The 57,671-nt window shown below is 67.0% G+C and carries 52 protein-coding genes and 1 tRNA gene (2 of these 53 running past the window's edge); 21 read left to right on the top strand and 32 right to left on the bottom strand.

Annotated features, from left to right (window positions below):
- Window positions 1-441, top strand: partial view of a sensor domain-containing protein gene (locus A5740_RS05180; protein ID WP_076192018.1) — the 3' portion only. It extends 273 nt beyond the left edge of the window; the window shows 441 of its 714 coding nt (coding positions 274-714); the start codon falls outside the window, past its left edge; it ends in the stop codon at window positions 439-441.
- Window positions 442-479: 38 nt separating this feature from the next.
- On the opposite strand, the gene A5740_RS28195 is transcribed toward A5740_RS05180, so the two are convergent.
- From A5740_RS28195 to A5740_RS05170, 3 genes are all read right to left on the bottom strand, one after another.
- Window positions 480-635, bottom strand: a complete 156-nt coding sequence (locus A5740_RS28195; RefSeq protein ID WP_003879572.1) for a hypothetical protein — start codon at window positions 633-635, stop codon at window positions 480-482.
- 82 nt (window positions 636-717) lie between these two features.
- Complete coding sequence (gene ponA2, locus A5740_RS05175; protein WP_076192016.1) at window positions 718-3,189, bottom strand: transglycosylase/D,D-transpeptidase PonA2; 2,472 nt, start codon at window positions 3,187-3,189, stop codon at window positions 718-720.
- A gap of 164 nt (window positions 3,190-3,353) precedes the next feature.
- Complete coding sequence (locus A5740_RS05170) at window positions 3,354-3,812, bottom strand: hypothetical protein (RefSeq protein WP_254849074.1); 459 nt, start codon at window positions 3,810-3,812, stop codon at window positions 3,354-3,356.
- A 205-nt stretch (window positions 3,813-4,017) separates the two neighbouring features.
- On the opposite strand from A5740_RS05170, the gene phoA reads away from it, so the two are divergent.
- Complete coding sequence (gene phoA, locus A5740_RS05165) at window positions 4,018-5,517, top strand: alkaline phosphatase (RefSeq protein ID WP_076192253.1); 1,500 nt, start codon at window positions 4,018-4,020, stop codon at window positions 5,515-5,517.
- Window positions 5,518-5,521: 4 nt separating this feature from the next.
- Here phoA and A5740_RS05160 read toward each other — a convergent pair whose 3' ends face one another.
- Window positions 5,522-8,377, bottom strand: coding sequence for an RND family transporter (locus tag A5740_RS05160; protein WP_076192013.1), 2,856 nt, complete (start codon window positions 8,375-8,377; stop codon window positions 5,522-5,524).
- A 154-nt stretch (window positions 8,378-8,531) separates the two neighbouring features.
- Window positions 8,532-10,466, bottom strand: a complete 1,935-nt coding sequence (locus tag A5740_RS05155; protein ID WP_076192011.1) for an ABC transporter ATP-binding protein/permease — start codon at window positions 10,464-10,466, stop codon at window positions 8,532-8,534.
- A 299-nt stretch (window positions 10,467-10,765) separates the two neighbouring features.
- Here A5740_RS05155 and A5740_RS05150 point away from each other — a divergent pair, with 299 nt between their 5' ends.
- The 4 genes from A5740_RS05150 to A5740_RS05135 all read left to right on the top strand — a co-directional run bounded on the left by A5740_RS05150 (window position 10,766) and on the right by A5740_RS05135 (window position 14,861).
- Window positions 10,766-10,990, top strand: coding sequence for a zinc ribbon domain-containing protein (locus A5740_RS05150; RefSeq protein WP_371454716.1), 225 nt, complete (start codon window positions 10,766-10,768; stop codon window positions 10,988-10,990).
- 10 nt (window positions 10,991-11,000) lie between these two features.
- Window positions 11,001-12,257 carry a formamidase gene (gene fmdA / locus A5740_RS05145; RefSeq protein WP_076192009.1) on the top strand — a complete coding sequence of 419 codons (1,257 nt, stop codon included), beginning with the start codon at window positions 11,001-11,003 and terminating at the stop codon, window positions 12,255-12,257.
- Between the two features lie 123 nt (window positions 12,258-12,380).
- Window positions 12,381-13,949, top strand: coding sequence for a serine/threonine-protein kinase (locus A5740_RS05140; protein ID WP_076192007.1), 1,569 nt, complete (start codon window positions 12,381-12,383; stop codon window positions 13,947-13,949).
- A 78-nt stretch (window positions 13,950-14,027) separates the two neighbouring features.
- Entirely contained in the window at window positions 14,028-14,861 is an 834-nt protein-coding gene (locus A5740_RS05135) for a universal stress protein (protein ID WP_076192005.1), read from the top strand.
- A gap of 4 nt (window positions 14,862-14,865) precedes the next feature.
- Here A5740_RS05135 and A5740_RS29010 read toward each other — a convergent pair whose 3' ends face one another.
- The 6 genes from A5740_RS29010 to A5740_RS05105 are packed head-to-tail and all read right to left on the bottom strand — an operon-like array spanning window position 14,866 to window position 20,921.
- Window positions 14,866-15,246 (bottom strand): hypothetical protein, encoded by a 381-nt coding sequence (locus A5740_RS29010; RefSeq protein ID WP_076192003.1) that lies wholly within the window; start codon window positions 15,244-15,246, stop codon window positions 14,866-14,868.
- On the bottom strand, window positions 15,243-15,983 hold the full coding sequence (locus A5740_RS05125; RefSeq protein ID WP_076192001.1) for an SDR family NAD(P)-dependent oxidoreductase: 741 nt from the start codon (window positions 15,981-15,983) through the stop codon (window positions 15,243-15,245). The genes A5740_RS29010 and A5740_RS05125 overlap by 4 nt, the downstream gene beginning before the upstream one ends.
- A 3-nt stretch (window positions 15,984-15,986) precedes the next feature.
- The gene (locus tag A5740_RS05120) at window positions 15,987-17,552 is read right to left on the bottom strand and encodes an ABC transporter ATP-binding protein (protein WP_076191999.1); all 1,566 of its coding nucleotides are present in this window, start codon (window positions 17,550-17,552) and stop codon (window positions 15,987-15,989) included.
- The gene (locus tag A5740_RS05115; protein ID WP_076191997.1) at window positions 17,549-18,427 is read right to left on the bottom strand and encodes an ABC transporter permease; all 879 of its coding nucleotides are present in this window, start codon (window positions 18,425-18,427) and stop codon (window positions 17,549-17,551) included. The genes A5740_RS05120 and A5740_RS05115 overlap by 4 nt, the downstream gene beginning before the upstream one ends.
- On the bottom strand, window positions 18,424-19,401 hold the full coding sequence (locus A5740_RS05110; RefSeq protein ID WP_139334939.1) for an ABC transporter permease: 978 nt from the start codon (window positions 19,399-19,401) through the stop codon (window positions 18,424-18,426). The genes A5740_RS05115 and A5740_RS05110 overlap by 4 nt, the downstream gene beginning before the upstream one ends.
- Window positions 19,398-20,921 (bottom strand): ABC transporter substrate-binding protein, encoded by a 1,524-nt coding sequence (locus tag A5740_RS05105; protein ID WP_076191995.1) that lies wholly within the window; start codon window positions 20,919-20,921, stop codon window positions 19,398-19,400. Before A5740_RS05105 ends, A5740_RS05110 begins: the two co-directional genes overlap by 4 nt.
- Window positions 20,922-21,069: 148 nt before the next feature.
- Here A5740_RS05105 and A5740_RS05100 point away from each other — a divergent pair, with 148 nt between their 5' ends.
- On the top strand, window positions 21,070-21,600 hold the full coding sequence (locus tag A5740_RS05100) for a hypothetical protein (RefSeq protein WP_076191994.1): 531 nt from the start codon (window positions 21,070-21,072) through the stop codon (window positions 21,598-21,600).
- Window positions 21,597-22,676 (top strand): DUF4185 domain-containing protein, encoded by a 1,080-nt coding sequence (locus tag A5740_RS05095; RefSeq protein ID WP_076191992.1) that lies wholly within the window; start codon window positions 21,597-21,599, stop codon window positions 22,674-22,676. The genes A5740_RS05100 and A5740_RS05095 overlap by 4 nt, the downstream gene beginning before the upstream one ends.
- 3 nt (window positions 22,677-22,679) lie before the next feature.
- Here A5740_RS05095 and A5740_RS05090 read toward each other — a convergent pair whose 3' ends face one another.
- Window positions 22,680-23,426 (bottom strand): SDR family oxidoreductase, encoded by a 747-nt coding sequence (locus A5740_RS05090; RefSeq protein WP_076191990.1) that lies wholly within the window; start codon window positions 23,424-23,426, stop codon window positions 22,680-22,682.
- Between the two features lie 121 nt (window positions 23,427-23,547).
- Between A5740_RS05090 and A5740_RS05085 the strand changes: the two genes are divergently transcribed.
- Together A5740_RS05085 and A5740_RS05080 are read left to right on the top strand one after the other, a co-directional pair.
- Window positions 23,548-24,606 (top strand): dihydrodipicolinate reductase, encoded by a 1,059-nt coding sequence (locus A5740_RS05085; protein ID WP_076192249.1) that lies wholly within the window; start codon window positions 23,548-23,550, stop codon window positions 24,604-24,606.
- Window positions 24,607-24,669: 63 nt separating this feature from the next.
- Window positions 24,670-26,466, top strand: coding sequence for an Hsp70 family protein (locus A5740_RS05080; RefSeq protein ID WP_076191988.1), 1,797 nt, complete (start codon window positions 24,670-24,672; stop codon window positions 26,464-26,466).
- Between the two features lie 16 nt (window positions 26,467-26,482).
- On the opposite strand, the gene A5740_RS05075 is transcribed toward A5740_RS05080, so the two are convergent.
- The 4 genes from A5740_RS05075 to A5740_RS05060 all read right to left on the bottom strand — a co-directional run bounded on the left by A5740_RS05075 (window position 26,483) and on the right by A5740_RS05060 (window position 28,793).
- Entirely contained in the window at window positions 26,483-26,986 is a 504-nt protein-coding gene (locus A5740_RS05075) for a thermonuclease family protein (RefSeq protein WP_254849073.1), read from the bottom strand.
- Between the two features lie 54 nt (window positions 26,987-27,040).
- Window positions 27,041-27,238 carry an excalibur calcium-binding domain-containing protein gene (locus tag A5740_RS05070; protein ID WP_076191986.1) on the bottom strand — a complete coding sequence of 66 codons (198 nt, stop codon included), beginning with the start codon at window positions 27,236-27,238 and terminating at the stop codon, window positions 27,041-27,043.
- A gap of 89 nt (window positions 27,239-27,327) precedes the next feature.
- Complete coding sequence (locus A5740_RS05065; protein WP_076191984.1) at window positions 27,328-27,969, bottom strand: TetR/AcrR family transcriptional regulator; 642 nt, start codon at window positions 27,967-27,969, stop codon at window positions 27,328-27,330.
- A complete protein-coding gene (locus A5740_RS05060; RefSeq protein WP_076191983.1) occupies window positions 27,966-28,793 on the bottom strand; it encodes an SDR family oxidoreductase in 828 nt (275 codons plus the stop codon). Before A5740_RS05060 ends, A5740_RS05065 begins: the two co-directional genes overlap by 4 nt.
- A 151-nt stretch (window positions 28,794-28,944) precedes the next feature.
- On the opposite strand from A5740_RS05060, the gene A5740_RS05055 reads away from it, so the two are divergent.
- On the top strand, window positions 28,945-30,492 hold the full coding sequence (locus A5740_RS05055; protein WP_076191981.1) for an acetolactate synthase large subunit: 1,548 nt from the start codon (window positions 28,945-28,947) through the stop codon (window positions 30,490-30,492).
- A gap of 17 nt (window positions 30,493-30,509) precedes the next feature.
- Here A5740_RS05055 and A5740_RS05050 read toward each other — a convergent pair whose 3' ends face one another.
- Window positions 30,510-31,508, bottom strand: a complete 999-nt coding sequence (locus A5740_RS05050) for an SAM-dependent methyltransferase (RefSeq protein ID WP_083653933.1) — start codon at window positions 31,506-31,508, stop codon at window positions 30,510-30,512.
- 161 nt (window positions 31,509-31,669) lie between these two features.
- Here A5740_RS05050 and A5740_RS05045 point away from each other — a divergent pair, with 161 nt between their 5' ends.
- Entirely contained in the window at window positions 31,670-32,434 is a 765-nt protein-coding gene (locus tag A5740_RS05045) for an SHOCT domain-containing protein (protein WP_076191977.1), read from the top strand.
- A gap of 18 nt (window positions 32,435-32,452) precedes the next feature.
- Here A5740_RS05045 and A5740_RS05040 read toward each other — a convergent pair whose 3' ends face one another.
- The 3 genes from A5740_RS05040 to A5740_RS05030 all read right to left on the bottom strand — a co-directional run bounded on the left by A5740_RS05040 (window position 32,453) and on the right by A5740_RS05030 (window position 35,606).
- Entirely contained in the window at window positions 32,453-33,826 is a 1,374-nt protein-coding gene (locus A5740_RS05040; RefSeq protein ID WP_076191975.1) for a styrene monooxygenase/indole monooxygenase family protein, read from the bottom strand.
- A 65-nt stretch (window positions 33,827-33,891) separates the two neighbouring features.
- Window positions 33,892-34,521 (bottom strand): MBL fold metallo-hydrolase, encoded by a 630-nt coding sequence (locus A5740_RS05035; protein ID WP_076191973.1) that lies wholly within the window; start codon window positions 34,519-34,521, stop codon window positions 33,892-33,894.
- Window positions 34,518-35,606, bottom strand: coding sequence for an S-(hydroxymethyl)mycothiol dehydrogenase (locus tag A5740_RS05030; protein WP_076191972.1), 1,089 nt, complete (start codon window positions 35,604-35,606; stop codon window positions 34,518-34,520). The genes A5740_RS05035 and A5740_RS05030 overlap by 4 nt, the downstream gene beginning before the upstream one ends.
- Before the next feature lie 27 nt (window positions 35,607-35,633).
- On the opposite strand from A5740_RS05030, the gene A5740_RS05025 reads away from it, so the two are divergent.
- The 3 genes from A5740_RS05025 to A5740_RS05015 all read left to right on the top strand — a co-directional run bounded on the left by A5740_RS05025 (window position 35,634) and on the right by A5740_RS05015 (window position 38,066).
- Window positions 35,634-36,593, top strand: coding sequence for a chemotaxis protein CheY (locus A5740_RS05025; protein WP_254849072.1), 960 nt, complete (start codon window positions 35,634-35,636; stop codon window positions 36,591-36,593).
- 11 nt (window positions 36,594-36,604) lie between these two features.
- Window positions 36,605-37,438, top strand: a complete 834-nt coding sequence (locus A5740_RS05020; protein WP_076191970.1) for a serine hydrolase — start codon at window positions 36,605-36,607, stop codon at window positions 37,436-37,438.
- Between the two features lie 115 nt (window positions 37,439-37,553).
- Window positions 37,554-38,066, top strand: coding sequence for a DUF3145 domain-containing protein (locus A5740_RS05015; RefSeq protein ID WP_076191968.1), 513 nt, complete (start codon window positions 37,554-37,556; stop codon window positions 38,064-38,066).
- Between the two features lie 4 nt (window positions 38,067-38,070).
- On the opposite strand, the gene A5740_RS05010 is transcribed toward A5740_RS05015, so the two are convergent.
- From A5740_RS05010 to A5740_RS04995, 4 genes are all read right to left on the bottom strand, one after another.
- Complete coding sequence (locus A5740_RS05010; protein ID WP_076191967.1) at window positions 38,071-38,595, bottom strand: hypothetical protein; 525 nt, start codon at window positions 38,593-38,595, stop codon at window positions 38,071-38,073.
- 3 nt (window positions 38,596-38,598) lie between these two features.
- Window positions 38,599-40,860: a DUF4185 domain-containing protein gene (locus A5740_RS05005; protein ID WP_076191965.1), complete on the bottom strand. Its 2,262-nt coding sequence runs from the start codon at window positions 40,858-40,860 to the stop codon at window positions 38,599-38,601.
- Window positions 40,861-41,008: 148 nt separating this feature from the next.
- Window positions 41,009-41,911, bottom strand: a complete 903-nt coding sequence (locus tag A5740_RS05000) for a diacylglycerol kinase (RefSeq protein ID WP_076191964.1) — start codon at window positions 41,909-41,911, stop codon at window positions 41,009-41,011.
- Window positions 41,908-43,488: an FAD-binding oxidoreductase gene (locus tag A5740_RS04995; protein WP_076192244.1), complete on the bottom strand. Its 1,581-nt coding sequence runs from the start codon at window positions 43,486-43,488 to the stop codon at window positions 41,908-41,910. Before A5740_RS04995 ends, A5740_RS05000 begins: the two co-directional genes overlap by 4 nt.
- 50 nt (window positions 43,489-43,538) lie before the next feature.
- Between A5740_RS04995 and A5740_RS04990 the strand changes: the two genes are divergently transcribed.
- Window positions 43,539-44,126, top strand: a complete 588-nt coding sequence (locus A5740_RS04990; RefSeq protein WP_076191962.1) for a TetR/AcrR family transcriptional regulator — start codon at window positions 43,539-43,541, stop codon at window positions 44,124-44,126.
- Window positions 44,123-45,670, top strand: coding sequence for a glycerol-3-phosphate dehydrogenase/oxidase (locus A5740_RS04985; protein WP_076191960.1), 1,548 nt, complete (start codon window positions 44,123-44,125; stop codon window positions 45,668-45,670). Before A5740_RS04990 ends, A5740_RS04985 begins: the two co-directional genes overlap by 4 nt.
- An 86-nt stretch (window positions 45,671-45,756) precedes the next feature.
- On the opposite strand, the gene A5740_RS04980 is transcribed toward A5740_RS04985, so the two are convergent.
- The 7 genes from A5740_RS04980 to aceE form a co-directional block, all read right to left on the bottom strand.
- A complete protein-coding gene (locus A5740_RS04980; RefSeq protein WP_076191959.1) occupies window positions 45,757-47,178 on the bottom strand; it encodes an acyl-CoA carboxylase subunit beta in 1,422 nt (473 codons plus the stop codon).
- A 45-nt stretch (window positions 47,179-47,223) separates the two neighbouring features.
- Window positions 47,224-48,477, bottom strand: coding sequence for a 3-oxoacyl-ACP synthase KasB (gene kasB / locus A5740_RS04975; RefSeq protein WP_076191957.1), 1,254 nt, complete (start codon window positions 48,475-48,477; stop codon window positions 47,224-47,226).
- A 77-nt stretch (window positions 48,478-48,554) separates the two neighbouring features.
- Complete coding sequence (kasA, locus tag A5740_RS04970) at window positions 48,555-49,805, bottom strand: 3-oxoacyl-ACP synthase KasA (protein ID WP_076191955.1); 1,251 nt, start codon at window positions 49,803-49,805, stop codon at window positions 48,555-48,557.
- A complete protein-coding gene (gene acpM, locus A5740_RS04965; protein WP_003884427.1) occupies window positions 49,802-50,098 on the bottom strand; it encodes a meromycolate extension acyl carrier protein AcpM in 297 nt (98 codons plus the stop codon). The genes kasA and acpM overlap by 4 nt, the downstream gene beginning before the upstream one ends.
- Before the next feature lie 90 nt (window positions 50,099-50,188).
- Complete coding sequence (locus tag A5740_RS04960) at window positions 50,189-51,109, bottom strand: ACP S-malonyltransferase (RefSeq protein WP_139334951.1); 921 nt, start codon at window positions 51,107-51,109, stop codon at window positions 50,189-50,191.
- Window positions 51,110-51,270: 161 nt separating this feature from the next.
- The gene (locus A5740_RS04955) at window positions 51,271-52,569 is read right to left on the bottom strand and encodes a CdaR family transcriptional regulator (RefSeq protein ID WP_076191952.1); all 1,299 of its coding nucleotides are present in this window, start codon (window positions 52,567-52,569) and stop codon (window positions 51,271-51,273) included.
- An 89-nt stretch (window positions 52,570-52,658) separates the two neighbouring features.
- Entirely contained in the window at window positions 52,659-55,448 is a 2,790-nt protein-coding gene (gene aceE, locus A5740_RS04950) for a pyruvate dehydrogenase (acetyl-transferring), homodimeric type (protein ID WP_076191951.1), read from the bottom strand.
- A gap of 219 nt (window positions 55,449-55,667) precedes the next feature.
- Here aceE and A5740_RS04945 point away from each other — a divergent pair, with 219 nt between their 5' ends.
- The 4 genes from A5740_RS04945 (at window position 55,668) to A5740_RS04930 (ending at window position 57,329) form a co-directional block, all read left to right on the top strand.
- Window positions 55,668-56,168: a hypothetical protein gene (locus tag A5740_RS04945; RefSeq protein WP_076192243.1), complete on the top strand. Its 501-nt coding sequence runs from the start codon at window positions 55,668-55,670 to the stop codon at window positions 56,166-56,168.
- Between the two features lie 142 nt (window positions 56,169-56,310).
- Window positions 56,311-56,748: a DUF3052 domain-containing protein gene (locus A5740_RS04940; protein ID WP_076191949.1), complete on the top strand. Its 438-nt coding sequence runs from the start codon at window positions 56,311-56,313 to the stop codon at window positions 56,746-56,748.
- On the top strand, window positions 56,748-57,212 hold the full coding sequence (locus tag A5740_RS04935; protein WP_076191948.1) for a peroxiredoxin: 465 nt from the start codon (window positions 56,748-56,750) through the stop codon (window positions 57,210-57,212). Before A5740_RS04940 ends, A5740_RS04935 begins: the two co-directional genes overlap by 1 nt.
- A gap of 42 nt (window positions 57,213-57,254) precedes the next feature.
- Window positions 57,255-57,329: transfer RNA gene (locus A5740_RS04930), tRNA-Val, on the top strand.
- 72 nt (window positions 57,330-57,401) lie between these two features.
- Here the strand turns inward: A5740_RS04930 and A5740_RS04925 are convergent.
- A protein-coding gene (locus A5740_RS04925; protein WP_076191946.1) for a hypothetical protein crosses the window boundary here: on the bottom strand, window positions 57,402-57,671 show its 3' portion. Its footprint extends 36 nt past the window's final position; the window shows 270 of its 306 coding nt (coding positions 37-306); its start codon lies beyond the right edge, outside the window — the gene reads right to left on this strand; its stop codon occupies window positions 57,402-57,404.

The following is a 57,671-nucleotide window of genomic DNA, read 5'->3' as shown; positions in this document are numbered from 1 at the left end:
TGCCTCGCCGTCGACGGTGCCGCGCAGGCCGTGACCTATGCCGACAGCGGGTTCACCGACGAGCATGAGGTGACGTTGCGGGATCCCGAAACCTCCGCGCATTACGCCCATCAGGCCGTGGTGTTGTTCGCCAACGCCGACCAGGCCAAGGCGTTTTACGCCGCGTCGGCGCGGCAGTGGCCGGCCTGTAAGCACTACACCCACACGCAAACCGGCTCACTGTGGGATGCGGGACCCATCTCCGACGAAAACGGTGTCCTGAGCACCGTCGCCACGCAGTCAAACGCCAAGGAAGGCGGCTGGGCCTGCGGCCGAGCGTTGACGGCGAACAACAACGTCGTGGTCGACATAAACACGTGTAGCGCCAACCCGGCGGACTCTGCTGTCAAGATTGCTCAGCAGATTTCCGCACGGGTTGACGCTCCACCGCAACGGCCGTAGGCGGAAGGTGTGAAGGTGCCATACACCTTCCGCCAGGGTCAGAACCAGACTTTTCGGCCGCCCACCGGACGACCAACGGCCCCGAGAATCCACAGGATGATGCCGATCACCACGAGGATCCCGCCGATCGTGTAAAGGATCGAGATACCGGCGAAATAGCCGATCAACAGGAGGATGATGCCGAGCACGATCATGGTCAGTCCGATCGACGTAGGAACAATATGGGTTTGTCGCCACCAGTAATTGCCATATCCGTCGATACTCAAACCTGGGCAGTCAGAAGGCGGGTGCGCCAGGTGGCGGTGGCGGCGGCGGTTCCGGTGGCGGAGGGGGCGCCGGGGCCGGCAGCGTTATCGGCGGGAGTCCCGGGATCAGGATGACGTTGTCGGCCGGCGGCGGCGCTCCAGGCGGGGGTGGGGGCGCCTGTGGAGGTGGAATGTAGACCGGCGGAGGCACATACCCGGTGCTGGTGTTGATCGTGACGATCGATCCGGGAATCGTCTTGCCGCTCGGGGTGGTTCCGACCACCGAGCCTTTCGATGCAGAGTTGTTGACGGGTGTGGGTTTCTCGGCTACCTGGAAACCGGAGTCCTGCAGGCGTTTACGTGCCTCGTCGAACTTGAGGCCGGTGACACTGGGCACGTGGCTTCCCGGACCGCCATCGACGTAGCGCGGGTCGGTAGGCGGCATGGCAACAGGTCCGAAGTGCTCCGCGATGGGACTCATTGCCGCGTACCACGTCAGCGCCGGTTCGGTTCCGCCGTACAGGTCGCCCTCACCGCAGGTGCGCAACGGATATGAGCACAGTCCCGACGGTGACGAGGAATCGTCGAAGATGTAGTTCGCGGCGGCGTACCGGTTGGTGAACCCGACGAACGCCGACGAACGATGGGCTTCGGTGGTGCCTGTCTTGCCCGACATCGGCAGTTTCCAGCCGACGGAACTGGCTGCCCCGGCGGCGGTTCCGCTCGAATGGTCTTTACCCAGTGCGTTGGCCAACGTGTTCGCCAACCCTTCGGGCACGGCCTGATCGCAGGGCACTGTTTCCACGCTCACTTCGCGGCCGTCGCGATCGAAGATCTTGTCGATCGGGCTTGGCGGGCACCAGGTGCCGCCCGACGCCAGTGTCGCCCCGACGTTCGCGAGTTCGAGTGCGTTGAGCTCGAGCGGGCCGAGCGTGAACGAACCCATGTTCTGTCGCTTGACGTACTCGACGATGCTCTCGTCGGAATCGGGGTGGTAGTCGCGGGCGCTGCCCGGCTCGGCGTAAGACCTCAACCCCAACCGGACCGCCATGTCCACCGCCCGGGGCACACCGATCTGCGAGATCAGTTTGGCGAACGCGGTATTGGGGGATTGGGCCAAGGCGTCGGTGACGCTCAGCGATCCGGGGAAACCGTGCGCGTTACGCACACACCAGGTCTCCTTCGGGCATCCCGGAGTGTCACTGCTGCCCAACCCTTTACCCATGAAGGTGCCCGGGACGGTGAGTTGGGTGTTGATGCCCATCCCCATGTCGAGCGCGGCGGCCGTGGTGAAGATTTTGAAGATGGAACCTGCGCCGTCACCGGCCAGGGAGAACGGTTGTGGTTGCACCGTCTCGTTGTTGTCGAGGTTGAGGCCGTACCGGCGGCTGTCGGCCATCGCGACCAGGCGGTGCGTGTCTTTGCCCGGGGTGATCACGCTCATCACGCTTGCCACACCGTTGGCGTCGGGGTCGGCATACTTCTCGACCGCCGTCTGGACGCTGTCCTGCACCGTGGGATCCAGCGTGGTGCGGATCAGGTAGCCGTTGCGGGCGACGTCCTCCATGGTGAGGCCCGCCCGGGCCAGGTACTGCAGCACGTATTCACAGAAGAACGCGCGATCGCCGGCGGCGATGCATCCTTGCGGCAGCGGATCGGCCTGCGGCAGCACGCCCAACGGCGCGGCTTTGGCGGCCCGCAGTTCCTCGGCACGGTCGGGCAGATAGTCGATCAAGGTGTCGAGCACGACGTTGCGTCGCGCCAGGGCGCCATCGGGGTTCGTGTACGGGTTCAGAGTGGTCGTGGACCGCACGACGCCGGCGAGCAGGGCCGCCTGCGGCCAGGTGAGATCTGCGGCGTCGACACCGAAGTAGGTGCGTGCCGCATCCTGAACGCCGAATGCGCCGTTGCCGAACGACACCAAATTCAGGTATCTGGCCAGCATCTCGCTCTTGGGCAGTGTCTTGTCCATCGCCAGTGCGATGCGGATCTCCCGCAGTTTGCGTGCGGGGCTGACTTCCACCGCGGCCCGGCGTTCGGCATCGGACTTCGCCTTCACCAACAGGTTGTAGTTCTTGACATACTGCTGCTCGATGGTCGACCCGCCGCGCACCTGATCGACACCGCGCAGATAGCCGATGAGCCCGTTCAAAGTCCCCTGTACGTCCACGCCGTTGTGTTCGGCGAAACGTTTGTCCTCGACCGAGACGATCGCCAGTTTCATGGTGTCGGCGATCCGATCGCTGGGCACCACCCATCGACGCTGTTCGTAGAGCCAGGCGATCGGCGCGCCCGAGGTGTCGACCATGGTCGTGACGATCGGCGCATCACCCTTGAGTACCTCTGCCGAATCCTGTGCCACCGTGTCGGACAGGCGCGCAGACATGACTCCGATACCGCCGACGATCGGGAACATCAGTGTGGCCGCGAGCAATCCGGCCAGCACACAGTGCATTGCCAGCTTGGCAACTGTAGACCTCGACCTCGGGGGCGGGCCGGACATGTGATCAAGCGTAGGACCGGTTCCGGGTCACGGTGGGCAAATCGCACGCAACTCGTTGGCCGGGTTGGTATCTCGGCGCGGCCGAGGTGGTGTGAACGAATCGAATCACCAATTCCGGCAACGACATTCGCGTTCGGTCGGGAAACTTTCCGAAGCGGGCGAGGCTAACGTTCGCCGCGGCTGCAGTTGGGGTCGGCCGGTTTGGTGGGCCAGGTGCAGACGTCGATGTAGGTGGTGTTGGCGTACCCGCCACCGTCGAACACCCCGTAGGCGTCACCGTGCGTACCGGTGTAGGTGGCCCCGCCACCCCTGTTGCCGCCCGAGCTGACGACCGTGGTGACCGCCCAACCCTTGTCCTGCAGGGCCGTCTTGTATGCGGCCATCGCGTCGTGCGGCGCTCCGTTGACCTGGTAATGCAGGTGGATACCGCCGTCGCCGACATCATCGGGCCCGCGGGTCTGCTGCACCTCGGCCGGCGTCGGCAACAGCGAGGCCAGGGATGCGTCGGCCGCCGGCGGGGCCGTCGTGGTGGCTTCAGCGTTGTCGGTCGCCGGGCTGCATGCCGAGGCGGCCAAGCCGATCGCCAGTGTCGCGATGAGGCAGGCTGTGGTGTGGTTCGTCATCGGCATCCCCGTTCTTTCTCGCCGCACGCTACCAACGCCAGCAAAGCGCAATGGCGGTTATCGACACGCCCAGAAGCCACGTCATTCCTAACGCAAGGAGTTCGATGCCCCCCGGTCACCCGGGTGTCGCCGTCGGGCAAGCATCGGTTCATATGCGACTTCAACCATGTGTGGGCTCGATGGAGACGACGACAGGGAGACCGGGATGATTCGCAAGCGGTACGTGGTGACGGCGGCGCTGGTATGCACAGCGGCGCTGGCCGCGGCGTGTGGTGGCAGCAAGGACGAAGCGGCGCTGCCGTTGCTCGACCCCGTCGCCACTGGCACGCTGTCCGAGCACGGGGGTGCGACCCGGGCGGGGGACGACCGCAGCGCACTGATTGCCGACTCGATCAAGAACACCGGCGCCCGCAACGTCATCCTGTTGATCGGCGACGGCATGGGGGATTCGGAGATCACCGTGGCCCGCAACTACGCGCATGGTGCAGGCGGCGCGTTCTCGGGTCTGGACGCCTTTCCGCTGACCGGTCAGTACACCCACTACTCGCTGGACAAGAATGGCAAGCCGACATACGTGACCGACTCCGCGGCCAGCGGATCGGCCTGGGCCACGGGCACCAAGACCTACAACGGCGCGATCTCGGTGGACATCGATGGCAAGGACCAGAAGACGCTGCTGCAGATCGCCAAGGAGGCCGGTAAGGCCACCGGTGACATCAGCACCGCCGAGATCCAGGACGCCACCCTGGCCGTGCAGTTCGCGCACGTCACCACACGGAAGTGTTACGGGCCTGACGAGACCAGCCAGAAGTGCCCGACCAACGCCCTGGAGAACGGTGGGCGCGGGTCGATCACCGAACAACTGCTCACCACGCGGGCTGACATCGTGATGGGCGGTGGCGCCGAAACCTTCCAGCAGGTCGCCAAAGCCGGTGAGTACCAAGGCAAGACGCTGGAGGTCCAGGCCAAGGAGCGTGGCTTCACCATCGTGCGCACCGCCGACGAACTCGACCAGGCGGGCAAGGCCGACCAGGACGCGCCGCTGCTCGGCCTGTTCGCCGACGGCAACATGCCCACCCGCTGGAGCGGTCCCGTCGCCAGCAAGGGTGGATACCTGGAGCCGGCTGCCGAGTGCCGGGACAACCCGGACCGCACGGCCGAGGTGCCGACCCTGGCGGCCATGACCAAGAAATCGATCGACCTGCTCAAGGGCAATGGCAACGGCTTCTTCCTACAGGTGGAAGGCGCGTCGATCGACAAGCAGGACCATGCCGCCAACCCGTGCGGCCAGATCGGCGAGACCGTCGACCTCGACGAGGCCGCCAAGGTGGCCCTCGATTTCGCCAAGGAGAACAAGGACACCCTGGTCATCGTCACCGCCGACCACGCGCACAGCAGCCAGGTCGTGGAGTCCATGAGCGTCGACGACGTCCGCGACGCGGCCGCTGAGGCCAAGCTGCCCTTCGAGGTCACCCGTGAGGCCATCTACCCAGGCCTGACGCGGGTGCTGCGCGGCAAGGACGGCCAGGACCTGACCGTCTCGTACGGCACCTCGGACAACCTCGACGCGATGGACCAGGGGCACACCGGATCCCAGTTGCGCATTGCCGCCTACGGTCCCGGCGCGGCCAACGTCGTCGGCCTGAGTGATCAGACCGACCTGTTCTTCACCATGTCCCGCGCGTTGGGACTCAACCAGAACTGAGCCGTCAGGAGTTGGACCGCGTCAGCGCCTGGGCCACCACACCACGTGCCGGGCGTTGGCGCACCAACTGTGGCCACCAGAACCAGCGGCCCATCAGCGCCGCGATCGACGGTGTCATGAACGAGCGGATCACCAGGGTGTCGAACAACAGGCCGAGCCCGATCGTCGAACCCACCTGCGCCACCACGGTCATCTCACTGACCACCATCGACATCATCGTGAAGGCGAACACCAACCCGGCCGCGGTCACCACCGATCCGCTGCCGCCCATGGCCCGGATGATGCCGGTGTTGATGCCGGCGGGCAGCTCTTCCTTGAGCCGCGCCACCAGGAGCAGGTTGTAATCCGCGCCGACCGCCAGCAGCACGATCACCGCCATCGCCATCACCATGAAGTGCAGCTCGATGCCGATCAGGTGCTGCCACACCAGGATCGACAACCCGAATGACGTGCCCAGGGACACCAGCACGGTGCCCACGATCACCGCGGCGGCCACCAGGCTGCGGGTGATGATCAGCATGATGATGAAGATCAGGCACAACGCCGAGATCCCGGCGATGATCAGGTCGTAGTTGTTGCCTTCCTGCATGTCCTTGAAGGCCGAGGCGGTACCGCCCATGTAGATCTTCGAGCCCTGCCAAGGGGTGCCCTTCATGGCTTCCTTGGCGGCCAGTTTGATGTTGTCGATGATCCCGATGCCTTCGGGCGTCAACGGGTCACCCTCGTGGGAGATGATGAACCGCACGGCTTTTCCGTCGGGCGAGATGAAGCTCTTCATACCGCGTTTGAAGTCGGGGTTGTTGAAGGTCTCCGGCGGCAGATAGAAGCTGTCGTCGTTCTTGGAGTCGTTGAACGCCGTACCCATCGCCGTCTGGCCGTCCTGCATCTCGGCCATCTGATCCTGCAGACCCTTCTGGGTCTGGTACATGGTCAGCATCATCGTCTTCATGTTCCGCATGATCTTGATCTGCGGCTGCATCATCGAGGCCATCTGCGGCATCAGTTCGTCGAGCATGTGCATGTCGGGCATCAATTGCTGGATGCTCTCGGTCATCGTGTCGACACCGTCGAGTCCGTCGAACACCGAGCGCATCGACGCGCACATCGGAATGTTGTAGCAGTGCGGTTCCCAGTACAGGTAGTTGCGCAGGGGGCGCAGGAAGTCGTCGAAATCGGAGATGTGGTCCCGTAATTCGGCGACGTCGAGAACCATCTGGTCCATCTTCCCGACCATGTTGTGGGTGATGGCGGTCATTTCCTCCATCAGCTCGATCATCCGATCCATCGTGTTGATGGTCGTCTGCATCTCGTCGGCCTGCAGCAGCATGTCGTCGACGCGGTCGCTGAGGTACTTGCGGTTCATGGTCTGCATGACCCCACCCATGCTCATCTGCGCGGGGATCGTGCTGAACTCCAGCGGCTCACCCTGCGGGCGGGTGATGGCCTGCACACTGCCGACACCGGGCACCTCGAAGACGCGTTTGGCGATCCGGTCGATGACCAGGAAGTCGGCCGAGTTGCGCACGTCGTGGTCGGTTTCGATGAGCAGCAACTCGGGGTTCATCTTCGCCGCCGAGAAGTGCCGGTCGGCCGCGGCGTAACCCTCCTGCGCCGGCAGATCCTGGGGCAGGTAGTTGCGGTCGTTGTAGTTGGTGCGGTAGCCCGGCAGCGTGAGCAGGCCGACCAATGACAGCAGGATGGTGCCCAGCAGCACCGGACCCGGCCAGCGCACCACGAACGCACCGAGCCGCCGCCAGCCCCGGATACGCATGGCGCGCTTGGGTTCGAGCACCTTGCCGAACCGGCTGGCCACGGTGATGATCGCGGGGCCCAGGGTCAATGCGGCCAGGACCGTGACCGTCATGCCCACGGCCATCGGAACACCCAGGGTCTGGAAATAGGGCAGCCGGGTGAAGTGCAGACACAACGTGGCGCCGGCGATCGTCATGCCGGAACCGAGCACGACGTGCGCCGTGCCGTGGAACATCGTGTAATACGCCTGTTCTCGGTCCTCGCCGACGGAGCGGGCCTCTTGATATCGCCCGATCAAGAAGATCGCGTAGTCGGTGGACGCGGCGATGGCCAGGGTGACCAGAAGCTGCGTCGCGAATGTGGATAGACCGATCAGTTCGTGGTAGCCCAGGAACGCCACCACCCCACGCGCCGCCGAGAGCTCGATGACCACCATCAGCAGCACTAGGATCACCGTGACGATCGACCGGTAGACCAGCAGCAGCATGGTGATGATGACGAGGAAGGTGACGGCCTCGATGATCTTGACGCTGCGATCACCGGAGATCTGCTGATCGGCGGCCAGCGCGGTGGGCCCGGTGACGTACACCTTGAGCCCGGGCGGCGGGGTCAGCTCCTTGATCAGCTGCTGGACGGCCTCCACCGACTCGTTGGCCAGCGACTCACCCATGTTGCCGGCCAGATAGACCTGGACGTAGGTGGCTTTTCCGTCGTTACTCTGCGCGCCGGCCTCGGTCAGCGGGTCACCCCAGAAATCCTGGACGTGCTCGACATGCTTCTTGTCGGCTTCCAGTCGGTCGACCATGTCGTTGTAGAACCGGTGGGCGTCGTCGCCGAGCTTGGCCCCGTCCCCTTGGGCCTCCAGCACGATCATCGCCGAACTGTCCGAGTGGAATTCGTCGAACACCTTGCCGACACGCTTCATCGCGATGACCGACGGCGCGTCGTCGGGGCTCATCGACACCGAGCGCATCTGGCCGACCACCTCGAGCGAGGGGACGGTGGCGCTCATGAACGCCAACAGGGCGATCCAGCCGACAATCACCGGAATGGCGAATCGACGGATCCATCGAGCAACCCCCGTGTGGGGGGCTCTGGAATCGGCCATCAGGAACCCTTGGTGGTCGGGCGGGAGAGCGCGACGTAGCCGTCAGGCAGTGTGCGCAGCCTTCCCTTACTACGTCGTGTCGTCCCCCGTCTTACCAGACGGACCGGCACAACGGTCCGTCAGCCCGCCGTAGCAGGCACTTTCGTACCGTAGTTCACACGCCGACGGGCTCGGCGTCCGCGACACGACCCAACCGCCAGCGGCCCTCACCCAGCAGTTCGAGGTGGAGCGTGTGATGACGATGGACCGTGGTGCGGTGGGTGACGCTGACCAATACCGTTTCGGGGAGCTCGCGGCGCACCAGGCTGTAGATCATGAACTCCAGCGGCTCGTCGAGCGCCGAGGTGGCCTCGTCGAGGAACACCACCTTCGGCCTGGTCAACAGCACCCGGGCGAACCCCACGCGCTGCTGCTCGCCGGGCGAGAGCACCTTGGCCCAGTCGCCGTCCTCGTCGAGCCGATCGACATAGCGCGGAAGCGCAACCGCCAGCAGGGCGTCTTTCACGGCCTGGTCGGACAGCTGCCCGGGCTCGTGCGGATAGGACACCACGGTCCGCAGATCGCCCAACGGCACGTAGGGAACCTGGGACAGATACAACGTCTCGTCGGCACCCTGCGGGCACCGCACCGTGCCCGACGCGTACGGCCACAGCTGGGCGATGCTGCGCAGCAACGTCGTCTTGCCTGCGCCGGACTTTCCGGTGACGATCATCGCCTCACCCGCGGCCAGGTGCAGGCTCAGATCGTCGATCAACTGCTCACCCGCGGGGTTGCGGACCTCGACTTCGCCGAGTTCGACCAGGCTCTCGCTGTCCGCATCGAGATCGGTGACATCTACCTTGGGCAGTTGCCGGCTCTGCTCATCGGCGGCGACGAGCCCGTGCAAGCGGATGATCGAGGCCCGGTAACCGGCGAACGTGTCATAGGAATTGCGGAAGAACGACAGCGCATCCTGGATCGCGCCGAACGCGGCCACCGACTGGTTGACCGCACCGAGCTGGATCTGACCGGCGAACAACCGCGGTGCCTGCAGGATCCAGGGCAACGGAATGATGATGTGGTTCATCGACAGGTTCCAGCCGGTGAAGGCCATGGTCCGGTTGATGAAGTGCTTGTAGTTGGCGACCACGGCGGCGAATCGGTCGCGCAGATGTGAGCGTTCGACCTTCTCGCCGCGGTAGAGCGCCACGGATTCGGCGGCATCGCGCAGCCGCACCAGTGCGTAGCGGAAGGCGGCGTTGAACTTCTCGTTGTTGAACGACAGGTGGATCAACGGGCGGCCGAGTGCGAACGCGATCACCGTGGCGAATGCGACGTAGACGAACACCGACCAGAACATCGCCCGCGGAATCTGCACGCCGAACACATCGAGATCGCCCGACAGATTCCACAGGATCGACGTGAACGAGACGACCGAGACGATCGACGAGATGGCGCCGAACGGCAGGGTCCCGTTGCTGGTCTGGTGCGGGGTGTTGGGCTGGGGACCGGACAGCGCGGTGAACACGTCGATGTCGGACTGGATGCGCTGATCGGGGTTGTCGATGGTCTGGTCGATGAACCGCGAGCGGTAGTAGGCGCGGCCGTCGAGCCAGTCTCCGGTGAGCCGGTCGGTCAGCCAGGCCCGCCAGGCCAGCATGAACCGCTGGGTCATGACCAGGTCGATCAGCACCCGGGCGACCAGGATCGCGGCCAGCACCATGAAGGTGAACAGCGCGATCCAAAAGCCCCGAATACCCGAGCTTCTCACCTCGTCGTTGCCGGTGGCCAGGCCCTCCACGGCAACCTGGGCAGACGTGAACAGGTCGTTGCCCTGATAGCTGAACAACACCGACAGGCGGACGCCCAGAATCACCGACAGCAGCATCGCGGCCAGGGTCAGCCACGGCTTCACGCTGTGGCGCCCGGTGAAATAGGCGCCCGTGACCGCCCAGAACTGCCGGCCCCAGGTGGTGTACCGGGCAAGCAGGGTCAGGACGGCCAGGGTGCAGATCGCCGTGATGGTCCAGGCCTGGGCCAGCCACCACAGCGAGTGCAACAGCTCGGCACTCCAGTCGATCGACGGTGAGAAAGGTTTCAGGTCGTTCACCTGGGCCCCCTGATCTGCCGACGCGTCTGCGTGAAGCTACCGCAGGACGTGGCCTCCCGGCCGGACGCGCGGCGAACGCCGAGATTGAAGCCAGGGACAGAATCCGCTCCGGATTTGTCTCCTCAGAGCAATTTCGAGGACGGCCCAGGGCGGCTTGTCGGCGAATCGGCGCGCCAAAAGCGGCATGTATAGGTAACGTCGCATGCGTCGTATCCGTACTAAATCGGCAAGGAAACCCGTTGGTTCTCTACGAATTTCGTTGTGATTCCGGTTGCGGCGTGACGAAAAGGCTGTATCCGATGAGTTCCCGTCCCGACGCCATCGACTGCCCGGACTGTCGGGGCCAGGCCCGGAGGACCATCGCTTCGCCGAACCTGGGTCGTGGCGGCTCGACCCCCATGGCGCTTCAGGATGCGACGCGCGCGACTGCCGATCGTCCCGCGGTGGTGGCCGGACCACCACCGGGCGGCCGACGGCAGAAGGTCACCACCAATCCGCTTCATCAAAAGTTGCCCCGTCCCTGAAGGAGGATCGATGCCCGAGGTTGTCTTCCCGCTCGACTCGACCAAGAAGTTCACCGATCAGGAGAAGCTCGGCCACAACCGGTGGCATCCCGACATCCCGGCCGCGGTGACGGTCAAACAGGGCGACTCGTTCCGGGTGCACTGTCGCGAGTGGTTCGACGGCGCGATCGTCAACGACGATTCCGCCGACGACATCCTCAACGCGCCGCTGACCACCGTGCACGTGCTGTCCGGCCCGATCGCGGTCGAGGGCGCAAAGCCCGGTGACCTGCTGATCGTCGACATTCTCGACGTCGGCCCGATCCCGCAAGAGGATTCCGGACCGCTGGCCGGCCAGGGGTGGGGTTACACGGGCATCTTCCCGAGGCTCAACGGCGGCGGGTTCCTCACCGATCAATTCCCCGACGCCTACAAGGCGATCTGGGACTTCTCCGGGCAGAAGGCGACGTCTCGGCACGTGCCGCACGTGGAGTTCACCGGCATCGTGCACCCCGGTCTGATGGGCACCGCACCGTCGACCGGGCTGCTGGCCAAGTGGAACACCCGCGAGGCGGCGCTGATCGCCACCGACCCCGACCGGGTCCCGCCGCTGGCGCTTCCGCCGGAGCCGCGTGACGCGATCCTCGGTGGCCTGACCGGGGAGGCCTTCACCAAAGCCGCCGGCGAGGCGGCCCGCACCGCCCCACCGCGCGAGAACGGTGGCAATCAGGACATCAAGAACCTCACCAAGGGCAGCCGGGTGTTCTACCCGGTGTATGTCGACGGCGCCAACCTCTCGGTCGGCGACCTGCATTTCTCCCAGGGAGACGGCGAGATCACCTTCTGCGGAGCCATCGAGATGGGCGGCTTCATCGATCTGCGCGTCGACGTCATCCCCGGCGGCATGGAGACCTACGGGGTGAGCGAGAACGCCATCTTCATGCCCGGCAACACCGATCCGCAGTACTCGGAGTGGCTGGCGTTCTCCGGCACCTCGGTGACCCTTGACGGGGAGCAGCGTTACCTCGACTCCCACCTGTCCTATCAGCGGGCCTGCCTGCACGCGATCGACTATCTGACGAAATTCGGATACAGCCCCGAGCAGGCCTACCTGCTGCTGGGCGCCGCGCCGATCGAAGGCAGGTTGTCCGGCGTCGTCGACATCCCGAATGCCTGTGCGACGGTGTACATTCCGACCGCCATCTTCGATTTCCCGGTCGCGCCCTCGGCTTCCGGGCCGGTGCAGATCGACCCGGGCATCGGGGCACCGCACTCGTCGTTCGGCTGACGTCGCGGGGCGTCGGGTCGGGCGGACCGGGCCGGAGTCGAACTATCCTCGTCACCGAGATCAGTCGGACTCCAGATGTGCGCGCCTTGTCGGGGGCTTGGTGCCACCGGAAAGGATCGTGAAATGACCCCGCCTCCCGGTGCCTCGCGCCTCGGCACCCGGTTCGGACCGTACGAACTGAAGTCGCTGATCGGTGTCGGTGGCATGGGGGAGGTCTTCCGGGCCTACGACACGGTCAAGGAACGCATGGTGGCGGTCAAATTACTGCGCACCGAGATCGCCGCCGACCCGAGCTTCCAGGAGCGGTTCCGGCGGGAGTCCCGGGTGGCGGCGCGGCTGCAGGAACCGCACGTGATCCCGGTGCACGATTTCGGCGAGATCGACGGAGTGCTGTTCATCGACATGCGCCTGGTCGAGGGCGCCAGCGTCAAGGAGCTGTTGCGGACCAACGGCCCGCTGGATCCGTCGCGCGCCACCTCGATCGTGGGTCAGGTGGCCGCGGCGTTGGACGCCGCGCACGCCGACGGCCTGGTGCACCGCGACATCAAGCCGGAGAACGTGCTGCTGACGGCCGACGACTTCGCCTACCTCGTCGATTTCGGCATCGCCCACATCGGCGGTGAGGCCAGCGTGACGATGACGGGCGTGCTGATCGGGTCCAGCGCCTATATGGCGCCCGAGCGGTTCTCCGGCGGCACGGTCGGACCGGCCGCCGATGTCTATGCACTCACCTGTCTGCTCTACGAAATGCTGGTCGGACGGCCGCCGTTCGAGACCGGTGACCTGCGCCAATTGATGAGCGCGCACATGTTCTCCCCGCCGCCGCGGCCCAGCATCATGCGCCGCGGCATACCGCGCGCGTTCGACGACGTGGTGGCCAAGGGCATGGCCAAGGACGCCGGGCACCGCTATGGCAGCGCGGGGGAGTTGGCCAAGGCGGCCCGGGCCGCCTTGACCCCCGGTGCGGCGCCGGCGGTGGAGAGTGCACCGGTTCTACCGGCCGCCCCCGCGGTGACACCCCGGCCCACGCCACCGCCCCGCGCAGTGCCGCCGGCTCAACCGCCGGGTACTCGCGAATTCTCGTCGATCTACCCCAACCCCGACCACACCGGCTACACCCCGTACCCGCCCACACCGCCGCAGGCCCCGGCACCGGTACGCAAATCGGCGGGCAAACCGCGGCTCAGCCGCGCCCAGCTCACCCTGATCCTGGTGTCGGTGGTGCTGCTCGGCATCGCCGCGGTGCTGGCGGCCTTTTTGGCCAGCGGAGGCGACGGTGCCTCGACGCGGGAGACGCTCAGCCCGCCGAACCCACCGAGCGAAACCTCTGCGGCGCCGACCACGACCTCGAGCGGGTCGGCGACGGCCGGTGTCAGCGGCACCGATGAGCAGGGTTTCGTCGGCCACACCGCGCGCTGCCCCGAAGGCAGTACCCCGGCGGCGGTGATCCGTACCGAATCCTCATTGGCGGTGATCTGTCAGAACGGTCCGGACAGTTTCTCCTACCGCGGCGAGCGGCTCAGCGACGGTGCGAACTTGCAGATTCCGACCGCCCAGCGCTCGGGTGACGGCTTCGTGGCGGTCAATCCGGCCGACGGCGCGCGCTACGAGGTGGGCCCTGACGGGCTGACCATCAGCAGCTATGGGCATGTCGACTCGTCTGAGCCGCCGCTGGCGTACGGCGAGCGCTGACATTGTCCGAATTCGAAAATCGCGCTGGTAACCGATCCCTTTAGGCTGGAACCGAACGCAACGGGACAGGGGACGCAGATGAAGGTAGTGCTCGGCTATGACGGGTCGCTCGCGGCCAATGCGGCGATCAGCAATGGCGCCGTGCTGTTCCCGGCGGCCGAGGCGGTCGTCGTCTATCTGTGCACACCGCCGTTCGGCAGCAAAGGGTTGCGTGCCCGGTTGCGCCACTCGGCGCGCAACGTCGACGAGCTGATCGATCTCGTGGACACCGAAAGCGATCACGAGGCCGCCCGAGTGGTCGAGACCGGCGTGACCCTGGCCCGCGCCGCCGGTTGGCAAGGTGAGGCACTGGTCAAACGCACCTGGGCGGGGGAGGGCCTGGGGCTGGCCCAGGTGGCCGAGCAGATCGCACCCGACGTCCTGATCGTCGGTGCCCGCGGGCTCGGCGCGGCCGACTCGAAGCTGGGCAGCGTGTCAGATCTGGTGGTACACCACTCATCTCGCCCGGTGCTCGTGGTGTCGCAGACCATGATCACCGCCGAGTACGACGCGGTGGCCCATGGTCCCGTGGTGGTCGGCGTCGACGGCTCCGCCGGTTCCGATCACGCGCTGGCGGTGGCCCGAGGCCTGTTCACCGACCGCGAGGTGATCGCGGTGGCCGTCCAAGACGGCACCGACGACGGCACCGAGGACAGTGCGGTCGAGGGGGCACAACGGGTGCCCCGGTTCCGCGGGTCCGGCGCCGGAGCCACCGCCGACGCTCTCGTGGCTTTCGCCGACGAACAGCGGGCCGCCGTGGTGGCGGTGGGTTCACGGGGCCGGTCCGGGCTGAAGAAGGTACTGCTGGGCAGCGTGGCGAGCACGACGCTGCAACGCACCTACCGGCCCGTGCTGGTGGTGCCGGGCGGTTAGTGCCTCAAACGTGCACGTTGCGCAGACCGCGCGCGTTGCGCAGACCCGAGCAGTTGTAGCAGCCCACGCATCCGACGCAGTCGCGGCAGCGAGCACAACCCACACAGCCCACACACCGCAGACATGCGAAGCAGCCGATACAGGCCAGGCAGTTCAGCATCGCGAAAGACAGTGCGGTGAGCGCACTTCCGGCGATCACGGCGCTGCCGGCCGTGGCCGCCGAGCCGGCCACCACGGCGCTGGACGCGGTGGCCGCCGAGCCCGCCACCGCGATGCTGGAGACTGTCGCAGCCGAACCGGCCACCGCGACACTGGATGCGGTGGCCGCCGATCCGGCGACTGCCACACTGTGATGCGTCGCCCGCGAACCGGCGATGGCGCTCATCCCGCCGTCTTCCCGGCATCGACGATGTAGACCGCGCCGTGCACGGCGGCCGCGTCGTCACTGGCCAGAAACGCGATGGTCTTGGCGACATCGGCCACGTCCATCATCCCGCGGGGGGCGGCGATCCGCATGATCAGATTCCAGTCCGCGTCCTCCGGCGCGGCGAACTCGGTGGTCTGCGGGGTGATCATTCCGCCCGGACACACCGCGTTGACCCGCAGCCGCTCCGAGGTGAACTCGATGGCCAGAGCGCGGGTGAGACCGACCAGACCGTGCTTGGCCGCGCAGTACCCCGCCGAATACACCTCGCCTTCGATGCCGGCGATGGATGCGACGTTGACGATGTTGCCACCGGTTTCCAACAGATGTGGCAGAGCGGCCCGGCACAGGAAGAACGGCCCGTTGAGGTTGACCGCGAGATCCTTGTCCCAATCGTCATCGGTCACGGAAAGGGTGCGGCGCATCTGGTGAAAACCCGCCACGTTGATCAGGGCATCGAGGCGGCCGAACTTCTCGACGCACTGCGCCACGGCGTCGCGGCAGGCCTCCGACGACGAGATGTCGACCGACGCATAGGCGCCGCCCGGCACCTCGTCGAACACCGTCGCCATCCGTTCGGCGTCGCGGGCCACACCGAACACCGAGGCGCCGCGGGCGGCGAACAATTGGGCCACCGCCGCGCCGAGCCCCGACGAGGCGCCGGTGACCAACGCGACCTTTCCATCAAGTGCAGTCATGGGTTAGACCTTCTCACGCGGGCGCGCCGGTGGGATCGCGGCCAGCAGCGTGCGGGTGTACTCGTGCTCAGGGGCAGTGAACAACCGCTCGGCCGGGCCGTACTCGACCACCTCACCGGAGCGCATCACCAGCACGTCGTGGCACATGCGGTGCACCACCGCCAGATCGTGCGCGATGAACAGGTAGGTCAATCCCAGTTCGCGCTGCAGGTCCGCCAGCAGGTCCAGCACCCGCGCCTGCACCGACACGTCCAGTGACGCCGTGGATTCGTCGAGGATCAGCACGTCGGGTTCGGTGGCCAGGGCGCGGGCGATGCTGACCCGTTGCCGCTGGCCGCCCGACAGTTCGTGGGGATAGCGGGAGGCGAAATCCTCGGTCAGGCCGACCATTTCGAGGAGTTGAGCGATCCGATCGGCGCGGCCGCGACGCCCTGTGGCCAACCGGTGCACGCGCAGCGGCTCACCGATCGCGGCGCTGACCCGGGCACGGGGATCGAGCGAGGAGAACGGGTCCTGGAACACCAGGCTGATCCGCCGGCGCACATCACGCCCACCGGCGACGACGTCGAGTCCGTCGAGCGTGGCGGTGCCCGCCGACGGGGTGGCCAGCCCGGTCAGCGCCGCGGCCACCGTCGATTTGCCCGACCCCGATTCACCGACGATCCCGAGTGTGGTGGCCCGCCGGATCTCGAACGAGACGTCCTTGACGGCGCGCACCGCACCGTAGCGGACGTCAATTCCGTTGACCTGCAGCATGACCGGAGATTCAGCCGGGGCGGGATCGGGCCCGGCGCCGTCGACCAGCGGGCGGGCCTCGAGCAATTCACGGGTGTAGGGGTGTTGTGGACGGTCGAACACGTCGAGGATCGGCGCCTGCTCGACGACCTCGCCGTCGCGCAGCACGGTCACCTCATCGGCCACCTGCCCGATGACGCCGAGATCGTGGCTGATCCACACCACCGCCGTCCCGAAATCCCGTTGCAGGGCGGCGACCAGTTCGATGATCTGGGCCTGGGTGGTGACATCGAGGGCGGTGGTCGGCTCGTCGGCGATGAGCAGTTCCGGATCGCAGGCCAGCGCGATGGCGATCATCACCCGTTGGCGCTGCCCGCCGGACAGTTGGTGCGGGTAGGCGTCGAGCCGATCGGGAGAAAGCCCGACCGCGTCGAGCAGCTCACCGGCGCGGGTGCGGGCCTGACGCCGGGTCGACTTGCGGTGGGCCTGAAGCGTTTCGGTGATCTGGCGTTCCAAGGTCAGCAGCGGGTTCAGCGATGTCCCGGGATCCTGGAAGACGAACCCGATCCGGCTGCCGTGCACGGTACGTAGTGTGCGCGCCGACGCACCGATCAATCGGGCGCCACCGGACAGTGTGCTGTCGCCGGTGACCACTGCGCCTGGGGCATCGAGCAGGCCGGTGGCGGCCAGCACGGTCATGGATTTGCCCGAACCCGACTCGCCCACGATGCCGACCGTCTGCTCACGGTGCACCTCGAACGACACCCCGCGCACGATCTCGCGGCGGCCGATCCTCACGTGCAGATCGCCGACCTTGAGTACCGGCTGGTTCATCCACGCCCCCTTCTGGCCTCGATGGCGGTGCGCTGCTTGGGATCGAGCACGTCGCGCAGCCCGTCGCCGAACAGGTTGAACGCCAACACCATCACGAAGATCGCCGCGCCCGGGAACACGGCCATCCACCAGGCCAGGGTGACGAAACCCTGCGCGTCGAAGATCATCCGGCCCAGCGACGGCTGCGGTGGCTGGATACCCAGCCCCAGAAAGGACAGCGCCGCCTCGGCCAGGATCGCGAATGCCAGCGACAGCGAGAGTTGAACGATCAACGGCCCGGCGATGTTCGGCAGGATGTGCCGGGCCAGGATGTATCCGTCGCCGGTACCCATGCTGCGCGACACCGCGACGAACGGCTCCACCCGCACACCCAGAGCCGAGGCCCGCGCCACCCGGGCGAAGATCGGGATGTAGACGATCCCGATGGCCAACATCGTGGTGGTGACGCCCGGACCCAGAATCGCCACGATCGCCAACGCCAGCAGCAGCACCGGAAACGCGAACATGACGTCGACGATGCGCATCACCACGGTGTCGATCCAGCCGCCCCGGTAGCCGGCGATCACGCCGATCAGCACCCCGGCCACCGCGGCCAACAGCACCGAAACCACCGCCACCCGAAGCGATGCCGCGATCGCCACCAGCACACGCGAGAACACATCCCGGCCGAGCTCGTCGGTGCCGAACCAGTGCTCTGGGCTCGGGCCCTGAAGTGCGGTGGGCACGTCGATGTCGTTGATGCCGTACGGGGCGATCCACGACGAGGTGAGCGCCACCACCGCGACGATGAGCAGCACGGCGGCACTGACCGCTGTCACCGGATTGGCCAACAGCAGCCGCCAGGACGCGACGCGGGAATTCCGGGTGGTGGTCATGACAGCCGGATCCTCGGGTCGACGAGGGCATACAGGACATCCACCAGCAGATTGATGAGCAAGAACAGCACCGCGATCAACAACACCGCGCCCTGGATCACCGGGTAGTCCCGTGCCGCAACGGAATTGAACACCAACCGGCCCAAACCGGGCCAGGCAAACACCACTTCGACCACGATCACGCCACCCAGGATCGTGGCCAGCTGAATTCCGGTGATGGTCAACACCGGAAGCAACGCATTGCGCACGATGTGGCGAAAGGTCACCACCGGTGGCGCCAGCCCCTTCGACCGTGCGGTTCGGACATAGCCCATGGCGGCGACCTCGAGGACCGCCGAGCGTACGTAGCGGGTCATGATCGCACCGGCCACCAGACCCACCGTCAGCCCCGGCAGGACGATGTGGCGCAACCAGCCACCGGGATCGCTCAGCAGCGGCCGGTAGCCCGAGGTGGGCAGCCAGCCCAACGTCGAGGCGAACAGCCCGATCAGCAGGATGCCCAACCAGAAATCCGGCACCGAAACGCCGAACTGACTGCCGATCCGCACGATGGCGTCACTGACCCGGCCTTCCCGCAGCGCGGAGAAGATGCCGGCGGGCACGGCGAGCGTCAACGCGATCAGGATGCCGACCACCCCGAGCGACAGCGTTGCCGGCAGCCGGTCCAGCAGCGTGACGGTGACCGGGTCGCCGTTGCGGAAACTCACGCCGAGATCGCCGGTCAGCGCCGAGCCGAGGTAGGAGAAGAACTGCTCGACGATGGGGCGGTCCATGCCGCTGGCCGTCCGCAGCGCGTCGTAGGCCTGCGGGGTGTAGCGGGTGCCCAGCGCGATGCGGACCGGGTCGCCGGGGACCAGGTGAACCAGGGCGAACACCACCACCAGCACGCCGATGAGCACCACCGCGGAGTACAGCAGCCGCCGGCCGAGGAACTCGGCGATCGGGTGTCTTTCCCGGAATGTGCTCAGGTTCACCGGTTTTCCCCTCCGTCGAGGTCGGCGGTGCGGAAGCGAACAGCGCCGTCGCGACGCACCTGGTAACCCGACAAGTTGTTGGCCCAGGCCTGGATCACCGACGGGTTGTACAGGTAGATGTAGCTGACCTGATCGGCGATCCGGGTCGCCGCCTTGGCGTAGATGTCCTTTCGGTTGGCGACATCGGTCTCGGTGCGGCCGGCGTCCAGCAGCCGGTCGACCTCGGGATCGGAGAATTTCTGGGCGTTGCTGGTCCCGTCGGTGTGGTGCTGTGCGTAGTAGAAGTCGTCCGGGTCGATGTTGCCCAGCCATCCCATCATCAGCATGTCGAAGTGGCCGGTGTTCTGTTCGTCGAGCCACGTGGCGAAGTCCACCGTCCGGATGTTCACCGTGATGCCAAGGGGCGCAAGGTTGTCGGCGATGATCTGGGCCGCTGTCACCGTCTCCGGGTATTCACTGGTGACCAGCATGTCGAGATCTCGTGGAGCCGCACCGGCGTCCTGGAGCAGCCGCCGTGCCTGGTCCAGGTCATAGCGGTAGCGGTGGTAGTCGGTGAACCAGGGGCTGCCACGCGGGATGGCCAGCTGGTTGACCGCCGCGGTGCGGTAGCTTGTCGCCGCCGCGATCGCATCACGGTCGATGCCGTACGCGATCGCCTGGCGCACCCGGGGATCGTTCCAGGGTGCGCGGGCCTCGTTCAGCGCCAGATACCAGTAGTCGTTACCGGGGGTGACCGCCAGCGTCAGCGAGTCGTCGTCGCGCAACTGGGCGACGCGCTGCGGTGGCACCGAATCCGTCCAGTCGATCTCGCCGGCCTGCAACGCCGACAGCGCGGTGGACGGTTCGGAGATGAACCGGAACGTCACCCCCGACATCGGGGGCGCGCCGCCCCAGTACTGCGGGTTGGCCTTCAGCGTGATCGAGTCGCCGCTTTTGCGTCCGGCGAACGAGAACGGGCCGGTGCCGACGGGATGAGTGGCGATCTGGCCGCTCTCGACGTTGGCGCGTTGCACGATCGCCATGCCCTTGAACCCGCCCAGGTTGGTCAGGAGGTTGGGCGTGGGGTGTCGGACCGTGATCCGCACGGTGGCCGGATCCGGCGCGCTGACGTCGGTGACCGCACTGAACTTGTCGACGTTCGTCAGCTGTTCGTCGATGATGCGACGGTAGGAATACACGACGTCCTCGGCGGTCAACGGGCTGCTGTCATGCCAGCGCACGCCGGGGCGCAGGTGGAACGTCCAGACGAGCTGGTCGGGGCTGACTTCCCAGGACTGCGCCAGCGCGGGACGCATCTGCAGGTTCTCGTCGGGTTCGACGAGCGTGTCGAACACGTTCTCCAACACCTCGAAGGAGAAGTAGGCACTGGTGCGATGGGGGTCGAGTTGGTCGGGTTCCCCGGCGATCGCCGCGATCAGATTGCCCGACGATCCGGCGCCGAGGTCCACTCGACTGCCCGTCGAACATGCCGCCGAACAGGCAGCCAGCACGAACACCAGGACTGCTGCCAACGCTTTCACCGCTGGTCGTGTGGTCACGATCTCTCCAGGGTCACCGCGGGCGATCCGCCGATACGCTCGCCCGCTGGGGCCGCCCCGGGGGCCCGGACAGGGCTGTCCGGACCCATATCGGTGACGACGCTGATGAAGACTGCGATACTCACCCATTGTGACGTTCAAGCGAATCGCCGCCACGGCCGCCCTGACAATCGCGTTCGCCACCGGGCTCACCACGGGCACGGCACCGGCGCAGGCCGAACCCGTGATGCAGGGGGTGTACAACTACGTGCAGGAAGGACTGGGGCACGAGACGTGGTCGGTCTACCCCTCGTGTGTGCCGACGGTCGGAGATCTGCGTGAGCCGCTCGAGCTCGCCGTGGCCTGCCGGTTACACGTCGAGACGACGCGCGGCACCAAGGGCGGCGATGCGCGACTGACCGACGGGCAGTGGGTCTTCTCGACCGACGTGCTCGAAGGCATCCAGTGCGCCGACGGCACGTGGGCGAAGACCAACGAGACGTACAAATTCGACGACGTGTCGCTGACCGGCACCCGCTCGGTCTCCAACAATGCCGATTGCGGGCTGGCGCCTGCGGTGCACACCTTCCCGTTCACCTTGAAATACGATCGACCACTGCCGCTTCCGGTCGACGTCTATCCGCTGAACTGCCAAACCTGGGGCCTGCGCTTGTGCATGTGAGCGGTGCCGTCCCGCTACTCGACGGCAAGGTCGCCGACATCACCGGTCCCGGCCGCACCGACCGGTTCGGGGTCACCTGCACCGATCTCGGCGCGTCGGTGACCGCCCCCAACGGGAAGTTGGTGTCCGTGTTCGGCGACACCTTCTCTGGGCGCCGTGTCGGACAAGGAGATTGGCGGTCCCCGGTGGTGCTGATCGGCACCGGTGATGCCAACCACGAGATCGTCTACGAATCAGCGGGCGGCCCCGATCCTGCCTACGCGCGACAGCTCTGGCACTACATTCACGACGACGCTGCTTCGGGATGGCGCCGCGGCGGCATCAGCACCGTGATCCCATCGGATCTGCTGTGCGTCGGTGACTCGCTGTATCTGCATGCGATCGTCAATCGCGGCTTCGGCACCGTCGCATGGACGGAGATCTGGCGCTCCGACGATTGCGGGGTGTCCTGGATGCATCTGGGCGATCACGCCAAGTTCCCGGCCGATTTCCATGACGGCCACGCCCAGTGCTGGTCGTGGGACTTCGATCCCGGCGACGGCTGGGTATACGTGGCGGCGACCGGTTTTCAACGCGACAAGGGCATCATCCTGATGCGCGTGCGCCCGGAGGACATCGGCCGGCGTTCCCAGTACTGGAGTTGGGGTTTCACGGGCGGGCATTGGGGCTGGGGCCATCGGGCCACGCCCATCACGCCGGTCGGTGAGCGCTGGGGTGAATTGACGTTCCGTCGCACCGCACCCGGCACCTGGGTGCTGGGCGGATTTCTGGCGTCCTCCTATGCGCTGGGCTACCGGGTGGTGGCCGCACCGGTGGCCAACATGCACACCACACCGATCCAGACCCCGATTCTCGGGTCGTCGTGGGAAGCCGAGGATCACGTGGCCGGCCAGGTGGCTCAACTCTACGGCGGCTACCTGCTGCCGGGCTCCCGGTTCGGCATCACCGGCGGCGTCGGACTGGTGGTGTCGCAATGGCACACCAAAGGCGGATGGCCTTACCGGGCAATGCAATTCAAGGCCAAGCTGAAGGACACCGCCGTGACGCCGGAGCCGCAGGACCCCGTCAACCTGTGAGTCTCAGGCGGTGAATCCGCCGTCGACGTTCCAGTTGGCGCCCGTGACGTATCCGGACTCGGGGCCGGCCAGGAAGCTCACCACCGAGGCGATGTCGCTGGTGTGCCCGTAGCGGCCCAGGGCCGTGGTCTGCCTTACCGCGTCGGCGAATTCACCTTCATCGGGGTTCAGGTCGGTGGCGATCGGACCCGGCTGCACATTGTTGACGGTGATCCCGCGCGGACCCAACTCGCGGGCCAGCGCCCGGGTCAGCGAGGAGACCGCGCCCTTGGTCATGGCATACACGGATGTCCCGCCGGTGGGCACCCGATCGGCGTTGATACTGCCGATGTTGATGATGCGCGCGCCCTCACCGAGATGACCGACGGCACTGCGGATCGCCGAGTACACCCCGCCGATGTTGACCGCCACCAGGCGGTCGAACTGCTCCTGCGGGAAGTCGTCGATCGGTGCGATGTGGGCCGTGCCGGCGTTGTTCACCAGCACGTCGAGTCCGCCGAGTTCACTGACGGCCTGCGCCACGGCGGCGGAAACCTGGGCCGGATCTGCGCTGTCGGCTTGGATCGGGAACGCGGTCTGACCGTTCGCGGCCACCTCGGCGGCCAGCTTCTCCGCCTCGACCGCTGAGGAACCGTAGGTGAACGCCACCGCGGCGCCGTCGGCGGCGAGCCGTCGCACGATCTCCGCACCGATGCCGCGGGAACCGCCGGTTACCAGGGCCCGGCGGCCGGTCAATGTTGCTGTGGTCATGATGTCGGTCCTTCGTAGGTGGTCGATGAACGCGAATGATGTTGGGATCAAAGCTGATCGCACCGGGAAGATTCCCCGTGTGACTCACATCACCTATGGTGGGGGCGTGACGAAACGCGTCGTGGTCTGGGGCACCGGGTTTGTGGGCAGCATGGTGATCGCCGAGATCCTCAAGCATCCGCAGTTCGAACTCGTCGGCGTCGGGGTCAGCAACCCGGACAAGGTGGGCCGCGACGTGGGGGAGATCTGCTCGCTCGGCGCCGCGGTCGGGGTCGAGGCGACCGACGACATCGAGGCGCTCATCGCACTGCGGCCGGACGCCGTCGTGCACTACGGGCCCACGGCCGCGCATGCCGACGTCAACATCGACGTGATCACCCGGTTCCTGCGTGCCGGCATCGACGTCTGCTCCACTGCGATGACCCCCTGGGTGTGGCCGCAGATGCATCTGAACCCGCCGGCCTGGATCGATCCCATCACCGAGGCCTGCGAGGTGGGCGGGGCGTCGTGCTTCACCACCGGCATCGACCCCGGATTCGCCAACGACCTGTTCCCGATGACGTTGATGGGGTTGTGCTCGGAGGTGCGACGGGTGCGGGCCTCGGAACTGCTGGATTACACGAACTACACCGGCGATTACGAATTCGAGATGGGCATCGGCAAGCCGCCCGAGCACCGAGCGCTGCTGGAAACCCCGGACATCCTCATCTTCGCTTGGGGCGCAACCGTTCCGATGATCGCGCACGCCGCCGGGATCGAACTCGATGCGATCACCACCACGTGGGACAAGTGGATCACGCCCGACGAGCGCAAATCGGCCAAGGGGATCATCGCCCCCGGCAATGTGGCCGCGGTGCGGTTCACCATCAACGGCGTCTACCGTGGCGAGACCCGCATCCAGCTCGAGCACGTCAACCGCATCGGCCTCGACGCGGCCCCGGACTGGCCGTCGGGGAACGACAACGACGTCTACCGCGTCGACATCGAAGGCACCCCGAGCATTTCTCAGGAGACCGCGTTCCGGTTCACCGACGGCTCGGGGCGCGACGCCGCGGCCGCGGGCTGCCTGGCCACCGGGTTGCGGGCGCTCAATGCCGTGCCCGCGGTCAACGATCATTCGCCAGGATGGGTGACGCCCCTGGACCTACCTTTGATTCCTGGTCTGGGCACCATTCGCTAGGTAACGCCAGCGCCGTCAATCGAGATGGACTACCGGATAGGGTTCTTCTCGAAACGAGGTGACATGGCGGACGGGATCGGGTTGTCGGTCGGATCGACCAACCTGCGGGCGGTGTTGGTGGGCCGGGCTGCGGTGACGCGATCGCCGGTGCTGACGCTCTTCGGCCACCGGGCGCCCGAAGTGGGCGTACCCAGCGAAAACCCGAACCTGAACGAGCGCGGGCTGATCCTCACCGACTTCGTCGACCGGGTGGGCGACCCGGTCGGGATACTGGCCTCCGACGGCTCGACGCACCGGGGCGAAGACCTGGTCGCCGACGCGCTCGGGGCGCTGTTGCACACCCTGACCGGGGGCCGTCCGCCCGTGGACCCCATCGTCGTCACACATCCCGCGCACTGGCGGCCCAACCAGGTCGCGGCCCTGCGGTCCGCGCTGGCCACGATCGCGGACTTCGGTGATCCGATACTGACCCCCGATGCGTCGGCGGCGCTGGTCGCTCTGCAGGACGACCCGGGTGTCCCCACGCGCGGGGTGATCGCACTGTGCGACGTCGGCGGCAGCGGCACGAGCATCACGCTGGCCGACGCCGGCAACGGATTCCAGCCGATCGCGCCCACCCTCCGGCACAGCGACCTGTCCGGTGACCTGATCGACCAGGGCCTGCTCACCCACGTGGTCGACGACCTCTCCGCGGCCGGGACGATCGACCTGGCGAGCACGTCGGCGATCGGCTCACTGGGCCGGCTGCGCGGTGAGTGCCGGCGGGCCAAAGAACGCCTGTCGACGGACTCGGTCACGGCCCTCGTCGCCGAACTGCCCGGGCACCGCAGCGAGGTACGGCTGAATCGCCAGGAGCTCGACGAGGTGCTTGCCGAACCGCTGCGCGAGTTCCTGTCGGTGCTCCATGACGCGGTGCAGCGCAACGGGCTGCGTCCCGGCGATCTCGTGGCGGTGGCCACAACCGGTGGCGGCGCCCGGATCCCGGCGATCACCACGGCGTTGTCCGAACACCTCCGCCTCCCGGTGATCACCGCGGCGCAACCGGAACTCACCGCGGCCATCGGCGGTGGCCTGATCGCCGTGCGCGGGATCGCCGAGGACGGCATGACCGCGCTGGCACCCGCCTCGGCGGGTGCACCCGAGACCATGGCTGCCGCGCTGGTGGCTCCCGAGCCGCCCGCCGCGCCGCAAGCCCTGGCCTGGTCGGATGCCGACGACGTGCCCGATGTCGCCCCGGTCGAGGACTACGGAGCCGACCTCGACACCGGATTCGAACCGGCCGCCGGCCGCACCACGGCGCGGCCTCTGCTCGAGTTCGACGAGCGCGAGCTCACCGACCATGACGAGATCGCGGCACGACCCTGGTATCGCCGACCGCCGGTGATGGTGGGTGGCGGTGCCGCCGCGGTGCTGGTTGCCGTGGTGGCGGCGTTGGTGACTCTCGCCGGCAGCGACGAGCCCGCTGCGCCGGCGAACACCACCAAGGCGGTCACGTCGACGACGCCGGCCGCAGACGATGAACCTGTCCCGGCCGCGCCGGTCGACGAACCCGCGCCGCAGGAGGTTCCGGTCCCGCAGACCGTGACCGAGCAAGCGCCGGCCCCGCAGACGGTGACGCAAACCGTTCAGGAGCCGGCCCCGGAACCGCCGCCCGTGGCGGAAAACCCGCCGCCGGTCGAGACGCCCACTCCCACACCGACTTCGACCACCGAAGCGCCACCGACGACCACGCAGCCACCGGCGACCACCACCCAGCCGCCGACCACCACGCACACGCCGTGGAGCCCGACCGCGCCGTACCCGACGATCCCCGGCCTGCCGTGGGTGCCGGCCCCCGGCGGCGGTCATACCGGGGGCTGAGGCTCTCGCGCGCTCCTCAGCGCCGTACCGACTCTGTGTTGCCGTGACACGGCGGGCCCCACAGCCCGCGAAGTGCTTGCTGCGCTTCATGTTCGGCAGCCGCAATCGCGCCATAGCGGGTCACCGGGTGCCCGTCGTAGATGTACGCGTGAGCCATGCCGGCCCGGGCCGCCTCCACCGAGTAATCCCAACCGTCGGCACGTACCAGGTAGGCCAGCGTGCGTCCGTAACGGTCGGTCCGGTCCTGTGTCGGGTCCGGTTGCAGCGCAACTCGTTGCCCGACCAGGTTCGACCGGGCGAACTCCGTTGCCTCCGGCCCCCAGCAGCCCACGGTGTAACCGGGCTTCTTGGTCTCGGGTGTGTCGATGCCCAGGATGCGCACCCGCAGGCGCCCTCGCACGTCGTCGCGGATGTCGATGGTGTCGCCGTCGACCACCCGCAGTACGTCCGCTGTCGTCGGGATCGGCTCAGCCGCAGCCGCCGGCGGGTGCAGGAACGCGGCGAGGAGCAGCGCGACCACCGTGAGGACGGCCCTCGCAGTGGTCGCGCCCGCTGTCGAAATCACCGGCCGTTGTCAGTTCTTCTCACACGCGATCCCGTCGCCGTCGCGGTCGAGGTGCTCGGCATAGCCTGGGTCGTCGGTGGTCATGTTGGCCTTGCCGTCGGCGTAGGCGTCCTTGCAGTACCGGTAGGGCGGGTCGGCCTGCGCCGCGGGAGCGACCCCGATGGCTCCGGCGGTCAGGGCGGCGGCGACGAGAAGTGCTCGAAACATCTTGGTTCCCTTGTGATCTTGAATTGTCGGTAATGCAAGTTATCGCATGGTAGTACGCCACCGCGCTTGCGTGGGGCAATGGGTGAGGTTCAGCCGGCCGCGATGGTCGCCAGCGCGCCGACTGCCTCTTGGGTGTAGGTGATCGAGGTGTCCAGAGCGGCTGCCGTGCGCAGGGTGGTGGCGAGCGTGGTGGCGGCAAGCTCGATCAACACGTCGATGTCCACATCGCGATGGGTGATCCGGTCGATCATCATCTCGTCGAGGAACCCGATCCAACCATGCATCGCGGTACGCAAGGTGGGCGCGATCGGCTCGACGATGCCCAGGGCCAACAGGATGCGTTGGGCTCCGATCCACCGCAGACGCTCGACGGCCGACTGATGTTCGGGATCGGCGCCGAGTGCGCCGCGCAAGAGTGCGACAAAACTGTCGGCATACGAGTCGATGTGGGCGATGTGGCTGCGCAGGGCGTGACGCAACTGATCGGCCAAGCCGGCACCCGCGGGTGCCGACACGGTCTGCGCGGCGGCGATCTCTTCGGAGATCTCGTTCATCACCGCGAGGTACAGGCCGCGCTTGTTGGCGAAGTGGTGGGCGATCAATCCGTAGGCGACCCCCGCATTCTTGGCCACCTGCGCGGTGGTCACCTGGTCGTACGGCCGTGTCGCGAACAGCTTTCGGGCCGCGTCGATGATGAGCTGACGCCGGTCGGCTTTGGCGGCGATGCTCATGGCCGAGGTTGCGCCGTTGCCGCGCCGGTGTCGATGCGTCGGGCACCGAGCGCGGCGACGAGGCGGCCCAGTGCCGGAACTTCCAGCGGTAGTAGGGAATACCGGGGATGGACCACGCGATCCGAGCCGCGTTGCAAGGCCCGGACGATCGCGGCCGCCGTGGACGACGGCGCCGCCGGAGGGAAGGTCGGCGGCGGTGCGCCCTTCCATGGCAGCTCGTCGACATCGCGCAACGCGGTGTCGGTCGAACCGGGCACCACCTCTATCACCCGGACGCCGGTCCCGGCGAGTTCCAGTCTCAGCGACTTGGTGGCCTGGGCCAGTGCGGCTTTGGAGGCGGCGTAATAGCCGAGCAAGGGCAGCGGCACGGCCTGCACGGTGGAGGTGATGTTGACGATCACCCCGGCGTTCGCGGTGCGCATGGCGGGCAGCAGCGCCGAGGTGAGGGCCAGCGGAGCCCAGAGATTCACCTCGAACACCGCGCGGGCGGCGGCCGAGTCGGCGACCAGCGATTGGGCCCCGGTGAGGTTGGTGCCGGCGTTGTTGACCACGATGTCCACCGCCCCCAGCGCTTCGAGGGCGCGGTGGCCGAGATCGGCCGCCGCGCCGGACACGGCGAGGTCCACGGGCAGCACGGCGGGACGCGGCGCTCCGGCGCGGCTGACCTCGTCGGCGAGGTCGTCGAGCAAATCCTCGCGTCGGGCGGCCAAGGCCAGCATGACACCGCGGGCCGCCAGCGCCAGGGCCAGTTCACGTCCGATCCCGCTCGACGCCCCCGTGATGACGGCCTTCTTGCCGGTCAAGTCTGTCCCGCGGTGTCGCATGCTGGCTCCGCTCGTCGGTTGCACACATACCGTGACAGAATGACTGATAATCAGTCAAGTATCAGCGGCTGGCCTCCCGGGCGGCCGCCGATCAAGATGGACAGGTGCATACCGCCTGCGAGAAACGTGGAGTCGGCGCCGAGGGCGTCTCATGAGCACCGGCGCCGAAGTGGTGGTGAACCGCCTGCTCGCCGACGGCGTCGACGTGTGCTTCGCCAACCCGGGTACCTCCGAGATGCACTTCGTCGCGGCCCTGGATGCCGCCCCGGCGATGCGCCCCGTGCTGTGCCTGTTCGAAGGCGTCGCGACCGGTGCCGCCGACGGCTACGCCCGCATCGCCGGACGCCCGGCGGCCACTCTGCTGCATCTCGGGCCCGGAATGGCCAACGGCCTGGCCAACCTGCACAACGCCCGTCGAGCCTTCAGTCCGGTGGTCAATGTGGTCGGCGATCACGCCACCTACCACCAGGCTCTCGATGCGCCTCTGGAATCCGACATCGACGCGTTGGGAAACTGGACGCACAGCTCGGTGCACCGGCCGGCCACAGCTGCCGACCTCGACGCCATCGTCCACGACGCCATCCGCAGCGCGACCGGGCGGCCCGGGATTGCCACGGTCATCCTTCCGGCCGACTACTCCTGGGGTAGTGCGCCGCAGAACTCGTTGTCTGACACGGTTTCCGCCGAGAAGCGCCCGAGGGCGGGTGACGCGGACGTCGCCACCGCGGCGAAGCTGCTACGTGCGCACGGGCAGAGCGCGGTGGTGCTTCTCGGTGGCGGGGCCACCGATGCCGAGGCCCTGCAGGCCGCGGACCGGATCCGCACGGCTACCGGGGCGCGTGTCCTGGTCGAGACCTTTCCGGCCCGGTTGACCCGCGGCCGCGGTGTGCCGGCGATCGAGCGGCTCGGTTATCTGGCCGAGCAGGCCACTCAACAGCTCGCGGGCGCAACACATCTGGTCCTCGTCGGGGCCAGATCGCCGGTGACCTTCTTCGCCTACCCCGGCAAGCCGAGCGTGCTCGTGCCCGATGGTGCGGAGGTACGCACCCTGGACCCCGACGAATTGACCGATCTGGCAGACGAATTGGGTGGGGAATTGCCCCCAGCTGTGCCAGCCGAGCCGGCCGTGATGCCGACCGGCCCGCTCAACCCGCAGAATCTGGCTCAGGTGATCGCCGCCCTGCTGCCCGAGAACGCCATCATCTCGGACGAGGCCAACACCAGCGGAGTGGCCCTGCCCGCTGCGACTGCGTCGTCCCCGCGCCACGACGTCCTCACCCTGACCGGCGGCGCGATCGGACAGGGACTGCCGGTCGCCGTCGGTGCCGCCATTGCCGCCCCGGACCGGCCGGTGATCGCCCTGCAGGCCGACGGCAGTGCGGCGTATACCATCTCGGCGTTGTGGACCATGGCCCGTGAACAGCTTGACGTCACGGTGGTGCTCCTCAACAACCACGCTTACGCGATCCTGCAGTTGGAGTTGCTTCGAGTTGGCACCCGGGCCGACGGTGAGCGGTCCCGTTCACTGTTGGACCTCAGCCGTCCTGGCATCGACTTCGCGTCTGTCGCGGAGGGATTCGGTGTGCCGGCCACGAGAGCCGCCACTGCTGAGGAGCTCGCCGAGCAGTTCCGCGCGGCGCTGGCAGAGCCGGGGCCGCACCTGATCGACGCAGCGCTGCCGACCTGGTCGCCACGCTGATCACTCGGCGGGTGTGATCACGACGTCCGGCGGCGCTTCTGCAACACCACTGCCGCGATCGGAATCCGCATTTCCTCGGGAGCCGAGGACAGCCGCGCCGCGATGCCGGCGTGCAGCCGCTCGTAGAACGCCGGCACCCGTTCCGGGGCACCGGTGAGTGCCGCGCCCAGATCGGCGAACGCGGTGAAGCGACAGAAGTCGGCCCACCGGATGCCGAAAGCCGTTGAGTTCCGGTCATTGCGGTAGGCGTTGAAGATACGGTCCTGGGCGTCGAACAGTTCCAGGTGCTGGATCTCCAACCGCTCGAACCGCCCCGACGGAGCGAAGGGTGCGGTGAAATCCACGGCACGGCGCCCGGCGATCGGCAGCGACATCCCGGCGACCTCGTCGTCACTGACCAGACCGTCGGTGCGCAGTTCGGCCAGCGTGTCCACCATGGACCGGAACAACGGGTGGTAGCCAAAATCGCCGTCGTCCGCCTGCCCGATCGTCAGCACCACCAGGCGGCCGCCCGGAAACAACTCACGCCCTCGGAAGGCGATGAACTCATGCCAATCATGGGCGGCCTGCCGGGCATAGGCAGCGCGCACCCGATCGTCGTTGCAGTACGCCGCGACGACGTGGTCGGTGACCGGCATCGGCACCCGGCCCAACCGCACCACTCCCCAGGCAGACCAGCCCAGGTGCACACAGTTCGACGGCAGAATCTGGGTGTAGAACGACTGGCCGACCGCCGAGCTGAACGTGGCCGAATCCTTGTGCTGATAAGACTGCGGATCGTCCTGGAGCACACGGAACATCGTGGAGAAGTCGTTGTCGGCGGTGTCGGTGTGCGTCACCAGAATCGAGTGCTCGGGCCGGGTCCGGCTGCGGATGGCGGTGATCGCCGCGCTGAGCGGCTGCATCGAATTGTGCGCCGTACCCGCCCCGTAGTCGGCGACCACGATCGGCTGCGGTGGCTCCGGGATCGGCACCGCACGTGCAGCTTCCTCGAGAAGCTTGATCGCCGACGTCATTCCGGCGGTGTGCGGGCGGGGCGCAGCTGGGCGCGGTCTGGCCATGACTAGTTGCGCAGCACCAACCGGCCTGCCGGCCGGGCGGACTCGAGGTTGTCGGTGCCGTTGCGAGGCATACTCCGACGGTAACCCGCCGTCGGAGGCTGTGGCACACTTCGGCGATGAGCAACGGACCCAGCGGCTCGCGGATCGCGATGATCGCGTCGGTCATCGCCCTTGCCGTCGCGATCTTCGGCGGCGTCGGATCGCTGATGGTGAACGCGTTCGTGATCGCCGATCCCGTCGCCTACGGCGAAGTCTCCCTGCCCGGATCGGCCAGTCTGGATCTTCCGGCCGGCGACGTGGACATCAGCTACCGCGCCAACACCCTCACCGTCGGCGGCAAGGGGGTGCTGGTGCCTCCGATCCAACTGAGCATCGATCCACCGGCAGGCGTCGAGCGGCCGCTCATCACCGACACGGTGAGCAGTTCGACGAAAAGCAACCGCGAGGTCACGGTGCGAGTCTTCACCGTGCACATCAAGCAAGCCGGCGCGTACCGGGTGAACGCCAACGCGTCGGTGTTCGAATCTCAGCAGCCCCGACTGGTCTTCGGTCACAGCAGCCCGTACTACTGGGTGGTGTGGCCGTTCGTCGGCCTCGGGGTGTTGGCCGGCGGCGCACTGGCCGCATCGATCGTGTGGTCGACGCGCTCTGGTAAGCGCACCTATCCGATGGCGCCGCAAGGGTTCGGCGACCCGGTGGCGGCCTGGCCGCCGCCGGAGCCGGCCCGTTCCTACCCGCCCGGGCCGGCCTCGACCACCTACGTTCCCGACGATCAGGCGATCAGGGTCGAACAACTCAAAACGATTACCGCCCTACGTGACAGCGGGGCGCTGACCGAAGCGGAGTTCGAGGCCGAGAAACGCCGGATCCTGGACAGCTGAGGCCCGCGAGCGGTCCTCTCACGCGGCCCGGCGGGGCAGACCGGACCGCTGAAACGGGCCCGCCGGGACGAACCGCGCCAACAGCGCGTCGGCGGATTCACCGGCGAAGTCGCTGATCAATTGCCTGGCCGCGGCCTCGGAGGTGAGTGATTCGACCGGCCGCGGATCATCCAGCAGACCATACAGTTTGGTGGCGAAGCGGGGGCTGCCCTGGGCCGCGGCGAAGAACAGGTTGCCGTATTCGGCCAGTTCCGGATCGGACAGGAACAACCGGGTCACCAGTTGCGCGGCGCGCGCCCGGTCCGCGTAGAACTCCTCGAACGTCTCGCGCAGCCAGGCTTCGTCGAACGGTCCCTCGTGACCGGCCGCCTGACGTACCAACGCAGCGGCCTGCACCAACCCACCCTGCGCGCCCTGCCCGGCGATCGGATCATAGGAGACCGCGGTATCGCCGAGGGCCGCCACGGGATGGCCGTTGGCGGTGCGGCCCACGCCGCTGCGCACCACCTGGGTGACCGCCCCCTTCAACCACGAGTGCGGATCGTCCTCGATGATCGTGAGCTCGTTGACCTCCGGAAGATCCCAGTCGATGTAATCGCGGTGCAGGGCGGCGACGATGTCGAGCGCCGACTGCGCGCTGTCGGCGCCGGCGAAGCGGCGTTCCCAGTCGCTGCCCGGACGGGCCCAGCCCAGGAACGCCCACGTCGGGCCGGCGTCTTTGTGAAGGTAGCCGCCCCACCATGCTTCACCCTGGTCAGTCACCACGGTCAAGGCGCTGTGGCGCCCACCGGAGGGCCCACGGTGGGCGAAAGCCTCTGGGCTGTGCGGCAACCCGGTCGTGGTGACGGTCAACAGGCTGCGTTGGGGCCGGTCGTAGGCAGAGCGTGCCGGGTCGACCGGAAACAGCGACGACAATCCGTCGCGACCGGTGGCCACCAGGGTCAGGTCGGAGTCCGCGGCGATGCGGTCGAGGCGCTGCGGATCGACGGCTTCGACGACGAACCGCCCGCCGCGCTGCTGGAAGAGCGTGAGCCGGTCATCGGCCTTGAGGCGGGTGTCCACCGCGATGCCGACGAACCCGTCGAAGGCGGCGTCGAACGCGATCTCCTCGGTGCGGTCGGGACCCGACCCCTCGACCACGCGGACGCTCTCACCGGTCGATGTCGGGGCTGTGGCCAAATAAGTGTTGAGCCCAAGGCTCTCCTCGGCCCGCTGCGCCGCTCGGAAGATCAGCGCGGTGCCGGTGGCCGGGACATCGTTGCGCAGGCTGAGCTGGTCCCGATTGCTGTAGAGGGTGACGTCAAAGCCGTTGTCCAGCAGCCCAAGTGCGGCGGTGACACCGGTCTGCCCGGCGCCGATCACCGCTGCGGTACGCCCATGCGAAGTCGTCATGGCTGCCACTATCGGCACGCGTCGGCACGGTGTTAAGGAACTGGCTCAGCGTGATCGCAATCGAATCAGTGCCCGCGGGCGACCCACTCGTCGTAATGCACGATCTCGTCCCCGATCGTGGTGGTGTCCCCATGCCCGGTGTAGACCACCGTCTCGCCGGGCAGCATGCCCAGCCGTTTGGAGATGGACTCCAGAATCGTCGGGAAATCGGAGAACGACCGTCCGGTGGCGCCCGGCCCGCCCTGGAACAGCGTGTCACCGGAGATCACCGCGCTGAGTTCGGGGATCGACCAGCACACCGAACCGGGGGAGTGCCCAGGCGTGTGCAGTGCGTGCAGCTCGATGCCGCCGGCGCGCAGCACCTGGCCCTCCTCGACGGTGCGGAACTCCTTGTCGAGGTGCGTCATTCGCCACAGCATCTCGTCGGCCGGGTGCAACAGCACCGGCGCGTCCAGTGCCTCGCCCAGCTCGGGCGCCACAGTGATGTGGTCATTGTGCCCGTGCGTGCACACCACCGCGACGACGTTGCGACCGCCCACGGCGTCGATGATCGGCGCCGCGGTGTGGGCGGCGTCGAACACGATCACATCTTTGTCGTCGCCGACGAGCCAGATGTTGTTGTCGACGTCCCACGAGCCGCCGTCGAGTTCGAAGGTGCCGCTGGTGACGACTCGGGTGATGTTTGATGCGGTCATTTCAGCACCACCACCGAGCGCAGCACCTCACCGTTGTGCATCTTGTGGAACGCCTCCTCGACGGCGTCCAAGCCGATGCGTTCAGAGACGAACTTCTCCAACGGCAGCCGGCCCTGCAGGTACAGCGAGATCAGGGTGGGGAAGTCACGCTCGGGCAGGCAGTCGCCATACCAGGAGGACTTCAACGAACCGCCGCGGGAGAAGAAGTCGACCAACGGCATCTCGAGCTTCATGTCGGGAGTCGGGACGCCGACGAGCACCACGGTGCCGGCCAGATCGCGCGCGTAGAACGCCTGCTTCCAGGTCTCGGGGCGCCCGACCGCATCGATCACCACATCGGCACCGAATCCGTCGGTGAGGTCCTGAATGGTCTCCACCGCATCCAGTTCCCGGGCGTTGATGGTGTGGGTGGCGCCGAAATCGCGGGCCCAATCCAGTTTCTTGTTGTCGGTGTCGACCGCGATGATCTTCTTGGCGCCGACCAGTGCGGCGCCGGCGATCGCGGCGTCGCCCACGCCGCCGCAGCCGATCACCGCGACCGTGTCGTCACGGGTCACCGCGCCGGTGTTGATCGCCGCACCGATGCCGGCCATGACCCCGCAGCCCAACAGCCCGGCGACCGCCGGATCAGCGGCCGAATCGACCTTGGTGCACTGTCCTTCGTGCACCAGGGTCTTGTCGGCGAACGCGCCGATGCCCAGCGCGGGGGTCAGTTCGGTGCCGTCGGTCAGGGTCATCTTCTGGGCGGCGTTGTGGGTGTCGAAGCACAGGTGCGGACGGCCCCGCTTGCAGGCGCGGCACTGCCCGCACACCGCGCGCCAGTTCAGGATGACGAAGTCCCCGGGTTCGACGTTGGTGACGCCTTCGCCGACGGCTTCGACCGTGCCCGCAGCCTCATGGCCCAGCAGGAACGGGTACTCGTCGTTGATGCCACCCTCGCGGTAGGTCAGATCGGTATGGCACACCCCGCAGGCGATGATGTCGACCACCACCTCACCGGGCCCCGGATCGGGGATGACAATGTCGACCAGCTCGACCGGCTGGCCTTTGGACCGAGAAATCACTCCACGCACCGTCTGGCTCATGCCTACAACCTAATGCAAACCGGACAGGTGTCCAATTTGTATCGGGGTATCGCCGCGGACCGAATTCCGGCCTGCCCGAGCGCCGCCGCGTTACCGTGGGTTGTGGTCGATGATCGAACTCAACTGCTGGTGGTTGCACGGTCGGCATACCGGCGAAATGACTGGCATACCAGTTACGAATCCTTCAGCCGCGTCGACGGCGTGCAAGGCCTCGACACCGATGATCTGGCCGTGTACGCCTCGGCGGCGTGGCGTCAGGGGCATGGGCGCGAGTCGGTCCGGATCAACGAGCAGGTGCACACCCGGCTGCTGCGTACCGACCCGGTGCAGGCGGCGATGAAGGCCGCCGAACTCGGCCTGGCCTGGCTGTCCCGCGGTCATCTGGCGCCGGCCGGCAGCTGGGCGCAACGCGCGCGGTTACTGCTCGACGGTCTCCCGGAGACCGCCGCTCACGGCTACCTGGCCTACCTCCTTGCGGTGGCCGCGGCCGACGCGGGCGACACCACGCAATTCTCCACGGCGACACGCCAGTTGGCGGAGATCGCGGAGAAACTCGACGACGCCGCCCTCAAGACGCTCGCGCGGGCGCTGACCGGTATGGCCGCTGTGACCGCCGGTGACCCGGGCGGCTACCTGATCTTGGACGACGTGCTTCTTCCGGTGCTCGACGATCCGGTGCCGGTGGAATGGGCCGGCGATGTGTACCGGAGGGCATTGGCTCTCGCACAGGGTCGAGGTGCCGGGGCGCGATCGGAGGCGTGGACGCAATCCATGCAGCGGTGGTGTGAGGCCACCGAACCCGAATCCGCCCAGTCCGCCTATCGCGCGGTGTGTGACGTGCACCGGCTCTCGACAGCGACGAATGCCGATCCCCACGAACTGGTCCGGCGAGTGGTCGGACTGCGTCGCCTGGTCGCCGAGGTGGATGCGGTCGCCGCGGGCATGGTGGAGGAACTGCTGTCCCGGAATCTGGGGCGGGCCCGATAGATTTACGCGCGATGAGCGCTACAGATGTCCTCTCGGTCATTGACGACTGGCCCGTCGGCTCGGCGGCTGCGGCAGTGGTGGGACCATCTGGGATGCTGGCCAGCCACGGCGACACCGGCAAGGTCTTTACCCTGGCCTCGGTGACCAAACCGCTCGTGGCCCGTGCGGTGCAGGTCGCCGTCGAGGAGGGCGCGGTCGAACTCGACACCCCAGCCGGCCCGCCCGGGTCGACCGTTCGTCATCTGTTGGCGCACGCATCTGGCGTGTCGATGCGTTCGGCCGACGTGCTCGCCCGGCCGGGGCAGCGCCGCATCTACTCCAATTACGGTTTCGAGTTGTTGGCCCGCGCCGTCGAGGAGGCAGCGGGCATCGAGTTCGGCAGCTATCTCACCGAGGCGGTGTTCGAGCCGCTGCGCATGACGGCGTCGCAGTTGTCGGGCGGGGCGCAGGCGGCCGGGTTCGGGGTGGCCTCGAGCGTTGCAGATCTGGCGGCGTTTGCCGTCGAACTGTTGCGGCCGAGGCTGGTCTCGGAGCAACTGCACGCCGAGTCGGTGGCCGTGCAGTTTCCCGGACTCGACGGCGTGTTGCCGGGGTTCGGGGCGCAACGTCCCAACGACTGGGGGCTCGGCTTCGAGCTGCGGAATGGCAAATCGCCGCACTGGACCGGGTCGGCAAACTCCCCGCGCACCTTCGGGCATTTCGGTCAGTCGGGCACGTTCCTGTGGGTGGATCCGGCCGTTGACCTGGCCTTGGTGGTGCTCACCGACCGTGACTTCGGCGATTGGACCTACGCGCTGTGGCCGGCCATATCTGATGGTGTGCTGAGAGAAAACGGCACAGACTAGCGCAACACCAGCCTCACAGGGCACAATAGACACGCGCGGCACACACAACTGCATGCTCGATCGGAATCACTAGGTCGTTGGGGAAGACGTCCCTCGTGAGCCGAAGGAGTAGCAGATGCGTGCGTCGAATCAGTTCGCCGACGCGGCGACGGGCGTGGTGTATGTCCACGCCTCACCCGCGGCGGTTTGCCCGCATGTTGAGTGGGCGTTGTCGTCGACCCTGTCGGCGCGGGCGAACCTGAAATGGACCCCGCAACCGGCCATGCCTGGCCAGTTGCGCGCGGTGACCAACTGGGTCGGGCCCGTCGGCACCGGGGCGCAGCTGGCCAATGCCCTGCGCTCCTGGTCTGTGCTGCGCTTCGAGGTGACCGAAGATCCCAGCGCCGGCGTGGACGGCCACCGTTGGTGCCACACCCCACAACTCGGGCTGTGGAGCGGCGCGATGAGTGCCAACGGGGACGTGATGGTCGGCGAGATGCGACTGCGCGCCCTGATGGCCGGCGGCGCCGACATGTTGGCGGCCGAACTGGACACCGTGCTCGGTACCGCCTGGGACGAATCGCTGGAGCCTTACCGCAACGGCGGTGACGGCGCCGAGGTGTCCTGGCTGAACCGGGGCGTCGGATAGCTCCTCAGCTACGCGCCCACAGGCAGTAGCCGCTGAGCGTCGTCGTGAACATGTGATCGCTGACCGCAAAGGTCAGCGACTGGCCCGGTTCGGCGCTGACGGTTTCGGGTTCCGATGTGCGACCGGCTCCCAGAACGTCGACGACCTCGGCGCGACACCGGGCCTCGGCGGTCTGTGGCATTCCCAACCAGGTGCCTGCCTTGGCGTCCGGGTTCCGTCGGCCCTGACCATGCAGGATCAGTGGCGGCCCGGTGGTCAGCCAGCGGTCCGACGAGGGGTAGGGACCATCGAATGCCTGCCAGACCGCGCCATCGCACAGCAACAGCCGGCGATCGTTGCCCGTCTGCCCCGGCTCAGCCGGTGTCAAAGCCCCACTGAAACTCTCGGTGCACGACGTCTGCGGTTGCGGCGCAGTGGTCTCGGCTGGGCCGGGCGGCGCGGGTCCGGGAGCGGCGTGGGCGCAGGCGCTTGTGGTGAGTGCGGTGGCCACGACGACGGCCGCCACACTCACCGCAGGCGCTCGACGCATGGCCTACACCGAGATGGTCTTCATCGACGACAGGTCCGTTTGCATCAGCCGAACGTTGTAGTCACCCCAATAGGACAGGTTGTAGTACAGGTATTGGGAGTTGTCGACCACATTGCCGTCGGCATCGACGGTGTTGAAGTAGTCGCTGCCCGACATCGGATGGACCATCGGCGCATACATGCCGGTGTTCGACGTCAGGTTGTTGCTCACCAGCGTGGTGGTGTCCGACCACTGACCTTGTGGTGAGTCCGACACCCGCATCACGACATTGTTGCCGCCGTCGGTGTAGAGCACGACGTACTTGCCCAGATACTCGTTGTACTGCACTGACATCTCGCTGACGTTGCCGCCCGTGGGTAGGCCGCCGACCCAGATGCCGTTGGCGATCTTGGTGAACAAGCCCAACGTGAAGAAGTCCGCGACCTTGTACAGCGTCGGCAGGAAATCGGTGCTGCTGGAACCGAAGACGGGAATCGCCGCCGACGGATCGCCGTTGACCCACTGGCCGTTACCGGCGGAATCCTCACCCGACCAGTACTCGTAGGCGTCGAGATCGGCGATCTGGTCCTTCTCGACTCGTGCCACATATGCCGAGCCCTGCCGGCCCGACGGCGTCCCGTACACGTAGACGTACGGGTCGTCAGGATCGTCCGACATCACCAGCGCGTTCTGCTGGAAGTGCTCGTCACCGGGAACGTAGCCCGTACTCGTGCGGAACCACCCCGACGACCGCACGGTGTCCTTGTCGACGGTCCAGGTCTTTCCGCCGTCAGTGGAGTACGCGATGGCCGAGTAGTTGGTGGTCCAGCTGCCCGGGTTGTCCCACGTGCGCACCGACATGACCGTCGCGTACTGCGTGTAACCGCCCTCGGCGTCAGGGTTTTCGATCGCGATCGCCGACGTCGGGATCATCGTGTACGTGGTGCCGAACAGGCCGTTGAGGCCGCCCGGATCGTAGATGATCTGCGCGGCCCCGGCCGGATCACCATCCGTGCCGTACCACGTCGGTGTGCCCGCGACGCCCGGCCTCGCCCCGGCGTGGATCAGCGCATCGCTGAACTGCAGGCCATCGCTGAGATCGAAATCGCTGGTGCGGAAAAGGACGTTGTTGCGCCAGTCGCCGGCCATCCCCGGCTGGCTGTAGGTGTCACCGAACAACGTGTAGATGATGGCTTTTCCGGTATCCGGGTCGACGTATCCGCTGTTCCACATGATCCCGAGATCAGTGCCCGCGACATACCAGTGACCGGTCTCGGTGACGCCGGTGACCGATCGGAGCTTCGTGGTGAATTCGGTCAACGACTTGGGTACCGACGGTTTGGGCGTCAGGTCGTCGGTTTGCACTGCGACATGGGGACTCACCGCCGCCATCGGCTGGATCTCACCCTCGGCCACCACCGATGCGGCTTCGTTGGGCGAGACCACACGGGCGCCGGCCGGGTTCGCCGTCCGCTCGAATTCCCTTCGGGTCCACGCCGCCATGGCCCACAAGGCGGGGGACTGCGCGGGCGCCGTCGGGCTGGTGCCCGCGCCGAACGGTGCCAGCCCTGCCACGCTCAGCAATGCCGATACCACCGGCGGTGCGGTGATTTTCGGTGTGACGGGTGCGGGCGTATCGACCTTGATCGGCGCGATGCTGCTCACCGGCACCGTGCCCGAGTCGGCGACGGACGTGTCCGGAGTAGGCACCGCCCCGACGACGTCGTCGCGGCGTCGGTTGACGTGGTCGGCCGACTCCTTGATCTTCCCGACGATGGTATTCACCCGTTGCGTGGGCGCCGGGGTCGCGGCCTCGGGGGTGGACGGGGTGGACCGGGGCGTGGATTCTGACCTGCCGGTGATCACCGTCGTGCGGTTGCGGGTCGGCTTGGTGTCCTTGGCGCTCAGTTGGGGACGTGTGTCATCGAGTCGCCCTTTGGTGCGCGTCAACGCGTCTCCGACATCGTCCAGGCCGGACTCGACATCCTTGCGGACGCGGTCGGCAAGCTTGGACAGCGGTCCCTTACGGCTCGGCGTCGTGGACGTGCCGGGTTTCTTCACCTTGGCTGAGCCCGCTGAGCCGTTGGAGCCGTTGGCGTTTGTGGAGCTGTGGGCGCGGCCACCTGATGACGCTCCAGCCTTGTCGCTGCTGCTGGAGCTGGCCTTGCTCGAGCTGCCCCCGGTCTCGTCCGCCCAGGCGATGCCGGTCCCGGACGTCAAAGCGGTACCGATGCCGAGTGCTACTGCGAGCGCGCCGACGCGGCCGATGTACTTGGTTGAATCCATGACGCTCCGTGTTTCAATCGCAACCCCGGCCCACAGGCAACCTACCGTGCGCCGTCCACGGTGTCGGGCAAACACGCCGACTGGGCGAAAGACGTTGTGAGCTGCGCAGGTCCGGAGCCGTCGCCCGCTGCGTTAATGAGCGAAGAGTTCAGCCTGCCGCGCGGGGAACCAGGATCTGGAGGGCGCTCGAAACCGCCGACACCGTCACCGGAAGGGCGGCCGCGAAATCGCCGTCGGCGTAGGCGTTGATACCCGGGCACTCGACGTGCACCGTCCGGGCCCGCTTGGTGGTCACCTCGTCGAGATGGATATGGGTGCCCTTGAACACGGTGGGGAAGAGGCGGATCAGCCTGGTGCGCGACGCCGAGGTGATCATCGTGACGTCCAGCAGCCCGTCGGTGTGGTCGGCGCCCGGGCAGATCAACATGCCGCCGCCGTAGCTGCGGGTGTTGCCGAACGCGGCCAGGGTGAGGTCGGTGCGCAACACCGGGCCGTCGTCGAACGTCAGCCGGAACGGCAGCAGCCGCAACTTCGACATCTCCGCGAGCATCGCGACGTTGTAACGCATCCGGCCATGTGGCCAGCGCATCCGGTTGGTCCGATCGCTGACCAGGGAATCGAACCCGGCGGCCATCACCGTGCCGAACCATTTGACCGCCCCCGAGGCGTCCACGATGCGGCCGAGGTCCACGGTCTCGGTGTGGCCGTCGGCCACGATGTCGGCCGCTGCCTCTGGATCACCTGTCGGCAAACGATATTCGCGAGCGTGGTCGTTGCCGGTGCCGGCGGGCACGATGCCCAGCGGTACCTCGCCGGTGGCCAGTGCCTGCAGCGCCAGCGAGATCACGCCGTCACCACCGACGACCACCAGCGCATCGGTGCCGCGGTCGAGGGCATCGTCGACCAATCGGCGGGCATGTGCGGCATCGGTCCCGACGATCTCGCACACGTCGATACCGCGGCGCTGAAACTGCGCGACGGCACGCTCCGCCGCATGCGGTGCATTGCCGTGCCCCGACAACGGATTGGTCAGGACGGTGACCTTGTTCACGGAATCAGCTTGCCGGGGTTGAGGATTCCGGCCGGATCCAGCGTGGCCTTGACCGCACGCAGCACCTCGACACCGAGGTCACCGATCTCGTCGCGCATCCACGGGCGGTGATCGGCACCCACCGCGTGGTGGTGGGTGATGGTCCCGCCGGTACCCACCATCGCAGCGGAGGCCGCGGACTTGGCCTTGCGCCACTGCTCGATCGGGTTGCCGCGCTGGGCGGCGACGACCGTGAAGTACAGCGAGGCACCCGTGGGATACACATGCGAAATGTGGCACATCACCAGGGCCGGCGTGCCGGATTCGGCGAGCGAGGTGGTCAGCGCCTCGGTGACGGCGGCTTTGAGCGCAGCCAGATTGGACCACGTGGTGGCCGTCTCCAGGGTTTCGCACAGGGCGCCCGCCGCCAGCAGTGAGTCGCGTAGATAGGGCGCATTGAAACGGCCGTGCTCCCAGTCGCGGGCCGCCGTCTCACCCAGGGAGATGCCCCCATGCTGTTCCAGGACGGCGCGCGTCTCCTCATGCCTGCTCCGGGTATGTTCCGGCGTGCCCTCGAACAACGTGATGGCCAGGCAGCCGCCGGTAATGCTCTGTTCGCCAATGCTTTCCGTGGTGGCCAGGTTCACCCCGGTCTCCGCCTCGTCGGACAAACGGATCACCGTCGGCCCGGTGCCGGTCTGGGTCACCGCACGCAGTGCGTCGGCTCCCGTCCCGAAATCGGGGAACGACCAGGCCTCGTAGCGCGTCGTCTCCGGGATCGGATGGACCCGGACGCGCACCCGGGTGATCACGCCGAACACGCCTTCCGAGCCGATGAGCAGTTGACGTAGATCCGGTCCGGCCGCCGAGGCCGGGGCGCGGCCGAAATCGAGAATCCCGGCCGGGGTGACGGCGCGCAGGCCGCGGACCATGTCGTCGAAGCGCCCGTAACCGGCCGAATCCTGGCCTGAGGATCGGGTGGCGGCGAACCCGCCGATCGTGGCGAACTGGAAGCTCTGTGGAAAGTGCCCGAGGGAGAAGCCCAGGGCACCCAGCAGCGCCTCGGCCTGCGGTCCGGTGACGCCGGCGCCGAGCTCGGCCTCACCGGCCACCTCGTCGAGGCGGTGTAGCCCGTCGAGCCGGCGCAGGTCGAGGGCGACCACGGCGGCGAAATCGCCCCGCAGCGGATCGAGACCGCCCACCACGCTGGTCCCACCGCCGAACGGCACCACCGCGATCCGGTGTTCGCTGCACACACGCAGCACCTCGGCTATTTCGTCCTCGGACCCCGGGAGCAACACCGCGTCCGGAGCATCCTGGATACCGGAGTCCTTGCGGCGCAACAGATCCAACGTCGACTTTCCGCCGGCGTGTAACAGACGCGACAGCGGGTCGGTGCCGCAGTGTGGCGCGCCGACGATGTCGGACAGTGCCTGGAGATCGTGGTCGGACAGCGCCGACGGTCGTAATTGCACCTGATCCCGCGGCAGCGCGGCGGCCGGCGCGGCCTCGATACCCAGGGCCTGCTGTAGCAGCGACCGAATGCCCTCGGAGAGCGGCTTGGCGGACTGCGGGTCGCCCCAGGCGTCCCATTTCATCGGAGGCAACAACCGAGCGGCCGGACCAGTCATGCGTTACAGTATTACACATGATGTCAATCAGTAACGAGAGATCGCTGAGTGACCAGATCTTGGATGCCGCCGCCAGCTGCGTGTTGGCCTTCGGTGTGGACCGGGTGACACTGGCCGAGATCGCCCGTCGGGCCGGAGTCAGCCGCCCGACCGTGTACCGGCGTTTTCCCGATACCCAGTCGATCCTGGCCGCACTGCTCACCGCCCGGATCGTCGGCGTTCTCGACGAGACCGCAAGCGAGGGGGCGGGGCGCGCGGCGCTGGTGGCCCGCATCGTCACCGTGGCCGGCCGGTTGCGCCACGATGAGGTGATCATGGCGGTGCTGCACTCCGCGCCCGAGCTGGCGATGGTCTACATCGCCGAGCGGCTGGGCACCAGCCAGCAGATCCTGATCGATGCCTTGGCCGGCGAACTCAAGCTCGCACAGGACGGTGGTATGGCCGAAAACCGGGTCCGGTCCGGTGATTCCCGTCAACTGGCCACCATGTGCCTGCTGATCACCCAGTCGGCCATCCAGTCCGCGCAGATGGTCGAACCCATCCTCGACGCCGACGCGCTGGCTGCCGAACTCGCCCACGCCCTGAACGGATACCTGGCCCCGTGACCGCACCTACCGCACTCGACAGCGTCAGACGCGCAACCGAATTGGCCGAGCTCGCCGACGGTCTGCGGGTCGACGTGATCGTTGTCGGCGGTGGCATCACCGGTGCAGGAATCGCGCTGGACGCCGCCAGCCGGGGACTCGGTGTCGCGCTGGTGGAGAAACACGATCTGGCGTTCGGCACCAGCCGGTGGAGCTCTAAGCTGGTGCACGGCGGCCTGCGCTACCTGGCCACCGGCAACATCGGGATCGCCCGCCGCAGCGCGATCGAACGCGGAATCCTGATGACCCGCAACGCCCCCCATCTGGTCAACGCCATGCCCCAACTGGTGCCGCTGCTGCCGTCGATGGGGCGGGCATCTCGGGCGTTGGTGCGCACCGGTTTCATCGCCGGGGACGGACTGCGCCGGCTGGCGGGCACGAGCGCATCGATCCTGCCGCGGTCGCGACGGGTGGACGCTCATCGCGCGGTGGAACTGGCACCCACCGTGCGTACCGAGGGCCTCGACGGCGGCTTCCTGGCCTACGACGGGCAGCTCATCGACGACGCCCGCCTGGTCACCGCCGTCGCCCGCACGGCTGCCCAGCACGGGGCACGCATCCTGACCCGGGTGTCGGCCCGAGCGGTGGACGCCACCTCGGTCCATCTGACCGACGAACTCACCGGGGAATCCTTCGACGCGTCCGCCCGGGTCGTCATCAACGCCACCGGGGTATGGGCCGGAGACCTGGACCCGGCGCTGACCCTGCGCCCCAGCCGCGGTACGCATCTGGTGTTCGACGCCGCGGCGTTCGGCAATCCGACTGCCGCACTGACCATCCCGATACCGGGGGAGTTGAACCGATTCGTCTTCGCGATGCCCGAGCAGCTGGGCCGGGTCTACCTGGGATTGACCGACGAGGAGGCGCCGGGACCGATTCCCGATGTGCCGCAACCGACTCCGGCAGAGATCGACTTCCTGCTGGACACGGTCAACACCGCGCTGGCCGCCGAGCTGACCACAGCCGATGTCCGGGGCAGCTATGCCGGTCTGCGGCCGTTGATCGACACCGGGGCGGGCAGTACCGCCGACGTGTCACGTGAGCATGCGGTGGTGGAGTCGGCGAGCGGCGTGCTCAGCATCATCGGAGGCAAGCTCACCGAATACCGGTACATGGCCGAGGACGTCGTGGATCGGGCGCTGACGCTTCGTGGGCTGTCCGCCGCCGCCTGCCGCACGGCGAACCTGCCGTTGGTGGGCGCGCCGGCCAATCCGGTCTCCACGTTGCGCTCGGCGCATGCCCTGCCGTCCTCACTGGTGGCCCGGTATGGCGCCGAGGCGCCCAACGTGATCGCCCAGGCCCGCTGCATGCGCCCCACCGAACCGGTGGCCGACGGAATCGACGTGATTCGTGCCGAATTCGAATATGCCGTCACGCACGAAGGCGCGCTCACCGTCGACGACATTCTCGATCGGCGCACCCGCATCGGACTCGTGGCCGCCGACCGGGCTCGGGCCGCTGATGCCGCCGCGGAGATGATCGCCGAGTTCGGAAAAGTTGGGTAGATACACCGAATGGCCAGTTATTGCACGGTTTTCGTGGGAAGCGTGCAACAACTGGCCATTCGCAGAAGCTGGGGCCGGCTGGAGAGTTACAGCGGGATGTTCTTGTGGCGGCCGCGCCGGTGCGGGGCCTCGGCCAGAGCCTGCGTCAGCTTGCTGCGGGTGTGGGCCGGGTCGATCTTCTCGTCGACCACGCCGATCTCGATCGCGGAATCCACACCGCCGGCGATCCGCTCGTGTTCGATGGCCAGCTCCTCGTGCAGCGCCTCACGCTCGTGATCGGGAGCCGCAGCCAGCTTGCGCTTGTGCAGGATGCCGACGGCAGCCTTGGCGCCCATCACGGCGACCTCGGCGTCCGGCCAGGCGAACACCTTGGTGGCGTTCAGCGATCGCGAGTTCATCGCGATGTAGGCGCCGCCGTAGATCTTGCGGGTCACCAGGGTGACGCGGGGGACCGAGGACTCACCGAACGCGTGCAGCAGCTTGGCACCGCGACGCACCACCCCGCCCCACTCCTGGTCCACGCCGGGCAGGTAGCCGGGGACGTCGACGACGACCACCAGCGGGATGCCGAACGCGTCGCACAGTCGCACGAAACGCGCGGACTTCTCAGCGCTTTCGGAGTTCAGGCAGCCGCCCAGGCGCAGCGGGTTGTTGGCGATCACGCCGACCGTGCGACCGGCCAGCCGGCCCAGGCCGACCACGATCGACGGGGCCCACTTGCCCTGGAATTCCTCGAAGGGCACCCCCTCGTCGAGCAGCGCCTCGACGATCGGATGCACGTCGTAGGCGCGGCGAGCCGACTCGGGCATCAGTGCGGCCAGGTCGGTGTCGCCAGCCTCGGCCTTGCTGCGATCGAAATGGCCCTGCTGGCTGAACAATCCGACCAGACGGCGGCCGCGCTCGTAGGCGTCGAGCTCGTCGTCGGCGACGATGTGGCACACACCGGACTTCTTGTGGTGGGCGTCGGGGCCGCCGAGCGACACCATGTCGACGTCCTCACCGGTCACGCTGCGCACGACGTCCGGACCGGTGACGAAGACCTTGCTGTCGGGGGCCATGATGATCACGTCGGTCAGCGCCGGGCCATAGGCCGCGCCACCGGCCGCGAAGCCGACGACCACCGAGATCTGCGGGATGTAACCCGACGCCCGGATCATCGCCTCGAAGACCAAACCGACGGCGTGCAAAGCCTTGACGCCTTCGGCCAGCCGGGCGCCGCCCGAGTGCCAGATGCCGACGATCGGGCTCTGCTCCTCGATCGCGGTGTCGTAGGCGTCGACGATATGGGCACAGCCCTCGATGCCCATGGCCCCGCCCATCACGGTGCCGTCGGTGCAGAACGCCACCGTACGAACGCCGTTGACGGTGCCGGCCGCGGCCAGCACGCCCGAGCGGTCCCGCTCGTGCAGCAGCTCCACGCTGCCGTCGTCGAAGAACGTCTTCAGACGGAGCAGCGGATCACGCGGGTCGAGTGATTCGGCAGCCGTTTCGGGGGCCATGATCGTCATGTAGGTCTCCTTAATGGAAAGCGCCGGGTCGCCGTAGTTGGAGTCTCAGTACTTTCCGAAGGCGAGCGCGACGTTGTGCCCACCGAATCCGAACGAATTGTTGATCGCGTACTTGAAGTCACCCTGCCGCGGCTCCCCGGCCACGACGTCCAGATCGATCTCCGGGTCGAGGTTGTGCAGGTTGCGCGTCGGCGGGATGACGCCGTCGCGTAGCGCGAGAACGGTCAGTATCGACTCGACCGCTCCCACCGCGCCGACCGAGTGGCCCAGTGCCGCCTTGGGGGCGTACACCGCCGGCTTGTGACCGTGCATCGCGTTGTTGATCGCCTTGCCCTCGGCCACATCGCCGACGTTGGTGCCGGTGGCATGCGCGTTGACGTGGTCGATATCAGTGGGCTGCAGGCCTGCCAACTGGATGGCGCGGGTCATGGCGTAACCGGCCTGCTCACCGTTGGGATCGGGCGCCACGATGTGGTAGCCGTCCGACGTCACGCTGGCCCCCATGATGCGGCCCAGGATGTTGGCGCCACGGGCCTTGGCGTGCTCTTCGGTCTCGATGACCATGAGCGCACCCGCCTCGCCGAACACAAAACCGTTGCGGTCCTTGTCGAACGGCTTGCACGCGCCTTCGGGATCGTCGTTGCTGTTGGACAGCACGATGCGCATCTGGGCGAAGCCCGCGATCGGCACCGCCTCGATCTTGGTCTCCACGCCACCACAGATGGCGACGTCGGCTTCGCCGAGGACGATGGTGCGCCACGCGTTGGCAATGGCTTCCGAACCGGAGGCGCAAGCCGAGATCGACGTCGACACACCGGCTTTGGCCTTGCGATCCAGGCCGACTGCTGCCGCCGCGCCGTTGGGCATGTACATCTGCACCACCAGCGGCGACACCGCGCGCAGGCCCTTGGTCCGCATGCCGTCGTAGGCGAACACGAGCTCCTCGGAGGAGCCCATGCCCGTGCCTATCGACACCGCGAGGCGACGCGCGTCGACCTCAGGTGACCCGGCGTTGTCCCAGACCCGGCGACCGATGACGGTCGCCATCTTCTGGAGATAGGACAAGCGGCGCAGTTCGACCCGCGTGAGCTCCGAATCGAACTCCTCGAGGAGATGACCGCCGATTCGCACCGGCAGGTCATACTCCTCGACGAAAGGATCGGTCAGTTTCCGGATTCCGCTCTGCCCGTCGAGCAGCTTCTTCCAGGTGCTCTCAGCATCAGTTGCCAGCGCCGTTGACATGGCTACGCCGGTGACAACCACGTTGGGAAGACCATTCCCAGTGGACAATCCCGCCATATTTACGGAGTTTTCCTTCCGTGCTTTCCCTCGGTGTTTAGTTTCCGGAACTACCTGTGGCGCCGGTGTGCCGGACCTCAGTATTTGCCGAAGGCCAGGGCCACATTGTGGCCACCGAAACCGAACGAGTTGTTGATGGCGTACTTGTAGTCGCCATAACGAGGCTCGCCCGAAACCACATCGAGATCGATTTCCGGATCCGGCGTCTCGTAGTTCAGGGTCGGGGGGATGACCCCGTCCCGCAACGCGAGCACCGTCAGCACCGACTCCAGCGCACCGACCGCACCGATCGAGTGACCCAGAGCCGACTTCGGTGCGTACACCGCAGCGTTCTGACATCCGGCAACCCGGATGGCATTGGCTTCGGCGGTGTCACCGATCGGGGTGGCCGTGCCGTGGGCATTGACGTGGTCGATGTCCTTGGCATCCAGGCCGGCGGTCTCCAGCGCGCGCTTCATGGCCGCACCGGCGCGGACGCCGTTGTCGGCCGGAGCCACCATGTGGAACGCGTCCGAGGTGATACCGGCACCCATCAACCGAGCCAGCGGCTTGGCGCCACGGGCCAAGGCATGCTCCTCGGTCTCGATGATCATCATCGCGCCGGCTTCACCGAACACGAATCCGTCGCGATCCTTGTCGAACGGCCGGGAGGCACCCGCGGGATCGTCGTTGCGGGTCGACATGGCACGCATCATCGAGAACGCCGCGATCGGCAGCGCCTCGATACCGCCTTCCACGCCACCGACAACGGCGAAGTCCGCGTCACCCATCACGATCTGCCGCCAGCCGTGGGCGATGGCTTCAGATCCCGACGAACACGCCGACACCGGCGTGATGACCCCGGCGCGGGCGCCGAGCTCAAGACCGGCGACCGCGGCCGCGCCGTTGGGCATGATCATCTGGACGGCGAGCGGGCTGACCTTGCGGATGCCGCCCTCGTTCATGGCGTCGTAGGTCTCGACGATCTTCTCGCCGCCACCGAGACCGGTGCCGATCACGACGGAGAACCGGTCGGGGTCGACCTCGGGGGCGCCCGCGTTCTTCCACAGCCGCCTGGCCAGCACCAGTGACATGCGCTGCACGTAGGAATTGCGGCGCAGCTCGATGCGGGTCAGGTGGCCGTCGATGTCGTCGACCAGGTGACCACCGATACGCACCGGAAGGTCCCACTTCGTGACGAAGTCGTCGGTCAACTCACGGATGCCGCTTTCTCCGGCCTGGAGGCCCTTCCACGTGCTCTCGATGTCAGCAGCGAGCGCCGTGGTTGCCTCCACGGCGGTCACCACGACGTTCGGGAAGCCTCCGTTAGCAGTGGAAGGTCTGCTCATTCCGAGCCAAACTTCTCGCGCAGGGCGGCAGCAGCCTCGGGGTTCTCTTCCTCGAGCTTCTGGATGTAGGAGACGACGTCACCGACGGTGCGCAGGCCGGCCAGATCCTCGTCGGGGATCTTCACGCCGTACTTGTCCTCGGTCTGCACGGCGATCTCCACCATCGACAGCGAGTCGATGTCCAGGTCGTCGACGAACGACTTCTCCGGGGTCACCTCAGACGGCTCGATGCCGGTGACCTCTTCGATGATCTCGGCGAGACCGGCGATGATTTCTTCTTGACTGGCGGCCACGATGGCTCCTTCTTGTTGTTGAAAGCGCCCTCCGGGTGCGGAGGACAATTCGGGACGTTCGGTTGTGTCGCTATTCGGTTGTTGCTGGACTTACAGCTCGTCCAAGCCGTCCAGGTCGGCAGGGGACTTGACCGCGCGGGTCGGCGTGCCCTTCAGTTCACGTTTGGCGATGCCGACGAGGGTGCCTGCCGGCGGGAATTCGACGATCCCGGCCCGCTCCGCATTCTGGAAGCGGTCCCGCACGGTCGCGGTGCACAGATCCCAGCGCACCGGGTTGGTCAGCTGGGACACCAGCTTCTCCATCGCATCGGCAGCAGAGGTGACCGGCTGTCCGTCTGCGTTCGACAGCAGTGTCGCGATGGGCTCAGACGTCGTTACAGACTCCGCAGCGGCGGCATATCCGTCCAGCGCGGAAGCCATGTAATGGGTGTGGAATGCGCCCGCGGTCGCCAACTGACGGACCCGAGCCTTGGCCGGCGGATCCTCGGCGAGCTTCTCCAGCGCGGCGATCGCGCCGGCGGCCACGATCTGACCGGCGGCGTTGCGGTTGGCCGGAACCAGGTCGAGACGAGCCAGCGCTTCCAACACTTCGGCCTCGTCGCCACCGAGCACTGCCGACATGCCGGTCGGCTCGACGGCGCAGGCCTTGGCCATCTCGGCGCCACGGGTGGCGGCCAGCTTGACCGCATCGTCGGACGAGATGACGCCGGCGATGGCGTAGGCGGCGATCTCGCCGACGGAATGGCCCGCGACGAGGGTTTCGGCGGTCTGCGGCACGCCGCGCTTGGTCAGTTCCTCATAGGCCAGCAGCGTGGCAGCGACCACCAGCGGCTGCGTGACCGCGGTATCGGTGATCTCCTCGGCGGTGGCAGTGGTGCCCAGGCGCACCAGATCCAGGCCACTGATCTGCGACCAGGTGGCCAGACGATCGGCCGCGCCCGGGAGCTCCAGCCAAGCGGTGAGCATTCCGGGCGTCTGCGACCCCTGTCCAGGGGCGAGCAATGCGAGCACGGGTTGAGGCACGTCATTAAGAGAACACTGTGAAGACGGTTTTGTGGGGTGTAAGAGATTATGAACCTTGTCTTATGTTTTTGTAGGTTCCCCACAAAAGTGCATGTGATGCGACGTTACCTACACCGCAGCGAAATATGTCACAGTGACCGATTTGCCGCTCATCGCGTGTTCAACGCCCGTTGAGTGCCGGTATGCGCCGGGCGAATGGCCGGCACTATGACGGGCGCCCCGTTTGGCGTGCTCGACTGGTATGCCTGTTTACTCAGTCGGCCCACCGTCGAGGCGACCCGCAGCACATAGGCGTCGCGGGGAAGCGCCGGATCGCGCCCGGTGAAGTCGCCGATGCGCTTCAGCCGGTAGCGGACCGTGTTTGGATGAACGAACAATTTGCGAGCGCAAGCTTCTATGGCGCCGCCGGAATCCAGGAAGGCGTCGAGGGTTTCGGTCAGGGCCGGACCGGCGTCGGCCAACGGGCGCATGACCTCGGTCTCCAAGGCCGCGATTGCCGTCGCATCACCCAGCAGGGCCCGTTCGGGAAGCAACTCGCGCGCGGACACCGGTCGAGGTGCACCCGGCCATCCGGCCACCGCGTTCATCCCGGCGATCGCCTCGGTGGCGCTGCGATGGGCGGCCGTCAGCGTCGGTGACGTCGGGCCGATCACCACCGGGCCGTCGGCGAACACGGTCAGCAGGTCGGCCAGAAACCGGTCGGTTGCCGACAACGGGCCGGACACGATCGTCACCAGCCACGTGCCGTGCACATCGGACAACGCGGCCCGGTCGTTGCGTTTGACGACGTCGTGGATGTCGTCACGAGCCAGATCCAACCGATCCGGCCGCGGCAGCCCGACAATCACCGTGGCTGGTGCGGTGGCGTCCCACTTCAGAGCCGCGGCCTGGGACTGCAGTTCCGGTCCGGTGTCGCCGCGGACCACCGCGTCGACCACGTTGGCCTCCATCCGCAGGTCCCAGGCCCCGCGCGCCTCGGCCTGATCGGCGTAGGCGCTGGCCGCGGCGAAGGCCAGATCCCGGCTGTATCGCAAGATTCCCGCGGTCAGGGCGTTGAGATGCTCCTCGGAGCGGGCCAGCAGCGGCACCACCTCTTCGAAGAACTCCATCGACGTGCGGACCATCTCGACCGACTGTCGCAGCGCGATGCGACGCCGCAGATCGTGAGGCACCACCTCGAACGCCTGCGCGGTGTAGCTGACGTCGCTGGTCGGGTCACGCATCCATTCGACGAAGTTGACGACGGCCGTCTGGACCACCAACTGCACGCTGGCCCGCTGCGATGCGTCGAGATCGGAGAAGAAGTCCAGCCGCTCGGCCATGGCGTGCACCGCCTCGGTGGCCAGCCGGCCGGAATACTGCTTGAGCCGGCGCAACACCGAGTCGGGCACGCTCTCGAGGACCTCGACGGTCGACTTGGGCGGGACGAACCGATTGTTGTCGGGCACCCCTAAAAGCTACGCCACCTTTCTGGTGGATTCCTCCAACCTTCCCGCGCGGGGAACGCCGCGCGGGGAAGGCCGAAGGAAGCGGAGCGCTAGGCGCTACCGGTGTCGACGTAGGAGACCGCCGCGGCGAACACGTCGTCGATCTTGTACTCCTTGGCTGCGGCGATCGCCACGGACGCATCGATCTCGCCGTCGCGGGCCAGCCCTTCGAGCACCGCCACCACCACCGACTCGGCGTCGGTGTTGAAATACCGCCGCGCCGCGGGCCGGGTGTCGGAGAAGCCGAAGCCGTCGGTACCCAGGGTGATGTAGGTGCCCGGCACCCACGCCCGGATCTGCTCGGGCACTGCGCGCATCCAGTCCGAGACCGCCACCACCGGGCCGGCCGCATCGGCCAGCACGTTGGTCACGTGCGCGGTGCGGGCCGGCTGATCGGGATGACGCAACCGGTGCTTCTCGATCTCGACACCTTCACGGTTGAGCTCACCCCAACTGGTCACCGACCACACATCAGCGGCCACATCCCACTTCTCGGCGAGCAGGTCCGCGGCCCGGAGTGCTTCGGGCATCGACACCCCCGAGGCCAGGATCTGCGCGGTGTTCGCGCGCGGTTCGGCCGCGCGCCGGTACCGGTACATACCCCGCAACAAGCCCTCGGTGTCCAGATCGTCCGGCTCGGCCGGTTGCACGTAGGGCTCGTTGTAGATGGTGATGTAGAAGAACACGTTCTCCGGATGCTCGCCGTACATGCGCTGCAGGCCATGCTCGATGATGTGGGCGATCTCGTAGGCGAACGCGGGGTCATAGGTCACCGCGGCCGGGTTGGTCGACGCCAGCAGCAGGGAATGACCGTCGGCGTGCTGCAGGCCCTCGCCGGTCAGCGTGGTGCGTCCGGCGGTCGCGCCGAGGACGAACCCCTTGGCCATCTGATCGGCCGCCGCCCACAGCCCGTCGCCGGTGCGCTGGAAGCCGAACATCGAATAGAAGATGTAGATCGGGATCATCGTCTCGTTGTGTGTCGAGTACGACGTGCCGACCGCGGTGAACGATGCGGTCGAACCCGCCTCGTTGATGCCCTCGTGCAGGATCTGGCCGACTTCGGATTCCTTGTAGGCCAACATCAGCTCCGAATCCACCGAGGTGTAGAGCTGTCCGTTGCGGTTGTAGATCTTCAGGCTCGGGAACCACGAGTCCATGCCGAACGTGCGGGCCTCGTCCGGGATGATCGGCACCAGCCGCGGCCCGATGTTCTTGTCGCGCAACAGTTCCTTGAACGTGCGCACCGTGGCCATGGTGGTGGCCACGGCCTGCTGGCCTGACCCCTTCTTGAGCGCCTTGTACGTGTCGGAGTTCGGTAGCGGCAACGGGGCGCTCTTGGTGCGGCGGGACGGCACGAACCCGCCGAGCGCACGGCGACGCTCCAGCAGGTAGCGGATCTCCGGGGTCTCCGGACCGGGGTGGTAGTACGGCGGCAGGTAGGGGTCTTCCTCCAGCTGGGCATCGGAGATCGGTACCCGGGTGACGTCGCGGAAGTCCTTGAGGTCTTGCAGCGCAAGCTTTTTCATCTGGTGCGTGGCATTGCGACCCTCGAAGTGGCTGCCCAGGGTGTAGCCCTTGATGGTCTTGGCCAGGATGATCGTGGGCTGGCCCTTGTGTTCCATCGCGGCCCGGTAGGCGGCATACACCTTGCGGTAATCGTGGCCGCCGCGCTTGAGGTTCCAGATCTCCTGATCGGTCATCGGCTCGACCAGGGCCTTGGTCCGCGGGTCGCGACCGAAGAAGTGGTCACGCACGTAGGCGCCGTCATTGGCCTTATAGGTCTGGTAATCGCCGTCGGGCGTGGTGTTCATCAGGTTCACCAGCGCGCCGTCGCGGTCGGCGTGCAGCAGGGCGTCCCATTCGCGACCCCAGACCACCTTGATGACGTTCCAGCCCGCGCCGCGGAAGAACGACTCCAGTTCCTGGATGATCTTGCCGTTGCCGCGTACCGGGCCGTCGAGGCGCTGCAGGTTGCAGTTGACGACGAACGTCAGGTTGTCCAGCGCCTCGTTGGCAGCCACCTGGATCAGCCCGCGGCTCTCGGGCTCGTCCATCTCGCCGTCGCCGAGGAACGCCCAGACATGCTGATCGCTGGTGTCCTTGATGCCGCGATCGTGCAGATAGTGGTTGAACCGGGCCTGGTAGATGGCGTTCATCGGGCCGATGCCCATCGACACCGTCGGGAACTCCCAGAAATCGGGCATCAACCGTGGGTGCGGGTAGGACGGCAGGCCGCCGCCGGGATGGCTGTGTTCCTGGCGGAAACCATCCAGTTGGTCGGTGGTCAACCGGCCCTCGAGGAACGCGCGGGCGTAGATGCCGGGGGAGGCGTGGCCCTGGATGAAGATTTGATCGCCGCCGCCCGGATGGGACTTGCCGCGGAAGAAGTGGTTGAAGCCGACCTCGTAGAGCGAAGCCGACGACGCGTACGTCGAAATATGGCCGCCCACACCGACTCCCGGCCGCTGTGCGCGGTGCACCATGATGGCCGCGTTCCACCGGATCCACGCCCGGTAGCGACGCTCGGTGTCCTCGTCGCCGGGAAACCAGGGCTCCAGTTCGGTGGGGATGGTGTTGACGTAATCCGTCGAGGTCAGTGCGGGGATCGCGACGCGCTTCTCCCGTGAACGCTCCAGCAACCGCAACATCAGATACCGGGCCCGGGCCGGGCCGGAACGCTCGAGCAATTCGTCGAACGATTCGAGCCATTCGCTGGTCTCGTCGGTGTCGATGTCGGGCAGGTATGAGGCGACGCCCTCCCGGATCACCCGGACCCGGTCGGGTTCGGCTGCGGTGGAGGAGTTTTGAGCCAGATCCTGGCGCGCGAACTCGGTGGTCAACTTCCGCTCCTTGTTAGGCGGTAACAACTGACAGTGCTTGTGGCACCTTCTATCGTCCACCTATCTCGCCGACTGCGCCCCGCTGGGGTGGTGGTGCGTAAGTTACCCATCGGTTGCGTTGTGACCCGGTAACGTCTGCAGATCGTGCCGGTTGATGGGCAGTTTGGGTCGAGGGGGCGGATCGCCGCGAGCGCACTGGGGGGCGCAGCGGTGATCGCCATGGTCGTGGTGGGGTGTACCTCCGTAACCGGCGGTACCGCACAGGTCGATTCCGCGGTGGCGCCGGAGTACCGGGCATCGGTGTCGGCCTCCATCGCGGAGTCGTCGGCCAGTTCGGTGACCCGCGAATCCGAACGCCAGGCCTCGTTGACCACCCGCGCGATCCATACCGTGTGCGAGGACCTCAGCACCTCGGCCGTGGACGCGGTGAACGCGGTCAACGGCTACGTCGAAGCGGTCAACAACGGCGGTGACACCCAGGCCAAGGCCGGCCCCGCGATCGACGGGCTCAACCGCAGCGCCGACCTGGTCAGCTCCGGTCTGTCCGACGCATTGGCACCGGACCTGCGGTCGGCGTTGACCGAGTGGATCGACTCGGCGCGGGCCCTCGTGGCGGCCATCTCCGGCCAAGTCGGCCCGGATCAGTTCAACGCGGCATCGACGCGTTCGAACACCGCCCGAGAGAACGCATTGACCCGATGCGACCAGGCCTACCGATGAGCGGGCCGACAAACACACCCGCCGGACACCCGCGTTGGTGCACTGTCGTGCGACGATAGGCACACAGGCATCGCGCGCGAATGAGGGCGAGCAACAGACAAGTCTTGAGAGAGGCTCGACGAAAGACTAAGGAGGATCGACGGTGGTCGCGGCGGCGGGGACGGACTCTAGCCCGAACTACGCTCACATACTGGGCATCCAGCGAGATCAGATAGTCCAGGAACTGGGTTGGGACGAGGACAGCGACGACGACATCCGGGCCGACATCGAAGACGCGTGTGGCTCCGAGCTGCTCGACGAGGATTCGGATGAGGTCGTCGACGTCGTATTGCTCTGGTGGAGAAACGACGACGGGGATCTCGTCGATCGGTTGATGGACGCCATCACCCCACTGGCCGAGGACGGCGTGATCTGGGTGGTGACACCCAAGACCGGCAAGCCCGGGCACGTGCTTCCCGCCGAGATCGCCGAATCGGCGCCGACGGCCGGACTGATGCAGACCTCGTCGGCCAAGTTGGGGGATTGGACGGCAAGCCGGTTGGTGCAGCCGAAATCGAAGGCCGCCGGAAAGCGGCAATAGTGTTGGCTGTCGGGACGCCGGCGCCCGATTTCACGCTCCGGGACCAGAACGGCAGGCCGATCACCCTCAGTGGGTATCGCGGCGTCAAAGACGTGCTGCTGGTGTTCTTCCCACTGGCGTTCACCGGCGTGTGCGAGGGCGAACTCGGCGAGATCCGAGACCACCTGCCGCGCTACGAGAACGACGACATCGCCACCCTGGCCATCTCCGTCGGCCCACCGCCGACCCACCGGATCTGGTCCATCGAAAGCGGATTCACCTTCCCGATCCTGTCGGACTTCTGGCCCCACGGCGCGGTCGCCCAGACCTACGGGGTGTTCAATGCCGACCTCGGGTATCCCAACCGCGGCACGTTCGTCGTCGACCGGGCCGGGGTGATCCGGTTCGCCGAGATGATGGAACCGGGCCAGGTGCGCGACCAGACGGTGTGGCAGCACGCGCTGGAGGCCGTGCGGCAGGGTTAGATTTCCGGTCTCGCGGTCACGGCGTGTACCGTGCCTGCGACGGGGCGCGTAGCTCAGTGGTAGAGCTCTGGTTTTACACACCAGCGGTCGGCGGTTCGATACCGTCCGCGCCCACCAAGAAACCACCGGTCCGATGGTCGGTTTCGTGAATCGCTCAGCACCGACCCACGGTTGCAGTGCTGCACGAAATCATTCGTCTTCTTCGCAGTGCAGGTCGACGTAGACCGTTGTGTAGCGCGTGAGGTTGTCGACCTGGCCGGCCGGTCCCCGGATAACCCAGTTGTGTTTGACGTCCTGGCCCGGACGCACCGAATCGACGGTGCACTGATCCAGCGACCCGTTGCCGACCTTGCTGAGGATGACGTTGTAGCCATCGGCCTTCAGTTTGTCGATCGTCTCCTCAGCGGACGAATTCGCCGGTGCGGCGACGGCCGGAACTGCCAACAGCAGACTCAAGGC

This window comes from Mycobacterium sp. GA-1841 (assembly GCF_001954135.1).
Taxonomy (GTDB): domain Bacteria; phylum Actinomycetota; class Actinomycetes; order Mycobacteriales; family Mycobacteriaceae; genus Mycobacterium.
The sequence above is the reverse complement of the archived record's forward strand: the minus strand, read 5'-3'. Positions and strand labels throughout refer to the sequence as shown.

What these genes read in the sequence shown, in the direction of transcription:
- A5740_RS05060 (WP_076191983.1), bottom strand. Translation starts at nt 28,793, where the DNA reads ATGCGACACCGCGGGACAGACTTGACCGGCAAGAAGGCCGTCATCACG.
- A5740_RS05120 (WP_076191999.1), bottom strand. Translation starts at nt 17,552, where the DNA reads ATGAACCAGCCGGTACTCAAGGTCGGCGATCTGCACGTGAGGATCGGC.
- A5740_RS05150 (WP_371454716.1), top strand. Translation starts at nt 10,766, where the DNA reads ATGAGTTCCCGTCCCGACGCCATCGACTGCCCGGACTGTCGGGGCCAG.
- A5740_RS04995 (WP_076192244.1), bottom strand. Translation starts at nt 43,488, where the DNA reads ATGAAATGGGACGCCTGGGGCGACCCGCAGTCCGCCAAGCCGCTCTCC.
- kasB (WP_076191957.1), bottom strand. Translation starts at nt 48,477, where the DNA reads ATGGCGGGATTGTCCACTGGGAATGGTCTTCCCAACGTGGTTGTCACC.
- phoA (WP_076192253.1), top strand. Translation starts at nt 4,018, where the DNA reads ATGATTCGCAAGCGGTACGTGGTGACGGCGGCGCTGGTATGCACAGCG.
- A5740_RS05140 (WP_076192007.1), top strand. Translation starts at nt 12,381, where the DNA reads ATGACCCCGCCTCCCGGTGCCTCGCGCCTCGGCACCCGGTTCGGACCG.
- fmdA (WP_076192009.1), top strand. Translation starts at nt 11,001, where the DNA reads ATGCCCGAGGTTGTCTTCCCGCTCGACTCGACCAAGAAGTTCACCGAT.
- A5740_RS05080 (WP_076191988.1), top strand. Translation starts at nt 24,670, where the DNA reads ATGGCGGACGGGATCGGGTTGTCGGTCGGATCGACCAACCTGCGGGCG.
- A5740_RS05020 (WP_076191970.1), top strand. Translation starts at nt 36,605, where the DNA reads ATGAGCGCTACAGATGTCCTCTCGGTCATTGACGACTGGCCCGTCGGC.
- A5740_RS05035 (WP_076191973.1), bottom strand. Translation starts at nt 34,521, where the DNA reads ATGACCGCATCAAACATCACCCGAGTCGTCACCAGCGGCACCTTCGAA.
- A5740_RS28195 (WP_003879572.1), bottom strand. Translation starts at nt 635, where the DNA reads ATGATCGTGCTCGGCATCATCCTCCTGTTGATCGGCTATTTCGCCGGT.
- A5740_RS05090 (WP_076191990.1), bottom strand. Translation starts at nt 23,426, where the DNA reads ATGACCACAGCAACATTGACCGGCCGCCGGGCCCTGGTAACCGGCGGT.
- A5740_RS05065 (WP_076191984.1), bottom strand. Translation starts at nt 27,969, where the DNA reads ATGAGCATCGCCGCCAAAGCCGACCGGCGTCAGCTCATCATCGACGCG.
- A5740_RS05070 (WP_076191986.1), bottom strand. Translation starts at nt 27,238, where the DNA reads ATGTTTCGAGCACTTCTCGTCGCCGCCGCCCTGACCGCCGGAGCCATC.
- A5740_RS05005 (WP_076191965.1), bottom strand. Translation starts at nt 40,860, where the DNA reads ATGGATTCAACCAAGTACATCGGCCGCGTCGGCGCGCTCGCAGTAGCA.
- kasA (WP_076191955.1), bottom strand. Translation starts at nt 49,805, where the DNA reads ATGAGCAGACCTTCCACTGCTAACGGAGGCTTCCCGAACGTCGTGGTG.
- A5740_RS04945 (WP_076192243.1), top strand. Translation starts at nt 55,668, where the DNA reads ATGGTCGTGGTGGGGTGTACCTCCGTAACCGGCGGTACCGCACAGGTC.
- A5740_RS05135 (WP_076192005.1), top strand. Translation starts at nt 14,028, where the DNA reads ATGAAGGTAGTGCTCGGCTATGACGGGTCGCTCGCGGCCAATGCGGCG.
- A5740_RS05030 (WP_076191972.1), bottom strand. Translation starts at nt 35,606, where the DNA reads ATGAGCCAGACGGTGCGTGGAGTGATTTCTCGGTCCAAAGGCCAGCCG.
- A5740_RS29010 (WP_076192003.1), bottom strand. Translation starts at nt 15,246, where the DNA reads ATGAGCGCCATCGCCGGTTCGCGGGCGACGCATCACAGTGTGGCAGTC.
- A5740_RS05045 (WP_076191977.1), top strand. Translation starts at nt 31,670, where the DNA reads ATGAGCAACGGACCCAGCGGCTCGCGGATCGCGATGATCGCGTCGGTC.
- A5740_RS04990 (WP_076191962.1), top strand. Translation starts at nt 43,539, where the DNA reads ATGATGTCAATCAGTAACGAGAGATCGCTGAGTGACCAGATCTTGGAT.
- ponA2 (WP_076192016.1), bottom strand. Translation starts at nt 3,189, where the DNA reads ATGTCCGGCCCGCCCCCGAGGTCGAGGTCTACAGTTGCCAAGCTGGCA.
- A5740_RS05125 (WP_076192001.1), bottom strand. Translation starts at nt 15,983, where the DNA reads ATGACTGCACTTGATGGAAAGGTCGCGTTGGTCACCGGCGCCTCGTCG.
- A5740_RS05010 (WP_076191967.1), bottom strand. Translation starts at nt 38,595, where the DNA reads ATGCGTCGAGCGCCTGCGGTGAGTGTGGCGGCCGTCGTCGTGGCCACC.
- A5740_RS05015 (WP_076191968.1), top strand. Translation starts at nt 37,554, where the DNA reads ATGCGTGCGTCGAATCAGTTCGCCGACGCGGCGACGGGCGTGGTGTAT.
- A5740_RS05115 (WP_076191997.1), bottom strand. Translation starts at nt 18,427, where the DNA reads ATGACCACCACCCGGAATTCCCGCGTCGCGTCCTGGCGGCTGCTGTTG.
- A5740_RS05170 (WP_254849074.1), bottom strand. Translation starts at nt 3,812, where the DNA reads ATGACGAACCACACCACAGCCTGCCTCATCGCGACACTGGCGATCGGC.
- A5740_RS04980 (WP_076191959.1), bottom strand. Translation starts at nt 47,178, where the DNA reads ATGACGATCATGGCCCCCGAAACGGCTGCCGAATCACTCGACCCGCGT.
- A5740_RS05040 (WP_076191975.1), bottom strand. Translation starts at nt 33,826, where the DNA reads ATGACGACTTCGCATGGGCGTACCGCAGCGGTGATCGGCGCCGGGCAG.
- A5740_RS05160 (WP_076192013.1), bottom strand. Translation starts at nt 8,377, where the DNA reads ATGGCCGATTCCAGAGCCCCCCACACGGGGGTTGCTCGATGGATCCGT.
- A5740_RS05050 (WP_083653933.1), bottom strand. Translation starts at nt 31,508, where the DNA reads ATGACGTCGGCGATCAAGCTTCTCGAGGAAGCTGCACGTGCGGTGCCG.
- A5740_RS05055 (WP_076191981.1), top strand. Translation starts at nt 28,945, where the DNA reads ATGAGCACCGGCGCCGAAGTGGTGGTGAACCGCCTGCTCGCCGACGGC.